Origin of the sequence: Bradyrhizobium sp. SZCCHNS3002, assembly GCF_032377435.1 — a bacterium.
Classification (GTDB): domain Bacteria; phylum Pseudomonadota; class Alphaproteobacteria; order Rhizobiales; family Xanthobacteraceae; genus Bradyrhizobium.
Genome location: NZ_JAUHHY010000011.1, coordinates 168,397 through 211,857, shown reverse-complemented (window position 1 = coordinate 211,857; position 43,461 = coordinate 168,397). Strand labels below are relative to the sequence as shown.

At 67.1% G+C, this 43,461-nt stretch carries 38 protein-coding genes (1 of these 38 only partly in view); 18 read left to right on the top strand and 20 right to left on the bottom strand.

Annotated elements, in window-relative coordinates:
• On the bottom strand, positions 1–271 hold a 271-nt coding region (locus tag QW845_RS23895; RefSeq protein ID WP_315803969.1), incomplete at its 3' end, for a hypothetical protein.
• On the opposite strand from QW845_RS23895, the gene sppA reads away from it, so the two are divergent.
• The 9 genes from sppA to QW845_RS23850 all read left to right on the top strand — a co-directional run bounded on the left by sppA (position 270) and on the right by QW845_RS23850 (position 8,123).
• The gene (sppA, locus tag QW845_RS23890; RefSeq protein ID WP_315803968.1) at positions 270–1,250 is read left to right on the top strand and encodes a signal peptide peptidase SppA; all 981 of its coding nucleotides are present in this window, start codon (positions 270–272) and stop codon (positions 1,248–1,250) included. The two genes, QW845_RS23895 and sppA, sit on opposite strands and share 2 nt — an antisense overlap.
• Positions 1,251–1,419: 169 nt before the next feature.
• Positions 1,420–1,737 (top strand): integration host factor subunit beta, encoded by a 318-nt coding sequence (locus QW845_RS23885; RefSeq protein WP_315803967.1) that lies wholly within the window; start codon positions 1,420–1,422, stop codon positions 1,735–1,737.
• Between the two features lie 77 nt (positions 1,738–1,814).
• Positions 1,815–2,207: a lipopolysaccharide assembly protein LapA domain-containing protein gene (locus QW845_RS23880; protein WP_315803966.1), complete on the top strand. Its 393-nt coding sequence runs from the start codon at positions 1,815–1,817 to the stop codon at positions 2,205–2,207.
• Between the two features lie 77 nt (positions 2,208–2,284).
• A complete protein-coding gene (locus QW845_RS23875; protein WP_315803965.1) occupies positions 2,285–2,944 on the top strand; it encodes a phosphoribosylanthranilate isomerase in 660 nt (219 codons plus the stop codon).
• A complete protein-coding gene (gene trpB, locus QW845_RS23870) occupies positions 2,941–4,164 on the top strand; it encodes a tryptophan synthase subunit beta (RefSeq protein WP_315803964.1) in 1,224 nt (407 codons plus the stop codon). The genes QW845_RS23875 and trpB overlap by 4 nt, the downstream gene beginning before the upstream one ends.
• The gene (gene trpA, locus QW845_RS23865; RefSeq protein ID WP_315803963.1) at positions 4,161–4,997 is read left to right on the top strand and encodes a tryptophan synthase subunit alpha; all 837 of its coding nucleotides are present in this window, start codon (positions 4,161–4,163) and stop codon (positions 4,995–4,997) included. Before trpB ends, trpA begins: the two co-directional genes overlap by 4 nt.
• 94 nt (positions 4,998–5,091) lie before the next feature.
• The gene (accD, locus tag QW845_RS23860) at positions 5,092–6,030 is read left to right on the top strand and encodes an acetyl-CoA carboxylase, carboxyltransferase subunit beta (RefSeq protein WP_315803962.1); all 939 of its coding nucleotides are present in this window, start codon (positions 5,092–5,094) and stop codon (positions 6,028–6,030) included.
• The gene (locus QW845_RS23855; protein WP_315803961.1) at positions 6,027–7,370 is read left to right on the top strand and encodes a folylpolyglutamate synthase/dihydrofolate synthase family protein; all 1,344 of its coding nucleotides are present in this window, start codon (positions 6,027–6,029) and stop codon (positions 7,368–7,370) included. The genes accD and QW845_RS23855 overlap by 4 nt, the downstream gene beginning before the upstream one ends.
• Positions 7,371–7,382: 12 nt before the next feature.
• The gene (locus QW845_RS23850; RefSeq protein WP_315803960.1) at positions 7,383–8,123 is read left to right on the top strand and encodes a metallophosphoesterase family protein; all 741 of its coding nucleotides are present in this window, start codon (positions 7,383–7,385) and stop codon (positions 8,121–8,123) included.
• A 2-nt stretch (positions 8,124–8,125) separates the two neighbouring features.
• On the opposite strand, the gene QW845_RS23845 is transcribed toward QW845_RS23850, so the two are convergent.
• From QW845_RS23845 to ubiE, 12 genes are all read right to left on the bottom strand, one after another.
• A complete protein-coding gene (locus tag QW845_RS23845; RefSeq protein WP_315803982.1) occupies positions 8,126–9,136 on the bottom strand; it encodes an ATP-dependent DNA ligase in 1,011 nt (336 codons plus the stop codon).
• Between the two features lie 143 nt (positions 9,137–9,279).
• Positions 9,280–9,600, bottom strand: a complete 321-nt coding sequence (gene trxA / locus QW845_RS23840) for a thioredoxin (protein WP_015663255.1) — start codon at positions 9,598–9,600, stop codon at positions 9,280–9,282.
• 98 nt (positions 9,601–9,698) lie between these two features.
• Positions 9,699–13,172: a double-strand break repair helicase AddA gene (gene addA / locus QW845_RS23835; protein ID WP_315803959.1), complete on the bottom strand. Its 3,474-nt coding sequence runs from the start codon at positions 13,170–13,172 to the stop codon at positions 9,699–9,701.
• Positions 13,166–16,312 carry a double-strand break repair protein AddB gene (gene addB / locus QW845_RS23830; RefSeq protein ID WP_315803958.1) on the bottom strand — a complete coding sequence of 1,049 codons (3,147 nt, stop codon included), beginning with the start codon at positions 16,310–16,312 and terminating at the stop codon, positions 13,166–13,168. Before addB ends, addA begins: the two co-directional genes overlap by 7 nt.
• Before the next feature lie 349 nt (positions 16,313–16,661).
• Positions 16,662–17,384, bottom strand: a complete 723-nt coding sequence (locus QW845_RS23825) for a nucleotidyltransferase family protein (protein WP_315803957.1) — start codon at positions 17,382–17,384, stop codon at positions 16,662–16,664.
• A gap of 150 nt (positions 17,385–17,534) precedes the next feature.
• Positions 17,535–17,840: a PilZ domain-containing protein gene (locus QW845_RS23820; protein ID WP_008963143.1), complete on the bottom strand. Its 306-nt coding sequence runs from the start codon at positions 17,838–17,840 to the stop codon at positions 17,535–17,537.
• Between the two features lie 179 nt (positions 17,841–18,019).
• A complete protein-coding gene (tsaE, locus tag QW845_RS23815; protein ID WP_315803956.1) occupies positions 18,020–19,573 on the bottom strand; it encodes a tRNA (adenosine(37)-N6)-threonylcarbamoyltransferase complex ATPase subunit type 1 TsaE in 1,554 nt (517 codons plus the stop codon).
• A complete protein-coding gene (locus tag QW845_RS23810; RefSeq protein WP_315803955.1) occupies positions 19,570–22,077 on the bottom strand; it encodes a sensor histidine kinase in 2,508 nt (835 codons plus the stop codon). The genes tsaE and QW845_RS23810 overlap by 4 nt, the downstream gene beginning before the upstream one ends.
• Before the next feature lie 189 nt (positions 22,078–22,266).
• Positions 22,267–22,725, bottom strand: a complete 459-nt coding sequence (gene dut / locus QW845_RS23805; protein WP_315803954.1) for a dUTP diphosphatase — start codon at positions 22,723–22,725, stop codon at positions 22,267–22,269.
• Positions 22,722–24,149 carry a bifunctional phosphopantothenoylcysteine decarboxylase/phosphopantothenate--cysteine ligase CoaBC gene (gene coaBC / locus QW845_RS23800; protein ID WP_315803953.1) on the bottom strand — a complete coding sequence of 476 codons (1,428 nt, stop codon included), beginning with the start codon at positions 24,147–24,149 and terminating at the stop codon, positions 22,722–22,724. The genes dut and coaBC overlap by 4 nt, the downstream gene beginning before the upstream one ends.
• Positions 24,150–24,356: 207 nt before the next feature.
• A complete protein-coding gene (gene ubiB, locus QW845_RS23795) occupies positions 24,357–25,931 on the bottom strand; it encodes a 2-polyprenylphenol 6-hydroxylase (protein ID WP_315803952.1) in 1,575 nt (524 codons plus the stop codon).
• On the bottom strand, positions 25,928–26,689 hold the full coding sequence (gene ubiE, locus QW845_RS23790) for a bifunctional demethylmenaquinone methyltransferase/2-methoxy-6-polyprenyl-1,4-benzoquinol methylase UbiE (protein ID WP_315803951.1): 762 nt from the start codon (positions 26,687–26,689) through the stop codon (positions 25,928–25,930). The genes ubiB and ubiE overlap by 4 nt, the downstream gene beginning before the upstream one ends.
• Positions 26,690–26,794: 105 nt before the next feature.
• On the opposite strand from ubiE, the gene mutM reads away from it, so the two are divergent.
• Together mutM and QW845_RS23780 are read left to right on the top strand one after the other, a co-directional pair.
• Positions 26,795–27,676, top strand: a complete 882-nt coding sequence (gene mutM / locus QW845_RS23785; RefSeq protein WP_315803950.1) for a bifunctional DNA-formamidopyrimidine glycosylase/DNA-(apurinic or apyrimidinic site) lyase — start codon at positions 26,795–26,797, stop codon at positions 27,674–27,676.
• Positions 27,677–27,754: 78 nt separating this feature from the next.
• The gene (locus QW845_RS23780; protein WP_315803949.1) at positions 27,755–28,228 is read left to right on the top strand and encodes a cyclic nucleotide-binding domain-containing protein; all 474 of its coding nucleotides are present in this window, start codon (positions 27,755–27,757) and stop codon (positions 28,226–28,228) included.
• A gap of 252 nt (positions 28,229–28,480) precedes the next feature.
• Here QW845_RS23780 and QW845_RS23775 read toward each other — a convergent pair whose 3' ends face one another.
• Both QW845_RS23775 and QW845_RS23770 read right to left on the bottom strand, forming a co-directional pair.
• Complete coding sequence (locus QW845_RS23775; RefSeq protein WP_315803948.1) at positions 28,481–29,284, bottom strand: ParA family protein; 804 nt, start codon at positions 29,282–29,284, stop codon at positions 28,481–28,483.
• Between the two features lie 451 nt (positions 29,285–29,735).
• The gene (locus QW845_RS23770; protein WP_315803947.1) at positions 29,736–31,085 is read right to left on the bottom strand and encodes a peptidoglycan-binding protein; all 1,350 of its coding nucleotides are present in this window, start codon (positions 31,083–31,085) and stop codon (positions 29,736–29,738) included.
• A 151-nt stretch (positions 31,086–31,236) separates the two neighbouring features.
• On the opposite strand from QW845_RS23770, the gene QW845_RS23765 reads away from it, so the two are divergent.
• A complete protein-coding gene (locus QW845_RS23765; RefSeq protein ID WP_315803981.1) occupies positions 31,237–32,040 on the top strand; it encodes a molybdopterin-synthase adenylyltransferase MoeB in 804 nt (267 codons plus the stop codon).
• 252 nt (positions 32,041–32,292) lie between these two features.
• On the opposite strand, the gene QW845_RS23760 is transcribed toward QW845_RS23765, so the two are convergent.
• The gene (locus QW845_RS23760; protein ID WP_315803946.1) at positions 32,293–33,297 is read right to left on the bottom strand and encodes an aldo/keto reductase; all 1,005 of its coding nucleotides are present in this window, start codon (positions 33,295–33,297) and stop codon (positions 32,293–32,295) included.
• 122 nt (positions 33,298–33,419) lie between these two features.
• Between QW845_RS23760 and QW845_RS23755 the strand changes: the two genes are divergently transcribed.
• Positions 33,420–34,349, top strand: a complete 930-nt coding sequence (locus QW845_RS23755) for a LysR family transcriptional regulator (RefSeq protein WP_315803945.1) — start codon at positions 33,420–33,422, stop codon at positions 34,347–34,349.
• Between the two features lie 127 nt (positions 34,350–34,476).
• Here the strand turns inward: QW845_RS23755 and QW845_RS23750 are convergent, their stop codons facing one another.
• Positions 34,477–35,478, bottom strand: coding sequence for a D-glycerate dehydrogenase (locus QW845_RS23750; RefSeq protein WP_315803944.1), 1,002 nt, complete (start codon positions 35,476–35,478; stop codon positions 34,477–34,479).
• 413 nt (positions 35,479–35,891) lie between these two features.
• Here QW845_RS23750 and QW845_RS23745 point away from each other — a divergent pair, with 413 nt between their 5' ends.
• On the top strand, positions 35,892–36,377 hold the full coding sequence (locus tag QW845_RS23745) for an SH3 domain-containing protein (RefSeq protein ID WP_315803980.1): 486 nt from the start codon (positions 35,892–35,894) through the stop codon (positions 36,375–36,377).
• Positions 36,378–36,484: 107 nt separating this feature from the next.
• Here QW845_RS23745 and irrA read toward each other — a convergent pair whose 3' ends face one another.
• The gene (irrA, locus tag QW845_RS23740; protein WP_315803979.1) at positions 36,485–36,955 is read right to left on the bottom strand and encodes an iron response transcriptional regulator IrrA; all 471 of its coding nucleotides are present in this window, start codon (positions 36,953–36,955) and stop codon (positions 36,485–36,487) included.
• A gap of 455 nt (positions 36,956–37,410) precedes the next feature.
• Between irrA and fabA the strand changes: the two genes are divergently transcribed.
• The 4 genes from fabA (at position 37,411) to QW845_RS23720 (ending at position 42,390) form a co-directional block, all read left to right on the top strand.
• Positions 37,411–37,932, top strand: coding sequence for a 3-hydroxyacyl-[acyl-carrier-protein] dehydratase FabA (gene fabA / locus QW845_RS23735; RefSeq protein ID WP_315803943.1), 522 nt, complete (start codon positions 37,411–37,413; stop codon positions 37,930–37,932).
• Positions 37,933–38,008: 76 nt separating this feature from the next.
• Entirely contained in the window at positions 38,009–39,232 is a 1,224-nt protein-coding gene (fabB, locus tag QW845_RS23730) for a beta-ketoacyl-ACP synthase I (protein WP_315803942.1), read from the top strand.
• Positions 39,233–39,378: 146 nt separating this feature from the next.
• A complete protein-coding gene (gene fabI / locus QW845_RS23725; protein ID WP_315803941.1) occupies positions 39,379–40,179 on the top strand; it encodes an enoyl-ACP reductase FabI in 801 nt (266 codons plus the stop codon).
• Between the two features lie 225 nt (positions 40,180–40,404).
• Positions 40,405–42,390: an autotransporter outer membrane beta-barrel domain-containing protein gene (locus QW845_RS23720; RefSeq protein WP_315803940.1), complete on the top strand. Its 1,986-nt coding sequence runs from the start codon at positions 40,405–40,407 to the stop codon at positions 42,388–42,390.
• Positions 42,391–42,408: 18 nt separating this feature from the next.
• Here the strand turns inward: QW845_RS23720 and QW845_RS23715 are convergent, their stop codons facing one another.
• Together QW845_RS23715 and QW845_RS23710 are read right to left on the bottom strand one after the other, a co-directional pair.
• Positions 42,409–43,224: a hypothetical protein gene (locus QW845_RS23715; protein ID WP_315803939.1), complete on the bottom strand. Its 816-nt coding sequence runs from the start codon at positions 43,222–43,224 to the stop codon at positions 42,409–42,411.
• A 74-nt stretch (positions 43,225–43,298) separates the two neighbouring features.
• On the bottom strand, positions 43,299–43,461 hold the 3' portion of the coding sequence (locus QW845_RS23710) for a hypothetical protein (protein ID WP_315803938.1). Its footprint extends 677 nt past the window's final position; only the last 163 of its 840 coding nucleotides appear in the window; the start codon falls outside the window, past its right edge — the gene reads right to left on this strand; it ends in the stop codon at positions 43,299–43,301.

Sequence of the window (43,461 nt, the reverse complement as noted above, 5' to 3'; positions counted from 1 at the left end):
CCGCAGAAGAATCCACGCCATGCACCATGTCCAGTCTGTCTGAACCGGACAGCCGTGGGACAAGCCCGGCCATGACGACGTGGAGAGATGAGAGCAAGACTCCGATCATCGAATACGCTAGCCCTGCGGCCTGCTCGGAGCCCGTCGACCCTTTGACGGCTTCGTGGCGGAGCCTTCCTTTCTTCAAATTGCGCCGCGATTGATGTAATCGGATAACGAGATATTCAGGCTGCGGATGCAAAACGCGCCGAGACTTCCAGGAGCTGTCCATGTCGCTTGATTCGGATGTGATCGTCGATCGCCGCAGGCTGCGCCGCAAGCTGACGTTCTGGCGGGTGGTCGCGGTGCTGATCGCGGTCGCGGCTCTTTCCGCCATCGGCCTCGCCATGTCGCCGCGCGGCCGCACCGTGCTGTCGACCACCGGCTCGATCGCCCGCGTCAATATCGAGGGCCTGATCCGTAGCGATCATGAGCGAGTCGAGGCGCTGGAGCGGCTCGAAAACTCCTCGGCCGAAGCCGTCATCGTCCACATCAATTCGCCGGGCGGCACCACCGCCGGCTCCGAGCAGCTCTACGATTCGCTGGTCCGGCTGAAGGCGAAGAAGCCGCTGGTCGTCGTCGTTGAAGGTCTCGCGGCGTCCGGCGGCTATATCGGCGCGATCGCTGCCGATCACATCGTCGCGCAGCAGAGTTCGCTGGTCGGTTCGATCGGCGTGCTGTTCCAGTACCCCAATGTCGGCGAGCTGTTGAAGACGGTCGGCGTGAAGATCGAGGAGGTCAAATCCTCGCCGCTGAAGGCCGCCCCCAACGGCTACGAGCCCACCAGCCCGGAAGCGCGTGCGGCGCTCGACGCCCTGGTCAAGGATTCCTACGCCTGGTTCCGCGGACTGGTGAAGGATCGCCGCGCCATGAATGATGAGCAGTTGGAGAAGGTGGCCGACGGCCGCGTCTTCACCGGCCGGCAGGCGATCGAGCTGAAGCTGATCGACGAGCTCGGCGACGAGAAGACCGCGGTCGCCTGGCTCGTCGCGAACAAGAACGTCAAGAAGGACCTTCCGGTGCGTGACTACAAGCTCACGCCGCGGTTTGGCGACCTCACCTTCCTGCGAACGGCCACCTCGATCGCGCTCGACGCCGTCGGCCTGTCCGGAATCGCCCGCCAGCTCGAGCACACCGGCGTGGTCCAGGCGGTCGATCGCATCGGCCTCGACGGCATGCTCGCGCTCTGGACGCCCGCGCCGGGCAATTGAACTCGCCAAGACCATCCTCGGGACGATCTTCCCGTTTCGCGTGTGCCATGGCGAGGCCCCGTACCCGGCCTCGCCCCCAGATTCACGGCCGCGATGAATGATTTAGCGTCTTGACAGTCCAGCATATTTTCACGGAAATGGGACCTGTCTCCCCGGGTACATTTTCTCGATGATCAAATCCGAGCTGGTTCAGCGTATCGCCGAGCACAACCCGCATCTCTACCAGCGGGATGTCGAGAACATCGTCAACGCGATCCTCGACGAGATCGTCGCGGCGCTCGCCCGCGGTGACCGCGTCGAGCTGCGCGGCTTCGGCGCCTTCTCGGTCAAGCATCGGCCGGCCCGCGCCGGTCGCAACCCGCGGACCGGGGCGCATGTCCCGGTGGACCAGAAGAGCGTCCCGTTCTTCAAGACGGGCAAGGAAATGCGCGAGCGGCTGAACCGAGACAATCCCGCGGGCGCTGCGGCTGACGACTCAGACGATTGAAGCATCTCGCGCCGGCCGTGCTAGTCGTCGGCGGCTGATTTCGAGGCGAATCCGGCCTGACTGACACGAGCGAGCGCATGCGAAAATTCTTCACTGTCGTGGTCGTCCTTCCGCTGCTGGTGCTGTTCGTCATCTTCGCGGTCGCCAATCGGCATTTCGTTACCGTATCGTTTGATCCGTTCAACGCGACCGATCCGGCGCTCGCGGTATCGGTCCCGTTGTTCGCCTTGATCATCGCCGTCGCGATCCTGGGCGTGATCGCAGGTGGTTGTGCCACCTGGATCGGCCAGCGCCGCTGGCGGCGGGCCGCGCGCCGTCATCAGGCCGATGCCGAAGCGGCCCGTGCGCAGGTGGTGCAGTTGAGCGCCGCGGCGCGTGCAAATCAGGGCTCGGCACAATCTCTGGTTCCGGCGGCGCCGGCGCGGCTTTTCGCCCCTTATGGGCGAGACAAGCAGGGCGCCGCGTTGTAGAAGGCGCCCAAGCTCGGCGGCCTTGGAAGCCGCCGGCTTCTGGTGATCCTTTCCGCCCGGACGTGCGTTGTTCATCGATGTCCCTGCTCGTCAAAATCTGCGGCCTGACCACGCCCGATACCCTCGCTTCGGCGCTCGACGCGGGCGCCGACATGGTGGGCTTCGTGTTCTTTCCGCCGTCCCCACGCCATGTCGGCCTGACGGCCGCGCGTGAGCTGGGCCGTGACGTCAGGGGGCGCGCGCTCAAGGTGGCGCTGACCGTCGATGCCGACGACGCGATGATCGAAAATATCGTCGAGACGCTGCGGCCTGATCTCCTGCAGCTGCATGGCCGCGAAAGCATCGCGCGCATCCGCGACCTCAAGCAGCGCTTCGGCCTGCCCATCATGAAAGCCATTCCGGTCGCGACCGACGCCGATCTTGCGCCGCTGGCGGGCTACGCCGATGTGTGCGACCGCATCCTGTTCGACGCGCGGGCGCCGAAGGATGCGACCCGTCCCGGCGGACTCGGGGCTACCTTCGATTGGCGTCTGCTGCAGGGCCTGAAACTCGATCGCCCGTTCATGGTGTCCGGCGGCCTGAGCGCCGACAACGTCGCCGAGGCCGTGCGGATCACGCGCGCCGGCGGCGTCGACGTGTCATCCGGCGTCGAGCGAACGCCGGGTGTGAAGGATTGCGACATGATCCGGGATTTCATTCGCGCGGCGCGGGCCGCTGAAGAGTTGAGCGTTCAATGACGACAGCCATTCCCAATTCCTACCGCAGCGGTCCTGATGACCGCGGTCACTTCGGCATCTTCGGCGGCCGCTTCGTCGCCGAAACCCTGATGCCGCTGATCCTCGACCTGGAAAAGGCCTATGCGGAGGCCAAGGCCGATCCGGCATTCCATGCCGAGATGAACGGCTACCTGAAGAACTACGTCGGCCGGCCCTCGCCGCTGTATTACGCGGAGCGGCTGACGGAGCATCTCGGCGGCGCCAAGATCTACTTCAAGCGCGAGGAGCTGAATCACACCGGCTCGCACAAGGTCAACAACGTGCTCGGCCAGATCATGGTCGCGCGCCGGATGGGCAAGAAGCGCATCATCGCCGAGACCGGCGCCGGCCAGCATGGTGTGGCCACCGCAACGCTGTGCGCGCGCTTCGGATTGGACTGCGTGGTCTACATGGGCGCCGTCGACGTCGAGCGGCAGCAGCCGAATGTGATCCGCATGGAGATGCTCGGCGCCAAGGTGGTGCCGGTGCAGTCCGGCTCCAAGACGCTGAAGGATGCGATGAACGAGGCGCTGCGTGACTGGGTCACCAACGTCCACACCACGTTCTATTGCATCGGCACCGTCGCCGGCCCGCACCCCTATCCGATGATGGTGCGCGACTTCCAGTCGGTGATCGGCAGCGAGACGCGCGCGCAGATGCAGGAGGCCGAAGGCCGCCTGCCGGATTCGCTGATCGCCTGCATCGGCGGCGGCTCCAATGCGATGGGCCTGTTCCATCCGTTCCTCGATGATCCCTCGGTCGAGATCTACGGCGTCGAGGCCGCGGGCCACGGCCTCACGCAGCTGCATGCGGCATCGATCGCCGGTGGCCGTCCCGGCGTGCTGCACGGCAACCGCACCTATCTGCTGATGGATGAGGACGGACAGATCGAGGAGGCGCATTCGATCTCGGCCGGTCTCGACTATCCCGGTATCGGACCGGAGCATTCCTGGCTGCACGAGGTCGGCCGCGTGAACTATTTGTCGGCGACCGATGAGGAGGCGCTGGCCGCGTTCCAATTGCTATCGCGGCTCGAAGGCATCATCCCGGCGCTGGAGCCGGCGCATGCGATCGCCAAGGTCATGGAGCTCGCGCCGAAGAAGCCGAAAGACCACCTGATGGTGGTCAACATGTCCGGCCGCGGCGACAAGGACGTGCCGCAGGTGGGCGACATCTTGCGAGGAAGGGCGAAGGCATCGTGACCAGCCGGATGGATGCGCGTTTCGCGCAATTGAAAAAGGAAGGCCGCTCGGCGTTCGTCACCTTCGTGATGTCAGGCGACCCTGATCCTGAAACCTCGCTGGCGATCGTCAAGGCGCTGCCGCAGGCTGGCGCCGACATCATCGAGATCGGCATGCCGTTCACCGATCCGATGGCCGACGGTCCGTCGATCCAGGCGGCGGGCCTGCGCGCGCTGAAGGCCGGCATGACCCTGAGGAAGACGCTGCAACTGGTGCGCAGCTTCCGCGACAGCGATGTCGACACGCCGATCGTGCTGATGGGCTACTACAACCCGATCTACATCTACGGCGTCGACAGGTTTCTCGACGATGCCAAGACCGCCGGCGTCGACGGCCTGATCATCGTCGACCTGCCGCCGGAAGAGGACACCGAGCTCTGCATCCCCGCGCTGAAGGCCGGGCTCAACTTCATCCGGCTGGCGACGCCGACCACCGATGACAAGCGGCTGCCGGCGGTGCTCGCGAACACCTCCGGCTTCGTCTACTACGTCTCGATCACCGGCATCACCGGCGCGGCGGCCGCGGATTCGTCGGCTGTGGGCGCCGCCGTGGCGCGCATCAAGCGCCATACGGCGCTGCCCGTCTGCGTCGGCTTCGGCATCCGGACACCGGAGACGGCCCGCGCCATCGCAGCCCATGCCGATGGCGCCGTGGTCGGCACCGCCCTGGTCGACGCACTCCGCGCCAGCCTCGATGCCGAGGGCCGCGCGACCGCCAAGACCGTCAGCGCGGTCGCCGATCTGGCCGCCGCTCTCGCCCAGGGCGTGCGCGGCGCGCAACAGGCCGCGGAATAGGCCGTCAACCACTATCCGAGCGGATGTCGCGGCCGTCTTGCCGTGACCCCGCCGTCCCGCCATATATCCGGGCGACCGCAACACGGAGCGACACATGAACTGGCTTACCAACGTGGTCCGGCCGAAGATCCGCAACATCCTGCGCCGCGAGACGCCGGAGAACCTCTGGATCAAATGCCCGGATTCCGGACAGCTCGTGTTCTACAAGGACGTCGAGGCCAACCAGTTCGTCATCCCCGGCTCCAACTACCACATGCGCATGGGCGCGGTGGCGCGGCTGAAGTCGATGTTCGACAACGAGACCTGGTTCGACGTCGCGCTGCCCGAGGTCACGCCCGACCCGCTGAAATTCCGCGACGAGCGCCGCTATGCCGACCGCATCAAGGATGCGCGGGCGCGGACAGGCATGAACGATGCGGTGAAGGTCGGCTTCGGCAAGCTCGAAGGCATGGGCGTCGTCATCGCCGTGCAGGATTTCGATTTCATGGGCGGTTCGCTCGGCATGGCCGCCGGTGAGGCGATCGTGCGTGGCCTGGAGCTCGCGGTCGAGAAGAAGTCGCCGTTCATCGTGTTCGCGGCCTCCGGCGGCGCGCGCATGCAGGAAGGCATCCTGTCCCTGATGCAGATGCCGCGCACCACGGTCGCGGTCCAGATGCTGCGCGAGGCCAAGCTGCCCTACATCGTCGTGCAGACCAATCCGACCACCGGCGGCGTCACCGCGTCCTACGCGATGCTCGGCGACGTCCACATTGCCGAGCCCGGTGCGCTGATCGGGTTCGCCGGCGCCCGGGTGATCGAGCAGACCATTCGCGAGAAGCTGCCCGAAGGTTTCCAGCGCGCGGAATACCTGCTCGACCACGGCATGGTCGACATGGTCGTGCACCGTCATGACCTGCGCCCGACGCTGGCGCGGCTGTGCCGATTGCTGACCAAGGCGCCGGCCATCGAACACGCCAAGCCCGCGCCGCAGCTGCCGCCGCCGGCCAAGCCCGCCGAAGCCGCGGAAGCGCCGGCGGTCGCAACGAGCGCGTGAACGATTCTGCCGCCCAGCCAAGACCGTCGCTCGACGAGCTGATCACGCGGCTTTCTGCCCTGCATCCGAGCCGGATCTCGCTCGGGCTGGATCGCATGCACCGGCTGCTGGCGCAGCTCGGTCATCCCGAGCGCAAGCTGCCGCCGGTCATCCACGTCGCCGGCACCAACGGCAAGGGCTCCACGGTCGCATATCTGCGCGCAATGCTCGAGGCCGCGGGGCTGCGCGTCCACGTCTTCACCTCGCCCTGGCTGGTGCGCATCAACGAGAGCTATCGGCTCGGCCAGGTCGGCGGTGGCGTCCTGGTCGAGGACGACGAGCTGATCTCCGCGCTCTTGGAGTGCGAGCGGGTCAATGCCGGCGCGCCGATCACCTTCTTCGAGGTCAAGACCGTCGCGGCCTTCGTGCTGTTCGCAAGGCATCCAGCCGATGTCGTGCTGCTCGAAGTCGGCCTCGGTGGCCGGCTCGATTCCACCAATGTTGTCGAGCAGGTCGCGGCCTCCGTGCTGACGCCGATCAGCATGGACCACATGGAGTTTCTCGGTGACACCCGCGCGCTGATCGCGGCCGAGAAGGCCGCCATCATCAAGCGCGGCTGCCCGGTGATCTCGGCGGCGCAGGAGCCCGATGCGATGGCCGTGATCGAGCGCGAGGCCAGGCGACAGCGCGCGCCGTTGTTTGCCGCGGGCGAGAGCTGGCACGTCAGTGTCGAGCGCAACCGGCTGGTCTATCAGGACGACCGTGGTCTTCTTGATCTTCCGGCGCCAAAACTGTTCGGCCGGCATCAGTTCGACAATGCGGGCCTCGCGATCGCGACCTTGCGCGCGGTCGATCAGTTCAAGCTCGCCACCAAGGCGTTCGAGGACGGCATCGTCGGCGCCGAATGGCCGGCGCGCATGCAGCGGCTGTCGAGCGGCGCGCTCACCGCGATCGCGCCGCAGGGCGCGGAGATCTGGCTCGACGGCGGCCACAATGCCGAAGGCGGCCGTGTCGTCGCTGCGGCGATCGGGGATCTCGAGGAGCGCGTGTCGCGGCAGCTCGTCGTCATCGTCGGCATGATGGGCAACAAGGATGCCGCGGGCTTCCTGGCCAACTTCGCCGGCCTGACGCGCCACATCATCGTCGTGCCGATTCCGAACGAGAGCAAGGCGATGGCACCGGCTGATCTGGCCGCCGCCGCGCGCACGCTCGGCATGCGCGTCGAGATCGCCGATGGCGTCGCGTCGGCGCTCGCCGGCATCGCGCGGCTTGCCTATGAGGTCCCGCCGCGTATCCTGATCACGGGGTCGCTCTATCTCGCGGGCCACGTGCTCGACCTCAACGGCACCCCGCCGACCTGAGAGGAATGGCGCATGCGCTTTGCCGCGATCGCAGATGTCCACGGCAACCATCTCGCGCTGGAGGCCGTGCTCGCGGATATCAGTGCGCAAGGCGTGACCGAGATCGTCAACCTCGGCGACATCGCGAGCGGCCCGCTCGACGCGCGCAAGACGATGGACATGCTGATGCCGCTCGAGGCGGTGCATGTGCGCGGCAATCACGATCGCTGGCTGATCGATCGACCGCCGGAGAAGATGGGCGCATGGGAGCGGCCTGCTTACGCCCAGCTCGCAGCTGATCATCTCGACTGGCTGCGCACGATCCCGGCGACGGCCGTGTATCAGGACGAGGTGTTTCTATGTCACGCGACGCCCGATGACGACAACGTCTACTGGCTCGAGCGCGTCGCTCAGGACGGTGCGATCACTTGCGCGCTGCTCGACGACATCGAGCGACTGGCCGCCGGCATTTCGCAATCATTGATCCTGTGTGGCCATACCCACACGGCCCGTGCGGTGCGCTTGCGCGACGGTCGGCTGATCGTCAATCCGGGCAGCGTCGGCAGCCCCGGCTATTCCTACAACGTGCCGCATCCGCATGTCGTGCAGGCCGGCACGCCTGATGCGCGCTACGCGATCCTTGAGCTGACGTCGTCCGGCTGGAGCGTGAGCTTCCGCCACGTGCCCTATGATCACCGATCCATGGCTGCGCTCGCGCGCGCCAATGGCGACGAGGAATTTGCATCGGCGCTTGCGACCGGCTGGATCCGCTGAGCTCACGCGAGCAGTTTCCAGGGATCAGCGACCCTCTGCTCGAGCTGCTCGAACGTGCATTGCCTCGGCGATTTGTCGGGGCGCCAGCGCAGGATCGAGGTGCCGTGGCGAAAGCGCTCGCCGGAGAAGTGGTCGTAGCTGATTTCGATCACCAGCTTCGGCTTGAGCGGGCACCATTCCGCCGAGCGCTCGGTCGACCAGCGGCTCGGCCCGCCCGGCGCATTGCCGGTGAAGCCGGGCGGCGAGATCAGCGGCTCGAGCCTGTCGGTGAGTGCAGGCTTCTCGTCCTTCTTGAGCGCGGAGGTGAAGCCGACGTGATGCAGCAGGCCGTCATCGCCGTAGAGGCCGAGCAGCAGCGAGCCGACCAGCTTGCGCCCCTGGGCGCCCTTGTTCGTGGCGTAGCGGAAGCCGCCGATCACGCAATCGGCCGAGCGATAGCGCTTGATCTTCTGCATGCCGTCGCGGTTGCCTGCCTGGTAGGGCAGGTCGATGCGCTTGGCGATCACGCCATCCGAGCCGCCGCCGGATTGCGCCAGCCAGTCTTGCGCGGTCGCAAAGCGCGTCGTCGCCGGCGACAGCCGAAACGTCGGGTGCCCGGCGAAGTTCGCTTCCGCAAACGCCTCCAGCGCCGGCCGCCGTTCGTGCAGCGTGTGCGTCACGAGCTCCTTCTTGCCACTCGCCAGCAGATCGAAGGCGAGGAACAGCGCCGGCGTCTCCACCGACAGCTTCTTCACCCGGCTGGCGGCGGGATGAATCCGCTGCAGCAACGCATCGAACGAGAACGACTTCACCTGCGGCACCACCAGCTCTCCGTCGAGGATGAAGCTGGTTGCCTTCAGTTGGCGTGCCGCAGCGACCACCTCGGGGAAGTAGCGCGCGAGATCTTCGCCGGCTTTCGACTGCATCGTCACCTGAGCGCCCTCGCGCGCGAGCAGGCAGCGGAAGCCGTCCCATTTCGGCTCGTATTGCCAGTCCTCGCCGCGCGGGATTGCATCCACCGAGCGCGCCTCCATGGCCAGCAAACCGGATTTGCGGGAGGGCGAGCGATGGGCGCGGGCGGGCATGGCGACATCCGAAAACGCTGAAACACACCCCCTCAACGCGAACGGCCGGCGATTCCGCCGGCCGTTCGACAAAAATCCTGGATCGTGAAGCGTCAGACCGCCGACGAGATCCACTGCTGCAGCTTCGCCTTCGGCGCAGCGCCGACCTGGCGCGAGGCCATCTCGCCGCCCTTGAACACCATCAGGGTGGGGATCGACATCACGCCGTACTTCGAGGCCGTCTTCGGGCTCTCGTCGACGTTGAGCTTGACGATCTTGACCTTGTCGCCCATCGCGCTCGAGATCTCGTCCAGGGCGGGCGCAATCATGCGGCACGGGCCGCACCACTCGGCCCAGAAGTCGACCACGACCGGGCCGTCGGCCTTGAGCACTTCGCTTTCGAAATCGGCGTCGGAAACCTTGCCAACGGCCATGGGATTACCTCGTTCGGTTGGAGGGAGCGGCGCGGACGCACCGCCTCAGCGTGGGTGTCAAAGTAGGAATGGCGTGATGCCGGGTCAAGCGGGCTCACTCAGACGTGCTGGGATGGCAGCATGGCGTCCAGCGCGGAGGCCGGAAGCTCCATGAATTCAGCGGCTTCGGTCCAGAGCAGCGCGGCGCGGACGTTTCGTCCGGGGTACAACTGGCCGAGCACGGCGCGGTACAGCGCGAGCTGCCGGACATAGGCCGGGGGCACGTCGGCGAGTCCCGAGGGCGGCTGCTGGTTGGTCTTGAAGTCGACGATCAGTACCTCGGCCTCGGTCACCACCAGTCGGTCGATCTGGCCGGAGACCAGCGCCGGAGGCTGGCCGGCCAGTGCGAGGCGGCCCACGATCGAGACTTCCGCCCGGCTCCCGGCCGCGAACACCGCGGCAAAGCGCGGGTCTTCGACCACGGCGAGCACGCGTTCCGCGAGTCCCGCGCGCTCGTCCTCCGGCCAGTCGGCGGCGTTGCGAATCAGATATCGCAGCGCGGCATCGCGCCGCCGCTCCGGCGGCACCTCGGGCAGCGACTGCAGCAGGCGATGCACCAGCGTGCCGCGCTGCATCGCGAGGCTGCGCGCGGCCAGCGATTCGCCCGTGCGCACCGGCCGCTCGTCGGCGGACGGATCGGATGGCCGGAGCACGGCGACCTCGCCGGGCGCCTCCGCCGCCGCCGTGCGCAGCCACGCCGGCAGCTCGACGGCCGTCTCGACCATGCGCTGCGTTTCGTCAGCAGCGGTTTCCGCGATGTCCTCGGCCCGCGCGTAGCGCTTGACCGGCCCGTCCTCGGTTTCGATCACCTCGACCTGCAGGCCCGCCGCGTCAAGGCCGCGCGCCATCAGGTCGTACCAGCTGCCGCCGCGGACGTTGTTCATGTTGCCCGGCATGCAGCCGCCGATGACCAGCCGATCCGCGGCGCGCGTCATCGCGACATAGAGCAGCCGCCGATATTCGTCCTCGGTTTCCTTGAGCATCGCCGTGCGCGCCGCAGCCACGGCTTGCGGATCGTCGGCCTTGCGGCCGGCCCAGACCACGATCTCCTGCTCGCCATGCGGCACGTGGATCAGCCGCAGCCGCTGCGAATCCGCCGGCGATGACGTCGTGTCGACCAGGAAGACGACGGAGGCTTCGAGGCCCTTGGCGCCGTGCACGGTCATGACGCGCACCTCATCGCGCGAAATCTCCATGTCGCGCTTCACCTCGGTGTCGGCGGCGCGCAGCCAGGCGATGAATCCCTGCAGCGAGGCCGGCGCCTTGCGCTCATAGGACAGCGCCAGCTCCAGGAATTCGTCGAGCGCGTCGTTCGCCTCGTGGCCGAGTCGCGCCAGGATGCGGCGCCGGCCGCCATCGCCGCCAAGCAGCCAGGCATAGAACGCGAACGGCGTGTCCTCAGACGCACGGCGCTCGCATTGCTGCAGGCGTCGGACCACCGCCTGCAGCCGCTCGTCGTCAGCGGCATGGGCTGTGAGTGCGTCCCGTAAGGAGCCGCGACGCTGCCACGCCAGCTTGAACAGATCCTCGTCGTCGAGGCCGAACAGCGGGCTCTTCAGCGCGGTGGCCAGCGCCAGATCGTCCTGCGGCAGCAGCAGCGCGTCGGCGAGGTTCATCAGATCGATGATGGCGATGTGCTCCGTCAGCTTCAGCCGGTCGGCGCCGGCGACCGGAATGCCCGCATGTTTGAGCGCCTGGATCACGGCGTCGAACGCGTTGCCGCGCCGGCGCACCAGGATCAGCATGTCGCCATAGCTCAGCCGCCGCCGCGCGCCGTCATGGCCGGTCATCGTGCCCACACGAATGAGCCGCTTGATCTCGGCCTGGATGCGCCTGGACAGCTTCACCTCGGGGCTCGTCACGGAGACGCCGTCGAACGGCGCGCGCCAGCCCTCGATCTCCTTGCGGTCGTCGCGTTCGCACAGGCTCCAGAGCTCGACCATGCTCGGCCCGGCATCGGTCAGCGCGTTGTGGATGGGATGGCCGATGTCAGGCGAGTGGATGCTGCTGTAGACCTCGCGCTCGCGGAATACATGGTCGACCGCGTGCAGCACCGTCGGCCCGGAGCGGAACGAATAGGTGAAGGACACCGGATCGAACAACAGCCCGGCGTCGGTGAAGCGCTTCTGCAATTGCCGCCGGCGCGCATCGAACTCGTGCGGGTCGGCGCCCTGGAACGAGAAGATCGACTGCTTCTCGTCGCCGACCGCGAAGATCGTCCGCGTCAGGCCGTCGCGCGCGCCGGCGCCGGCGGTGAACTCCTCGATGATGTGGGCAACGATGTCCCACTGCCGTGGGCTCGTATCCTGGGCCTCGTCGATCAGCACGTGATCGACGCCGCGGTCGAGCTTGTAGTGGACCCAGCCGGCGGAGACGCGGTTGAGCATCGCCAGTGTCTTGTCGATCAGGTCGTCATAGTCGAGCAGCCCGCGCTCCTCCTTCTCGCGGCGATAGTTCGCGGCTGCCGCTGTCGCGATCTGCAGCAGCGCCTCGGTGCGGTCGCGCACGACAGCGGCGCTGCGCTTCTCGATCAGGCGGTCGAGCCGGGCGGCCTCGGAATCGAACAGACCCGCCAACCCCGGATTGGCGTCGGCGAACTTCTTGGTCAGCAGCGATTTGCGTGGCTGCTTGTCGTCGGTGAGAAACAGCCGGAGATATTCGTCGACCTGATCGGCTCCAGAGAACGCCAGTGCAGCGCGAAGTTGCTCCGCCTGCTTCTGGTCGGTCTTGGCGCCGCCATCCAGCCGGGCGGCGATCTCGGTCCAGTCCGCGCGCGGCAGGTTTGGACCGTCAAGAATGTCGCGCTCGATCGCCTCCAGCGTCTCATCAGCGCCGATGCCAAGTACTTCGCCGAGATGCTGCGCGGCGACCTCGACGCGGCCGGCGCCATCGGTCCAGGCCATGAAATGATCGCGGCTCAGGCAAGCCTCGCGCACGACCTCCTTGAAGGTCGAGTCGGCGGCATTGGCCATCACCACCTGCAGCGCCCGGCCGACCGCGCTGTCCGGCGCCCTGGAGGCATCGAGCAGCACCTTGAGATTGGCGCGCTCCATCATCTCGGTCTGGTCGCGCTCGTCGAGCACCGAGAACCGCGCCGGCACATTGGCCTCGAACGGAAACTGCTGCAGCAGCCGCGTGCACAGCGCGTGGATGGTCTGCACCTTCAGCCCGCCCGGCGTCTCCAGCGCGCTGGCAAATAGTTTGCGCGCCGAGGCGCGCAGCTTCTTGTCGGGGTTGGGAATGCCGGTGGATCGGATCGCGTCATCCAGCGCGTCGTGGTCGAGCGTCACCCAATGGCCGAGCGTCGAGAACACGCGCTCGGCCATGTTGGCGGCGGCGGCCTTGGTGAAGGTGATGCAGAGGATCTTCTCCGGCGGCACGCCGTCGAGCAGCAGCCGGATCACGCGCTGCACCAGCACATGCGTCTTGCCCGAGCCGGCATTGGCCGACACGAACGCGGAGGCAGCCGGGTTCGATGCGCGCGTCTGCGCCTCGCGCACGGCCTGCGGAATGGGGCGGGGCGCCTTCACCATTCCTCCACTCCCAGGCCACCTGCCGCCGACCATTCCTTGATGCGGGCGAGGTCGTCATAGCTGCCGTAGCGGTTGGCCCACATCGACAGGTTCAGCGAGGTGTAGCCCTGATTGACGTCCTCGAAGCTGCGGATCAAGGCCTCGAGCTTCGCGCGCGCCTCCTGCGCGGCCTGGTCCGGATGCTGCGGCGGGTCGCTCTTGTTGATCTTCAGCTCGAGAATGCGCTCCTCGCCCGGCGGGTTGTTGCCGGACAGCCGGACATAAACGAGCTGGCTGATCAGGCTGCCGGCCGGAATGCCGTCGAAGCCGCCCTCGCGGAGGATCGCGGCTTCAAGCGTGAGCTGCGGCGACAGGCCCATGCGCACCTGCTTGGCCGTGGGCGGCTGTCCGGTCTTGTAGTCGAGAATGGCGTAGGTGCCCTCGGCACGCTGCTCGATGCGGTCGGCGCGCGCCGACAGGATGAAGGTACGGCCATTGTCGAGCGGAATGCCGATTTCGCCGCGGATCTCCGCGGTGATCGCGCCGATCTGCGCGCGTCGCGCGCTCTCCCACGCCGCAAACCAGCCGGCGATGCGCTGGAAGCGCGGCCACCACAGCGCCCGCGCCTCGGGACGCTCCATCAATGGTGCAAAATGCTTCTCGCCGATCACGCGTAGCGCATGCGCCGGATGCAGCGGCAGCGCATCGGCATAAACTTGCGTGAACTCGCCGATCGCCTCGTGGATCGCCGAGCCGCGATCGGCTGATGACAGCGGCATGTCGACGGGATCGAGCGGATCGAGCCGCAGGATGTAGCGCGCGAAGATCGTGTAGGGATCGCGCAGCCAGTCCTCGATCGCGGTCACCGACATGCGCAGCGGCCGTGCTGCCAGCGGCGGCTTCGGTGCCGGCTGTTCGACCGGCTTCACCGCAGTGGGCTGGTCGAGCACCTCGGCATAGCGGACGTAAGTCTCGCCGCGCGCCTCCGCCGCCTTCCAGCGCTCGGCGCCGGCGACGGCTTCGAGCCGATGCAGGAAGCGCGAGGCCACGGCGGGCGCGCCGCCGGACTTTGCCGCGTGAGTCAGGATCACCTCGGGTGCGCCGAGCAGCTGCGCGAAATCGTGCGCGGAGAGACCGATGCGGCGCTCGGGCAGATCGAGACCGAGCTGATGCCGCATCGGCCGGCTCAGCCAGGGATCAATGCGCGGCGCCGGCGGCCAGATGCCCTCGACCAGGCCACCGATGATCATGCGGTCGGCCTGCATCAGCCGCGCTTCGAGCGGACCGTAGATCTGCAGCTGTGCGCCGTGGCGCTCGGGCCGGCGCACCGCGCGATCGGAGAAGGCGGTATGGAACAGATCCGGATAGTCCGCCAGCGGCGCCATCAGGCCGCAGCGCTCGCCGGACGCGAGCAGGTCGTCGAAGCAGCGCGCCAGCGCGGCGCCGTCGCGATCGGTGAAGGCGGTGCTGAGGCCGACATCGTCGGTCGACAGCGCAATCAGCACCTCACGATGCCGCGCCGCGAGCTCAGCGAAATCCTGCGGGCGCGGCGAGGCGAGGTTTTCCAGCGGCGCCAGCGCCGTCTGCAATTGCGCGATCAGCGCGCCGGCGCGGTCGAGCTGCTCGGGACTGAGGCGCGCGCGTGGCTCGGCCTTGTGCAGCGATGATACCTCGCCCTGGTGCAGCTTGGTGTGCTCGTCGCGGAAGCGCGCGAAGTCGCGCGCGAGCCCGCCGGTTCCGGCTTGCGGCCGCGTGCCGCGCAGCACCGCGAGCTCCAGCGTCTCGATGGCACTCTTCCAGCCATTCGCGGCGCGGCCGAGCCGGCACAGCGGATGCTTGAGCAGCGCCAGCAGGGTCGGCGGCTCCAACCCGCGCGCGGCGGCTTCGGCGGCGAGGCGCGCGAAGATGCCGGCGGGCGTCTCCAACAGCGCATCACCGCCGGAGTCGTCGAAGGTGAGGTGCCAGCGCGCTAGCGCCGCCATCACGCGGCGGGCCAGCGCGCGGTCCGGCGTCACCAGCGCGGCCGATTTGCCGAGATGGCGCGCCTCGCGCATCGCGATCGCGATCGCCAGCGCCTCCATCTCCGGATTGGGCGCAGCGACGACCGCGAGGTTGTCCATGGCTTCCGCGATGTTGGCGGCGATGTCGAACTGGCGCAGCCGCTCGTGCCAGACGGCGGTCGCCTCCGACGGCCGCATCGCCTCTGAGATCAACACCTCCCGGCCGCCGCGGCCGGTTGGGACGAGACGGACCACGTCGCGCCGGTCCAGGCCGAAGCGCTTGAGCAGCAGATGCATGGCATATTGCGGATGGTTGACCGCGGGCGGCGTCAACACGCGGCCGGCGCGGTCCCTGGCACCGCCGATCGAATTCCACGCGGCTTCGTCGAGATCGGTGTCGAGCCCAGGCAGCACCACCGCGCCATGCGGAAGCTTGGCGACGGCGAGCAGGAATTTTGCCGTCGCCGGCATCGAGCCGGTGGAGCCGGCGGCAATGACGGGACCATCGGCATGCGCCGACAGCCGCGCGGCTTCGGCCGCGATCAACAGATCGCGCCGCGCCGCCGGCTCGATGCGCTCGATCTCCTGCAGATAGGCCGGCCACGCGGTCCGCGCGATGCGCAGGAACTCGAGCGAATACTGCCAGTATTTGTCGAGCTGATCCGGCACCAGCGCGTCGAGCGCGTCCCACGACACGCCGCGCGTCACCATGTCGTCGATCAGCCGTGCGAGGTCGCCGGCCAGCGCGAGCGTCGAGGCGGGCCCGCCGATCACCAGCGGCGCCGACACCGGCGTCTTGGCCCAGGCCGCCACCAGCCGTGCCAGCGTAAGCCGGCGCTGCAGGTCGTCGAGCCGTTCCGGGATCTCCAGCGGCGCGGGCCCGAGGAACGCGTCGCGATCCTCGGCGAAGGCAAGCTCGTCCTCATCGATGTCGCCGAGCGCGACGAGGCGCGGCAGCACCGCGGCATCGGTCTTCAGCTCGTCGAGGAACATTTCGCGCGCGACACGGAGCGAACGGCGCGTCGGCAGATACAGCGTGGCGGTCGCGAGTCGGGCCGGATCGCTGCGCGCCTCGAAGCCGTCGACCAGCCGGCCGTCGACCAGCGCCGCGATCACGCTGCGCAGGAACGGCGCCGAGATGGGAACGGTGAAGACGCGCATGGCCTGCGATTCGGGTTGCCCAGGCCGTCTATATAGGGAGCGATCGGGCGGAGGTCATATCCGGGGTGTGGATGGGTGTTGATAGCGCCGCGACCGCTCCGATGTTGGACGCCGCACGCGGGGAGCCCCTCTGCGGCCGCGATCTCAGCTGTCGTCGCCCGCTTTCGCGGGCGGTGAGAGCTGAGTTGCTGGAACCATCCGCCCACCTTCATCGTCACCGACAGCGCGGCGAAGCAATCCAGGGCTGAGCACGGGACTCTGGATTGGGTCGCTGCGCTCGCAATGACGGAGAAAAGCCGCTGCGCTCCGGATGATACCGAGTGTGAGGTGATGGCTTCGCCCCGGGGGTCTACGCCGCACTCTCCAGCAGCGCCTCTTCGGCTTCCATCACAGCAGCCGGCGTCCCGACATGCATCCACACGCCTTCGAGGCGGAGGCCGAACAGGCGGTCCTGCTCGTTCGCCTTGTCGAACATCTTCGTCAGCGAGAACTCGCCCTTCGGCGCGCCGTCGAAGATCGCCGGCGAGATGATCGCGGCGCCCGCATAGACGAACGGCACCACCTGATGCTCCCGCCGCTTGCGCAAGGTGCCGTCGGCGAGCATCGCGTAGTCGCCTTGACCCGCGTAGCCGATCGAGGTCGCGGTCGGCGCCATCAGCAGCATGATGTCCATGCGTTCGGGATCGAACGCGTCGGCGAGCCGGGACAGATTCTGGCGCACGCCCTCGATCCACATCGTGTCGGAGTTGACGTGGAAGAACGGCTCATGGCCGAGCAGCGGCAGCGCCTTGACGACGCCGCCGCCGGTGCCGAGCACCTGGTCGCGCTCGTCGGAGATGATCACGCGGGGCGTGCTGCGCGCGGCCGTGTGCTCGATGATCTGGTCGGCGAGATAGTGGACGTTGACGACGGCTTCGGTGACGCCGGCTTCGGCGAGGCGGTCGAGCACATGGTCGAGCAGCGGGCGGCCGGCGACGCGCACCAGCGGTTTGGGCATCGTCTCGGTCAGTGGGCGCATGCGCAATCCGAGACCGGCGGCGAGGACCATGGCTTTGTGCGGTTTGACGGGCATCTTCAGGGCATCTCGATCAACGGTGGTGCGAATCATACCACGCAAGAACATCTATCGTCTCGGCCGGTTGCGATAGCCTGGGCCGATGACGAATATGCGACGGCTGCCCGGCCGTCGTGATGCAAGATGCCGCAGGCTGTCGTGGCTCGGTCAGGCTTCGGCCGTGGCGCGCTTGTTGGTCTTCTTCTTGCCCTGCTTCAGGAAGGTGACGCCGATCTGGTCGCCATTGACCCAGGCCAACTCGCAGCGCCGGTAGGCCAAGCCGGTCGACGACAACAGCAGGAAGAACTCCTTCAGGTGCAGGCCTTCGACCGAGCCCTCGACCGTCAGCTTCGCCCCGGTCTCCGAGACGTCCTCGATGGTGCAGTTGCGGCGCCAGGTGCCGTCGATGCCCATCATGAAAGCCGGGATGCCGCGCTCGAAGACGACGCGTTCGCCCTTCATCCGCTCTGCCATCGCAACCTCCATTCACGCGCGGTGCGCAATCGGCGCCGCGGGCGCAAGGTAAGGGGGGATGGCTAAGAACCGGTAAAGCTACGGTGTGAGAGCGATGGTGCGAGCTTGCCATGGCGACGGTCGGCTCCCCTGCCCGCATGGGGGAGGGGAGTGGACCGTCGGTGCCATGAGAGGATGCTTCAAGCTATGCCCGCCGGCGGCGGCACGTTCGCCGCGTACCAGTCGCGCAGCGGCTCCAGTGCGGGATGGGCCAGCGACCGGTGGAGATAGTCCCAGATGCGGGGCTGGTGCTTGAGGTAATGCGGCTTGCCGTCGCGGCGGTTGAGGCGGGCGAAGGTGCCGAGCAGGCGGGTGTTGCGCTGGGCCGACATGATCGCGTAGTGCGCGCTGAATTCGTCGGCGTCGAACTCCGTCGACGCAGCTTGGCGCGCGGCGATGTAGCGCTCTCGGAGCGCCCGCTCGATCTCGGGCGACACGTCGATCCGGGCGTCCTGCGCCAGGGAGACCACGTCGTAGGCCGGCGGTCCCATCACCGCGTCCTGGAAGTCGATCACGCCCACGCGGGCGATGCCGTCGCGGGCGGGTAGCCAGAGCAGGTTCGGCGAGTGATAGTCGCGGATCACCCAGGTCGGCTTGGAGGTCGGCTTGGATGTCGGCTTGGCCGCGAGCGGCGCCTCCAGCAACTCGCGCCAAATTTCCAGGAATTCGGCGCGCAGCACCTCCGACAGCTCCACACCACGGTCGGGCAGGTACCATTCGAGCATCAGGCCGATCTCGATCAGCATCGCGTCGATGTCGAAGGTCGGAACCTTGTAGGTCACCTGCGGCGCCAGCGGCAGCACCGCGGGGACGTCCTGCGCGTGCAGCGCGGCCAACAGATCGGTCGCGGCCTCGTAGCGCTCCACGATCGGTCGTGGCGGGTCGCCCTCGATCACGCCCTCGCGTCCGAGATCCTCGGTGATGAGAAAGCCTTGGCCGAGATCGGCGTCGTTGATCTTCGGCGCCGAGATGCCGCGCCCGCGCAAGGCGGCGGCGATCGCGACGAATGGGCGGACGTCCTCGGCGAGATGCACGGCGCCGCTATAGGGTTTGCCGTTGTAGGTTGCCGGGCCGTCGGGCCGTTTCGGCGAGTTCATCAGGATGAAGACGCGCTCGCCCTTGTGGAGCCGCGCATAGGAGCGGGTCGAGGCATCGCCGGCCATGCGCTCGCGGCGCGATTTGGCGTGCCCGGCCTCGGCGAGGAATTCGCGCAAGGCTTTCAGCCGTGCAACCACCGCGGCCGCCTTGCCGCTGCCGGTGACCTCGGCGCTGCGGGCGGTGTCGCCCCGCGATGGATCGTGGCGCAGCGCGATGTCGATGCGGTCCAGTGGCAGAGCGCTGCCGGCGCGCTCCGGCCATTCGATCAGCACGACGGTCGCCTCCGGCAGCGGCGACAGGCCGATCTCCTCGAGCTCCGATGCATCGCTGATGCGATAGAGATCGGCATGCACCAGCGGGAAGCTCGGCAGGTCGTAGCTCTGCGCCAGGGTGAAGGTCGGACTGGGCACCTCCAGCTCGTCGTCGCCGGCGAGGTAGCGGATCATCGCCCGCGCCGCCGCGGTTTTGCCGGAGCCGAGATCGCCGGTGAGCGTGATCAGCGCGCCCGGGCCGATCAGCAGCGCGAGGTCGGCCATGAGAGCGGCGGTGGCGGCTTCGTCCGCGAGCGCGGTGGTGAATGTCAGCTGGTCCGTCATTCCGCGGCGTTGCGTTGCGCGACGTGGTCGGTCGGGAAGTCACAGGTGACCGTGGTGCCCTTGCCGACCACCGAATCCATCCGCACCCTGCCGCCATGCAGCTCGACGAAGGAGCGCACCAGCGACAGGCCGAGGCCGGCGCCGCGATGGCGCGAGCCCTGCGAATGGCTCTCGAACCATTCGAACACCTTGTCCTTCACCTCGGGCGGAATGCCGGGGCCGGAATCGGTGACCGCGAAGGTGACGCTGTGATCGGTGCGGCGGGCGCTGACGACGACGCTCGAATCCGGCGGCGAGAAGCCAACGGCGTTGGCGAGCAGATTGTAGAGCACCTGCACGACGCGGCGCTCGTCGCCGACGAAAGAGCCGACATCGGGGTCGACCGCAATCGTCAGGCGGATGCGATCGGTGGCGAGGCGGTCCTGCACGCCCTCGGCCGCGGCCTCGATCGCCTTGGCGGCGTCGACCGGCCCGAGCTCGAGCTTCATGGCGCCGGCATCGATGGTGGCGAGGTCGAGAATGTTGTTGGTGAGAGCGAGCAGCGCGTTGGTGGATTTGGTGACGTAGTCGAGATACTCGGCCTGCTTCGGCGTCAGCGGTCCCGTGGATGGATCCGACAGGAAATGCGCGAAGCCGATGATCGTCGTCAGCGGCGCGCGCAGCTCGTAGGACACGTGGTGGACGAAGTCGATCTTCATCTGGCCGGCGGCTTCGAGCGCCTCGTTGCTCTCGCGCAACGCCCGCTCGACATTCTCGGTATCGGTGATGTCCTGGAAGGTGAGCATGGTCGCGCCGTCGGGCAGGGGACGGCTCATGCAGTCGAGCACGCTGCCGTCCTTGCGCTCGAGCTTCAGCGCCGCGTCGAGCCGGTTCTCGATCGAGGTGATCGCCTCGCGGATGGTGCGCCAGGCGACGGCGTCGTCATAGAGCTGATGGCACCAGGATTCCACGGTGTCGATATGCGGATGCTCGCGCAACTGATCCGGCGACAGCCGCCACATCTTGGCGAAGGCCGGATTGAACAGCTCGACCCGGCCGTTCGAGCCGAACACCGCAACGCCTTCGGCAAGGCTGTCGAGCGTCTCGCGCTGGACCCGGATCAGGCCGTCGAAGCGGCGGGCAAGTGCGAAGCTCTCGGTGACGTCGTCGAACAGATAGGTGACGCCGCCTTCCGGGTTCGGCGTGGTGACGACCGATAATGCGCGGCCGTCGGGCAGGAACCAGGTGTCCTTGGCGGCCTCGACGGCGCGATAGGCCTCGTGAAGCTTGGCCTTCCAGGCCCGGAAGTCGGCCTGCTCGGGCAACTTGCGCGCGGCGCGAAGACGATCGAGCACCGACGAGTCATCCGGCTGACTGTCCAGGAACGTGGGATCGAGACCCCACAGCCGGCGATAGGAGTCGTTGTAGAAGGCGAGCCGGCGCTGTCCGTCGAACACGGCCACGCCTGAGGACAACTGGTCGAGCGTGCGCCGGTGTGCTTCCCGCATCCGCACCACGGCCGCATCCAGCGCCGCCGCCTCGCTGGCGTCGATGGCGACACCGGCGCTGCCGTGGCCCAGCATGAAGGCGCGCACGTCATACATGCGGCGCTCGCCGCCGGTCACGATCGGCAGCCGGCCTTCGAAACGGCCGTTGGCGCCGAGCGCACGCTGCAGGTCGATACGGTCGGCCGAGTCGAGCAGCTCGATGTTGCGGCCGATCGCGTCCGGCACGTCGCGGGCGTCCGCGGCGCGGGCATAGGCCGGGTTGACGTAAGCGAGGGCGCCATTGGCCTGCCGCGCCCAGATCGGCCACGGCAGCGCCGATGCCAGCGCGCGCAGCGACTCCGTCTCCTCGCCGAGCGCCTTGAAGCGGAGCTGCGTCTCGGCGAGCTCGCGGCGCAGGCCCGACAATTCGCGGATGCGCACGATGGCCTGCCCGCCGATGGCGCGGCCCATCGCCTCGATCGCATGGCCGTGCGAGGTGGTGAGATTGAGCATGAAGCCTTCGCCCGCTTCGCGCAGCGCGTCGACGGCGCGGTCGAGCTGCAGCGCAGGCTCCGGCGGCAGCCAGGTTCCAAAGGCGAGAATGCGCTGCGGCTGATCCTGCGGCACCAGCATCGAGGTGTCGCCGGAGATCTGCGGGCGATGGCCGCCGGCCGGCCAGGCGATCAGGATCTGCGGCTCGGCGAACAGCAGCGCACGGTAGCGATCGGCCTGCAGTTGCAGTTCGGCGACGTCGGCGCGCAACCGCGCTTCCTTCCGGCCGGCCGCCAGACGCGTGCGCACCAGCGCCACTGCAGCGACCACGGAGAAGCCGAGCAGCGCCAGCATCGCCGTGACCTCGGCGATATCAGGACGGCTCAGCTCGAACAGCGTCGTGATCGCATCCGGCGGCACGCCATCGCCTGCGAAGCCCGGTGTCGCCGGCGCAAGCGCAGTCGCAGCGAGACCCATCAGGCCTTTGCGCGCAAGTGACGTGCACGACAGCAGCGTCTGACGCATCACCACGATCACGCCCGACATATTTGCCCCAAACCGCACGAAGTTCCGCGCGGCGCCGATCGCGTCGACCGCGCCGTCTCACGAATCAATCAACCATAACCGCTTCGGGACTCCAGCGGTAAGAGTCCAGACCGTGAACGGTGGTTGCGCCTGAGGAAAATGCGTCCGCCGATCGACTCTTTCGAGTCGGAACAGTGGCAAGCCCGTAGTTCAACGGCCCGTCGAGCCGAAGCCGCCGCTGCCGCGCGCGGTCGTCGTCAAGCTTGTCGCGAGGCTGAGCTCGGCGCGCACCATGGCGGCGATCACCATCTGCGCGATGCGCTCGCCGCGGCGGATCGTAAACGGTTCCTTGCCGTGGTTGATCAGCAGCACGCAGATCTCGCCGCGGTAGTCCGCGTCCACCGTGCCCGGTGCGTTCAGCACCGTGACGCCGTGGCGTGCAGCGAGCCCCGAACGCGGCCGCACCTGGGCCTCGTAGCCGTCGGGCAGCGCGATCGACAATCCCGTCGGCACCATCGCGTGGCCGCCTGACGCAAGGACGAGCGGTGCATCGGCCGGAACCGCGGCGAGCAGATCGAGCCCCGCGGCATGTGCGGTCTGATAGGCCGGCAGCGGCAGGCCTTCGCCATGCGGCAGGATCTGCACGTCGATCGCGATCGTCTGTGTCACGCAACGGGTCCCATGGTTCTGGCAATCTCGGCAACGAGCGCCGTCGCGACCTCGTCCTTGGTCATGATCGGCCAGGACGCGACATGGACGCTATCGGCGTCCTTCGTCAAGAGATGCACGGTGTTGCGGTCGCCGCCCATCACGCCGGTCGCAGGCGAGACGTCGTTGGCGACGATCCAGTCGCAGCCCTTGCGGGCGAACTTGGCCTTCGCGTTGTCGATCAGGTGCTCGGTCTCGGCGGCGAAGCCGATCACGAGACTTGGCCGCTTGTCTTTGAGCTTCGAGATCGTTGCGAGGATGTCGGGATTCTCAACCAGCGTGAGCGGCGGAATCGCCTTGTCCGTCTTCTTCAGCTTCTGGCCGCCCTCATTGGCGACGCGCCAGTCGGCCACCGCCGCGGCGAAGATCGCGACGTCGGCCGGCAGCTCGGCCTCGACCGCTTCCAGCATCTGCCGTGCCGACTCGACATGCGTGACGTTGACGCCCTTGGGATCGGCGAGCTCGACCGGCCCCGCGATCAGCCGGACGTCGGCGCCGGCGGCCTGCGCGGCGGCGGCGATCGCAAAGCCCTGCTTGCCGGAGGAGCGGTTGGCGATGTAGCGCACCGGATCGATCGGCTCGTGCGTCGGTCCGGCCGTGATCAGCACGCGGCGGCCGGCGAGCGGGCGCGGCGTCGGCGGCTTGAGCATGGCAACGACGGCGTCCGCGATCTCGATGGCCTCGGCCATGCGGCCGACGCCGGCCTCGCCCTTCTCGGCCATCTCGCCGGCGTTGGGGCCGATCATCTGGACGCCGTCGCGCTGCAGGGTGGCGGCGTTGCGGCGCGTGGCCGGGTTGCTCCACATCATCGGGTTCATCGCCGGCGCCAGCAGGATCGGCCGGCTCGCCGCGAGCAGGATGGCGCTGGCGAGGTCGTCGGCGGCGCCGTGCGCCATCTTCGACATCAGGTCGGCGGTGGCCGGCGCGACCACGATCAGGTCGCAGTCGCGCGCGAGGCGGATGTGGCCGACGTCGAACTCGCTGCGCGCGTCGAACAGATCGGTGAACACGCGGTCGCCCGACAGCGCTGACGCGGCCAACTCGGTGACGAACTGCGTCGCCGCCTTGGTCAGCACGCAGCGGACGCGGATGTGGCGTTCCTTCAGACGGCGGATCAAGTCGAGCGACTTGTATGCCGCGATGCCGCCGCCGATGATCAGGGTGACGCGCGCTTCACGGGCGGCGCCGGGCTGAGGGAGACCAGGCTCAGGCAGAGCGGCTGGAGCTGGCGCTGCCGTCGTCGGCTCGGACGGATCGACCGGCTCGATCAGCGCGCGCAGGATGACCCGGACTTCCTCCTCGACGGAGCGCCCGTTCTGCGCCGAGCGCAGTCGTAGATAGGTTTTGAGCGAGTCGTCGAGCTTGCGGATGGTCAGGCTGGCCATGTCCGCCTCCCCAGCAGGGTCCAGATGCAAGCAATGCTAGCAGAAATTGATCGCAGTGCAATCAATGTAGGGTGGGCGAAGCGGCCGCCGTAGGCGGCAGCGTGCCCACCGTCGATCGGCAGGCTCCAGGGTGAGACGGTGGGCACGGCGTCACCGCCATCTCGTACGACGAGACAGCACGGCTGCGCCTTTGCCCACCCTACGAATCTACAGCCTGAGCACCGCGAACAAAATGCCGATGAAGGTCAGCGCGATGACCCACAGCGCGATCGCGCGCCAGCGGCTCTTCTTGCCTTCGGTGCGGCCCATGGCGGCGATGGTCTCGGGCGACAGGCGGAGGCCGTCGCGGGTCATGGTCTCCATGTGCTCGAGCACGGCGGCAGCGCGGGCGGCGAGTAGTGGCAGGGTCGCGGTCAGCCGGGCCAGCTCGCCGATGCCGGTGACGGCGCCTTCGATCCGGCCGATCGGCCCGAGATTGCGCTCGATCCATTCGCGCACCACGGGGTCGGCGACCTTCCAGATGTCGAGCTTGGGATCGAAGCCGCGCGCGACGCCCTCGACCACCACCATAGTCTTCTGCAGCAGGATCAGCTCGGGCCGGGTGCGCATGTCGAACAGGCCGGTGACCTCGAGCAGCAGGGTCAAGAGCTTGGCCATCGAGATTTCTTCGGCCGTGCGGTTATGGATCGGCTCGCCGATGGCGCGGATGGCCTGTGCGAAATTCTCCACCGAATGATGCGGCGGCACGTAGCCGGCCTCGAAATGCACTTCGGCGACGCGGCGATAGTCGCGGGTGATGAAGCCGAGCAGGATCTCGGCCAGGAAGCGCCGCTCCTTCATGCCGAGCCGGCCCATGATGCCGAAATCGACCGCGACCAGCCGTCCCTGCTGGTCCAGGAACAGGTTGCCCGGATGCATGTCGGCATGGAAGAAGCCGTCGCGCAGGGCGTGGCGGAGAAAGCTCTGGATCACCTTGCGGCCGACGTCGGGCAGATCGACATTCGCCTCCGCGAGCCGGGCGTGATCGTTCAGCGCGATGCCGTCGATCCACTCCATCGTCAGCACGGTGTTGGCGGTCCGGTCCCAGTCGACCGCGGGCACGCGGAAATCCGGATCGTCCTTGATGTTCTCCGCCATTTCGGAGAGCGCAGCGGCCTCCAGGCGAAGGTCCATCTCCATCGCGACCGAGCGCGACATCGTGTTGATGACCTCGACCAGCCGCAGCCGCCGCGCCTCCGACGAATGCGCCTCGGCCTTTTCGGCGACGAAGAAGAAATCGGAGAGGTCGCGGCGGAAGCGCGCAGCGACGTTCGGCCGAAGCACCTTCACCGCGACCGGACGACGAATGCCGTCGCGCTCGACCTCGCCGCGATGCACCTGCGCGATCGAGGCGGCGGCGACCGGTGGACCGAGATGCGTGAACAGCTGGCTGATCGGGCGTTCGAGCGCGGTGGCGATGACGGCCTCGGCCTCGGCCTGCGGGAACGGCGGCAGCCGGTCCTGCAGCGATTCGAGATCCCGCGCCATGATGACGCCGACGACGTCGGGCCGGGTCGCCAGGAACTGGCCGAGCTTGAGATAGGCCGGGCCCATCCGCTCCAGCGCGCGCGACAATCTTGGCCCGGACTTGGCGCCGGGGCGCTCGATGAGCCGCGCCAGCTTCAGCGCGAGCTGGCCCGGCGGCGGCGCCAGGCTCGGATCGACGGCGCCGAACACGCCCTCGCGCGCGAACACCAGGGCGGCCCGGGCGAGCCGCGTAATGTGGGTGAGTGCGGAGATCACAAACGCCAGCCGGAATGAAGCGCGACGATGCCGCCGGAGAGAGTCTGCCAGGACACGCGGGAGAAGCCGGCCGCCGAGATCATCTCGGCGAAGGCGTTGGGCCGCGGAAACTGGCGGATGGATTCGACGAGGTAGCGGTAGGACTCGGCATCGCCGGTGACGGCGCGGCCGAGCTGCGGGATCACGTTGAAGGAGAACAGGTCATAGAGCTTGTCTAGCCCTGGCATCTCGACGGTGGAGAACTCCAGGCACAAAAAGCGGCCGCCATGCTTGAGCACGCGGAATGCCTCGGCCAGCGCCAGCTCGATCTGCGGCACGTTGCGGATGCCGAAGGCGATCGTATAGGCGTCGAACGAGCGGTCGGGGAAGGCGAGCTTCTCGGCATTGCCCTCGACGAAATCGACCCGGTCGTCGAGACCCAGCTTGTAGGCGCGCTGGCGCCCGACCTCGAGCATGTCTCCGTTGATGTCGCACACGGTCGCATGGAAGCCGGCGCCGGCCTTCCTGGCGGCGCGGAAGGAGATGTCACCGGTGCCGCCGGCCACATCGAGCAGCGCAAACGGCGCATCGCTCTTCGGCGGGTTCAGCGTGTTGATCATGATGTCCTTCCAGACGCGGTGCAGTCCACCCGACATCAGGTCGTTCATCAGGTCGTAGCGCTGCGCCACGCTGTGAAACACGTCGTTCACCAGCGTCTGCTTCTCGCCCAGAGGCACGTCCCTGAAGCCGAAATGAGTGGTTTGGTCCGGCTGATCCATCACCCTTACTCCGATACGGCACCATAGCGCTGATGCGGCCAAGGCGCTATCACGTCAGCCGGACAAGGTGAATGGTCGCGGATGCAAAAGGTGAAATGAGCAGGGATGCCTGAGCTGCCCGAAGTCGAGACCGTCCGGCGCGGGTTGCAGCCGGTCATGGAAGGCGCTGTCATCGTCAAGGCCGAGGCCCGGCGCGGCGATCTCAGGTTTCCGTTTCAGCCCGATTTTGCCAAGCGCCTGCAGGGCCAGACCGTCACCGGGCTCGGCCGGCGTGCCAAATATCTGCTGGCCGACCTCGACTCCGGTGACGTGCTGCTGATGCATCTCGGCATGTCCGGCTCGTTCCGGGTGATCAAGCCGGAGCACGAGGAGACGCCGGGCGAGTTTCACTATCCGCGCGGCAAGGACAGCGTGCACGACCATGTCGTGTTTCACATGTCGTCGGGCGCCGACATCGTCTTCAACGATCCGCGCCGCTTCGGCTTCATGAAGATCATCGGCCGCGGCGACATCGAGACCGAGCCGCATCTGAAGGGCCTCGGGCCGGAGCCGCTCGGCAATGAATTCGATGCCGCGATGCTGGCGCGCGCCTGTGCCGGCAAGAAGACCAGCCTGAAGGCCGCGCTGCTCGACCAGCGCGTGGTCGCCGGGCTCGGCAACATCTATGTCTGCGAGGCGCTGTTTCGCGCCCATCTGTCGCCGCGGCGTCTGGCGGCGACGCTGGCAACGAAGAAGGGCGAGCCCACGGATCACGCCACGCGTCTGGTGGAGGCGATCCACGCCGTGCTCAACGAGGCGATCCGCGCCGGCGGCTCGTCGCTGCGCGATCACCGCCAGACATCAGGCGAACTCGGCTATTTCCAGCATTCGTTCCAGGTCTATGACCGCGAGGGTGAGCCATGCCGGACGGACGGCTGCAGCGGCGTGGTGAAGCGCTTCGTGCAGAACGGCCGCTCGACCTTCTGGTGCCCGAAGTGCCAGAAGTGATGTCGCGGCCGAGGAGCCGGCACGGCTGGCCATCCCCGGTCTGCTTGTGGCGGACGGGAGTGGGCGTATACTGCCGCCATGGCTGTCAGCTCGCCCGACCTGAAAGCATTTCTGCTCGCGACGCCGTTCTTCGGCGGCCTGCTTGATGCGAGCCTCGATCTCCTGGTCTCGATGCTGGTCGAGCGGCGCTTCGACAAGGGCGCCGTTGTCGTCGCCGAAGGCGAGGCGGGGCGCTCGATGTTCGTCGTGCATAGCGGTACGCTGGAGGTCAGTGAGCGCCTGGAGACGGGTGCCGCGATCCATATGTCGCGTCTCGAGCCCGGGGATTTCTTCGGCGAGATGACCCTGCTCGACATGCAGAACAGATCGGCCACCGTGGTCGCGGAAGCGCCGACCGTGCTGTACGAGCTGACGGCGCAAAAGCTGTATGCCTTCTACAAGGCTGACATCCACGCCTACGTGATCGTGCTGCAGAACATCAATCGCGAGCTGTGCCGCCGCCTGCGTCGCGCCGATGCGCGGATCAAGATGCGGGAGGGTGGGTCGCGGTAGGCGAGCGGGCGGCGAAGCAGTGCGAAGCGTGCTCGATCTACGGCTGGGCTACTCCTTAACCTCGCCCCGCTTGCGGGGAGAGGTCCGATTGCATCGTGAGATGCAATCCGGGTGAGGGGGGGCAGGTCTCACCACGAACACTTCCCGTGTGTCTGCCCCGCGTCTGCCCCTCACCCCAACCCTCTCCCCGCAAGAGCGGGGCCAGGGAGCGCACCGCCGTCGCGGCAGAAGCTCGGGTCCAACTAACGAGGACTACAATCCCGCCTTCCAGTTAATGCCGTTGTCGGCCCAGGTCGGATACACCCGCGCCACCGGCAGTTTCGCTTCCTCGGTGGGCGGCGTCAGCATGATCGGGAATTCCACCTCGGCGTGCTCGCTCGCGTCCTTCAGTTCGCCCGCGTCGTGCATGACGTGGTCGCCGGCGAGCTTGCCGGCGGTCCAGCGCCACAGGCTGCGAATCTCCTGCGCCGATTTACCGGCCGCATCGAACTCGCTGACGCCGAGACCGGCGGCGAGCGCGTCCTGGTGGTCGTTGCGCATCATGATGAAGGGCTGCGCCAGCACCTCCGCGATGTCTCGTGGCGCGTCGGCGTCGAGCGCAGTCGTCGCATCGGTGACGCGATGGCCGCCGCGGATCGGGGCCTGGTTGAGCACGAAGGCGAACGGCCTGCGCCAGGCGCGCACGATGCTCAAGGTCGGTGCTGTCGCTTCGATGTCGGCGACGCTCGGACGCGCCGGAATGAGGCACAGATCGCAGTGGCGGATCGCGGCCGTCGTGGACGCCGTGATGCCGGCCCCGGTGTCGATCACGCAGACAGTGAAGCCGTCGCGGGCCAGCGCTTCGAGGCGAGGCTCGATCATCTTGGCATCGTAGCCGGCTTCGACGATCGGCTCGCCCGCGGCGCGGCGCGCCTGCCATTTGGTCAGCGTGCCCTGACGGTCGGTCTCGATCACGCGCACCTTGTGGCCGGCCTGCTGCGCGGCCACGGCCAGACCAATCGCCAGCGTGCTCTTGCCGCTGCCGCCCTTCTGCGTGGCCAAAACGATCGTGTACATCGGGAGACAGTCCTTCGGATGTTGACGGAACTTATGAGAACGCCAAAGCTGAGTGCATCGCGGTTGCGCGGTGCGGAGCTATTCTCGCTCAGGACAGTCCCGGCCCGATCCAACTAACAGAGGGATCGCGGTGGTCCGAATCAGCACGCCGACAAAACTGTTCGAACTATCTCACGCTCGGCCTGTGCCTGCACAGACCGGTTGACTACGGCGGGAGCCGTTCCGAGTTGATAGCAAGGTGCTAGGAAGTTGAGCGGCAGCGAGCCGCGGGCGAGCGATCGGCATCGCCGAGCATCATCCCATGCAGTCGCGATGCTGCACGTCCGATCCCCGCCGGCCGCCGTTGGGCCCTTAATTTTTTCTAAAACGACATGCTTAACATTGCGTAAACGCTGCCGCGCCGCGGTGCGCAGCGGCACGATCGCGATGCCGAACCGGTTTGGCGCAGGCTCTACTTCCGCACGCAGATCACGCGCACCGTGGCCGCCTTGGCGTCGAGCGAGGTTCCGTCGGGCTTGACATCATGCGAGGCGAGAAACGCGCGCGTCGTATCGGCGCTGACCATCACGACCTGTGTCGATGGGATCAGTGCCGTGCCCGCGAGGACGCCGGGCTTGAGCAAGGTGACGCCGACGAACTTGCCGTCGCCGTCGAGCGCCGCCGCTCCGGAAAAGCCGAGCCCGGGTGCCGGCGCCAGCGAGGCGTCGCCGGCGCTGCTGGCGGCGAACTGCGCCTTGACGGTGCTGATCGCTGCACCGCCGCCCTGGCTCTGCGGATCGGCGATGCCGACGATGTCGACCGACGATTTCGCACTACCGCCCGACAGCGCCAGCGGTTTCAGGCCGCGCGCGCCGTAGATGCGCAGCAGCGCAAGGCCGCGCTCCTTGTCCTCGGCCATGCGCTCGGCATGGCCGAACCCGGGAATGGTGATTGCCACGCAGCCGTCGGTCACCTCGCGATCGGCGATGATGGCGCCGTCCTGGGTGGCGATGATGCCGGTGCCGTAATCGACGCGGCGCCGTGGCGCGGGCTGCGCGGCCAATGTCGACGGGAACGCGGTGAAGGCGCTCGACATCGCGATCACGACCGGCTCGACCGTGTTCTCGGTCGCTTGGTCGTAGAGGATGGTCAGGATGCGCACCTCATCGCCCCGAAAGGTGCCGCGGATGTAGAACTTCTTCAGGTTCTGCAGGCCCGAGAGCACGAAGAAGTCGGGCTTCACCACGCTGTAGTCGACGGTGCGGCCGGCTTCCTTCTTTTCACGGTCGGCCAGCGCCGCGGTGGTCGGGTTGGCTTCCTTGCGGCGCGACAGCACGACCTGCACGGTGCCGGTGGGCGATGTCCATTTCGAGCCGGTGCCGTCGCTGGTCTGCTGCGGCACCAGCTTGGTCGGGATGCCGAGCCGTGCGCCGCTGACCGGCTCGGTCACGAGCTTCCAGCCGACGCCCTCCTGCTTGCGGCGTGCGGTGTCGGCGAGCACGGCGCGCTCCTGCGGGTTCAACACGCCGGTTGGCTTGCCGCCGGAGAGCTTCTGGTACTCCTTGATCGCATTGACCATGCGCTCGCTGACGTCGCCGGTGATGGCGCCATTGTATTGGCCGACCCAGGCGAGATCGGATTGCAGCGCGAGCCGCTCCGCTTGGCTCATCCCGTTGGCGGTGTCGGCGGGCGCCTGCACGCCCGGGCGCGCCGGCTGGGTTGCGACCGGCTTGGGTTTGGCAGGCGTCGCGGGCGTCTGTGCCTGCGCCGACGTGCACGCGGCGATCCCGCAGATGAAGGTTGCCGTGGCCAGCCGTCTCATGACAAATCCCGATGCTCTTGCCGCGCCGCTAAATAAGCACATCTGCTTGGTCGGTCACAATCCGGCGAGGGTTCAGTGCGGAGATCCGCCGTCTTCGCCATGGGCCGGCAATGGGCTGACAGCGATGCGGCGGCGGAAGGACGGTGTAACGATGCTGAGCGACGAAGAAGTGGAGCGCTATGCCCGTCACATCGTGCTGCGCGATGTCGGTGGTCCCGGTCAGGCGGCGCTGAAGCGCGCCGCGGTGCTGGTGGTCGGCGCAGGCGGCCTCGGCGCGCCGGCACTGATGTATCTCGCCGCCGCCGGCGTCGGCACGATCGGCGTGGTCGACGACGACGTCGTATCGCTGTCGAACCTGCAGCGCCAGGTCATCCATGCGACCCCCGACATCGGCAGGCCCAAGGTCGAGAGCGCCGCCGAGCGCATCAATGCGCTCAATCCGCATGTGAGCGTCGTGGCGCATCGAAGCTGGCTCAATGCCGACAACGCGCTCGATCTGATCGGCGGCTATGATCTCGTGCTCGACGGCTCCGACAATTTCGACACGCGCTATCTCGTCTCCGACGCCTGCTTCCTGGCCGAGAAGCCGCTGATCACCGGCGCGCTCGGGACTTTCGATGCGTCGCTGACGACGATCCGCGCGCATGAGCGGAACGAGAAGGGCCAGTTCAATCCGACCTATCGCTGCCTGTTCCCCGAGCCGCCGCCGCCGGGCACGGTGCCGGCCTGCGCGGAAGCCGGCGTCATGGGCGCGCTCGCCGGCATGCTGGGATCGATGATGGCGCTGGAGGCGATCCGGGAGATCGTCGGTTTCGGCGAGGGTCTGGTGGGACGGCTCTTGATGCTGGACGCGCGCACGATGCGGTTCGAGACGCTGCGCTACGGGCGCGATCCGGCGAACCCGTTGAATGGCGACGGGCCTGTGATTGCGGATTTGAGTGCGCACCGAAAGTGAGGTGTGCGTGAGCCGAGAGGCCGCCACGCATCTAGTTGTCGGTCATGAGTTGAGAGACTCTCGCCTCACTCTCCGCTGTCGTCCCGGACAAGCCGGGGCGACGCGATAGCGTCGGCGCGGCGCCGATCCGGGATCCATACTCCGTGAGCGTGATGAGGCGCGCGGAATTGACGGCCTGCCCGTTTCAGACGTCACGCGATATGGGTCCCGGCGTTCGCCGGGACGACGCCGAGGGGCTTGCCCGGTCTCGGCTCACATTCGCTTCCCGCGCTCACTGTCCATGTGGACCAGCTGCGACTCCGGATAGCGTTCGCCTGCCGCGACGCCAATCGGGAAGGCCTTGTCGAGCGCAGCGAGTTGCACTTCGGTGAGCTTGACGCAGAGCGCGCCGAGCGCCTCGTCGAGGCGGTCGCGGCGGCGGGCGCCGACCAGCGGGACGATGTCGTTGCCCTGCGCGGCCACCCAGGCGATCGCGACCTGCGCCGGCGTGGCGCCGACCTCGTCGGCGATGCTGCGCAGCGTGTCCACGAGGGTAAGATTCCGGTCGAGATTGTCGCCCTGGAAACGCGGCGAATGGCCACGGAAATCAGCGGCATTGGCGCGGTCCTTCGACCAGTGGCCGCTGATCAGTCCGCGCGACAGCACGCCGTAGGCGGTGATGCCGATGCCGAGCTCGCGGCAGGTTTGCAGGATGTCGCTCTCGATGCCGCGCGAGATCAGCGAATATTCGATTTGCAGATCCGCGATCGGGTGCACCTTGTGCGCCCGGCGGATCGTCTCGGAACCGACCTCCGACAACCCGATATGCCGGATGTAGCCGGCCTGTTTCAGCTCGGCCATCGTGCCGATGGTCTCCTCGATCGGCACCTTGGGATCGAGCCGCGCCGGGCGATAGATGTCGATGGCGTCGACGCCGAGCCGCTGCAGCGAATAGGACAGGAAGGTCCTGATGGCCTCGGGCCGGCTGTCATAGCCGAGCCAGCTCCTGTCGGGGCCGCGCAGCGCGCCGAACTTCACGGAGATCTGCACGTTGCGCGGACCGGCCGAGGCCAGCGCCTCGCGGATCAGCATTTCGTTGCGGCCCATCCCGTAGAAGTCGCCGGTGTCGAGCAGCGTGATGCCGGCGTCGAGCGCGGCGTGGATGGTAGCGATGCTCTCGGACCGGTCGGTGGGGCCGTAGAAGTCCGACATGCCCATGCAGCCTAGTCCGATGACCGAAACCTCGGGGCCGGTCGAGCCGAGTTGGCGGGTTTGCATGATCAATCTCCTCTTGCTGGCGCAGGCGGCCTGCTGGTCCGCCCGGACAACGCGGATATCGGCGGATTTCCGCGGGTCGAAAAGCTGGACAATTCCGAATGGACTGTTCAGCATGCCGAACAATGAGCGAGCCGGACCTCCGTGATCTTCAAGCCTTTGCTGCCGTGGCTCGCAGCGGCAATTTCCGCCGCGCCGCGCGCGAGCAGGGGCTCGCGGCATCCAGCCTGAGCCAGCGGCTCAAGGAGCTGGAGCAGCGGCTCGGCGTCCGGCTGCTCAACCGGACCACGCGAAGCGTCGGCCTGACGCAGGCCGGCGAGGCGCTGCTGGCACGGCTCGAGCCTGCGCTGTCCGAGATCGAAGCGGCGATCCATCAGGTGCGCGGCCAGCAGCAGGTCGCGGCGGGACGCCTGCGCATCAATGCGCCGCCGCCTGCGGTCGATCTGGTGCTGGCGCCGATGGTCGCGCCGTTCCTTCAGGCCTATCCGCTGATCGAGCTCGAGATCGTCGCCGACAGCGGCTTTGTCGACATCGTGCAGGCCGGGTTCGATGCCGGCGTGCGCTATGGCGAGCACCTGGCGCAGGACATGATCGCCGTACCGCTCGGCGAAACGCAGCGCTACGCCATCGTCGCCTCACCGCAATATGTTGCGCAGCATGGCCGTCCCGCGCATCCGCGCGACCTGCTGCAGCATGGCTGCATTCGGACGCGCTTCTCGTCCGGTGCGATGCTGGAATGGGAGTTCGAGAAGGACGGGCAGGTGATCAGGATCGCACCGCCGGCTCGGCTGATCGCGGTCCAGCTCGGTCTGGCCTTCCGTGCCGCCTGTGACGGCGTTGGCTATTGGGCGACCTTCGAAGGACATGTGCGTGATGCGCTGGCGGATGGCCGCCTCGTCAGCGTGCTCAACGATTGGTGTCCGCCGTTCCCCGGGCCGTATCTGTATTATCCGAGCCGACGCCAACCACCGCCGGCGCTGGCAGCGTTCGTGTCTTTCGTCGGCGAGTGGCGGAAGCGGGCGGGCGGCCGGACCGAGCTGTCGTCCCGGCCTTGAGCCGGGATCCATAGCCACCGAACTGAATACGTTATGCGCGATCAGCCGCGTGCCCGTTTTCAGACATCGCGCGGTATGGGTCCTGCGTTCGCAGGGTCGACACCGATTGCCGAGATGGCTGGTCGGCCTACAGCATGCTCGGCAGCACGCGGTCCGGTGGGCGGTGGTTGTCGAGGAAGGTCTTGATGTTGATGATGACCTTCTCGCCCATCTCGACGCGGCCCTCGATCGTGGCCGAGCCCATGTGCGGCAACAGGGTCACCTTGCCGGCTTTGGCGAGCCGCACCAGGCGCGGGTTCACCGCCGGCTCGTGCTCGAACACGTCGAGGCCGGCGCCGGCGATGTCGCCGGCTTCGATCAGCCGCGTCAGCGTCTCCTCGTCGATCACCTCGCCGCGCGCGGTGTTGACGATGTAGGCGTCCTTGCGGATCAGCTTCAGCCGGCGCGCCGACAGGAGATGGAACGTCGCCGGCGTATGCGGGCAGTTGACCGAGATGATGTCCATCCGCGCCAGCATCTGGTCGAGGCTCTCCCAATAGGTGGCGCCGAGCTCGTCAGCGATCACCGGCGCGACCGGTCGGCGGTTGTGATAGTGGATCTGCAGGCCGAAGGCGCGGGCGCGCCGCGCCACCGCCTGGCCGATGCGGCCCATGCCGATGATGCCGAGCCGCTTGCCGCCGATGCGGTGGCCGAGCATCCAGGTCGGCGACCAGCCCGCCCAGTTCTTGCCCTCGGTGAGCACCGAGGCGCCCTCGATCAGCCGCCGCGGCACGGCGAGGATCAGCGCCATGGTCATGTCGGCGGTGTCCTCGGTGAGGACCTTCGGCGTGTTGGTGACGGTGATGCCGCGCGCCACCGCCGCCGCGACGTCGATGTTGTCGACGCCGTTGCCGAAGTTGGCGATCATGCGCAGCTTGCACTCGGGCTGATTGAGAATGTCGGCGCTGATGTGGTCGGTGACCGTCGGAACCAGCACCTCGGCGGTGCGCACGGCATCGGCGAGCTGCTCCTGGCTCATCGGCTCGTCGTCGAGATTGAGCCTGGCGTCGAACAGCTCGCGCATGCGGGTCTCGACCGAGTCCGGCAGCTTGCGTGTCACCACGACGAGGGGCTTTTTCCTACCTGACATGTGCTGCTCTCATGAGATCCTTCAGACCTCATTAACCGGGTTCGCCGAAACTACCGTCGTCGCCTGAGAGCGGCGCTTCCCTGGACTGGTCGTGTCGGATCTCGCAGGTGGGCCGATCCGTCCCTGACAGGGCTTCGCGAGCGATTCTCAGGCGCTTCCTGGCCGCTTGTGTTCGGTCCTGTCTAGCAGAAGGCCGGGCCAAGACAAGAAGCCAACGACGGGTCGGGACTGGCGCTTTCGGCAAGCCCTCTCCGAGCACGAAGGGGGGCAGCCGGGCGGTTCGATGGGGATCGGGCGAAGGATCGCAACGCAATCCGCCTTGATCGGAGCGCGGGTCGATCCTTTCGAGGGAGAGTAAGTTGAGTAAATCGACGTTGTGGCGTTTGGGTGCTGTCGTGGTGCTGCTGGTCTGTCTGTTCGACGTTGCCGTCGGCAGGGGCCGCGTTGCGGCGAAGGACTCCGTTCTCACCACCAGCGGCCTGCCGGTGCCGCGCTATGTCAGCTTGAAGTCGGATCATGTGAACGTTCGCGCCGGTCCGACCAAGGATAACGACGTGGCCTGGGTCTATACGCGCTCCGGCCTGCCGGTCGAGATCACCGCGGAATATGAGAACTGGCGCCGCGTGCGCGATTCCGAAGGCTCGGAGGGGTGGGTCTATCACTCCTTGCTGTCGGGGCGCCGCACGGCGGTGGTCACGATGAAGAACAAGGACGATCTCGCCCCGATCTACGAGAGCGCCGACGCCACGAGCGGGGTCACCGCGCGGCTGCAGGCCGGCGTCGTCGCGCAAGTGAAGAAATGCGGCAACGGCTGGTGCCACGTGCTCGGCAATGGTTTCGAAGGCTGGATCCAGCAGCAGCGGCTGTGGGGCGTCTACGCCGACGAGCAGGTCAATTGAAGGCCCAGGTCAGCACCATGCGCTGACCTCTGTCCTGACGCGCGCCCGACACAAAAATGCCCGCAGCGGCTGCGGGCATGATGCTTCTATGACGATGTTCCGGAGGCTCAACGCTTCTTGCGCAGCCGGACGACCATGTCGATCCGGGCGATCTCGTAACCTTCGGGCGCCTCCGGCAGCTTCGACAACGCCAGATGCTGGTCAGGGATGTCGACCAGCTCGTGGTTGTTCTCGAGATAGAAGTGATGGTGGGCGGTGACGTTGGTATCGAAATAGGTCTTGGTGCCGTCAACGCTGACCTGGCGCAGCAGACCGGCGTCGGTCAGCTGGTTCAGCGTATTATAGACCGTGGCGAGCGAGACCGGAACCTTGGCCAGCGTCGCTTCCTCATAGAGCATTTCGGCGGTCAGATGCCGCGCACCCTTGCCGAACAACAGCCAGCCCAAGGCCATGCGCTGGCGGGTCGGGCGCAGCCCGGCCGCCTGCAGCATCTCGTTGACGTCGTGCCATGGGCAGCCATTGAGTGCCGGCTGCCGGCCGCTCCCGAGATCCGGGTTGCCGCGATCATGACCATTCATCGAGGCGTTGTTGCTGACATCCACTTCAAGCACCGCACAATTCGCTCTCATCCACAACTGATATAGGAAGAAACCCATTCAGATGCAAGCTTATCGCAACTAACGTATCTAGAACGCCCCTAAACTGCATTTGCCGCCCGGTTCGGGCGCGGGGCCCGGTGCTGCGTCGATTTACCTGGATACGCGCATTGACGCCGCAATCCTCTATGTTAGAGAGCGCCCGGACCCGATTTGCCCTGCCATGGTGAGCGCCGGCGGCCGTGATGGCCATGTGCGCGAATCCAGGCGTCGTTAAGCCCGCCGCCGACAGCGGTCATGTTCGCCAGGTGCGATGGCCCAGCCTTCGTGCCGACGCGATGACCGGCCAGCGCGGCGCGGAAGGGGGCGGCGCGCGGGAAGGGTCCATGTCGCGCGGCACAAATTCCACCGGGGATCGTTGAGAAAGGCCACCAAGCATGCTGGATCGGCGCAGCGCATATGAATACGAGGACCTGCTGGCCTGCGGCCGCGGGGAGCTGTTCGGCCCCGGCAATGCGCAACTGCCGCTGCCGCCGATGCTGATGTTCGATCGGATCGTCGAGATCTCCGAGACCGGCGGCGAGTACGGCAAGGGTGTCGTCCGCGCCGAGCTCGACGTGAAGCCGGATCTCTGGTTCTTCGGCTGCCATTTCAAGAATGATCCGGTGATGCCAGGCTGTCTCGGCCTCGATGCGATGTGGCAGATGGTCGGCTTCTACCTCGGCTGGACGGGCGGCGCAGGGCGCGGCCGCGCGCTGGGCCTCGGCGATCTCAAGTTTTCCGGCCAGGTTCTGCCGACCGCGCGCCAGGTTGTGTACAACGTCGACATCAAGCGCGTGATGCGCTCAAAGCTGGTGCTCGGTATTGCCGACGGGTGGCTTTCGATGGATGGCGAGATTATCTATCGCGCCAAGGACCTGAAGGTCGGCCTGTTCAAGCAGGACGCCGCGCCGACTTGAACCGGCAGGCTGCGACCACAGACAGTGCAGCAGGCACGACTGCAACACAACACACGAGCAAGGTGAGGCGGACATCATGAGGCGGGTTGTCATCACGGGCATGGGCATCGTCTCATCGATCGGCAACAACACCCAGGAGGTGCTTGCCAGCCTGTACGAGGCGAAGTCCGGCATCTCCCGTGCTGAGAAATATGCCGAGCTTGGGTTTCGTTCGCAGGTGCAAGGCGCGCCGACGCTGAATCCCGCGGACGTGGTCGACCGCCGCGCCATGCGCTTCCTCGGCGAGGGCGCCGCGTGGAATCACGTCGCCATGGAGCAGGCCATCCTCGATTCCGGGTTGGAGCCGACCGACGTCTCCAACGTCAGAACCGGCATCATCATGGGCTCCGGCGGGCCCTCGACGCGCACACTGGTGGAAGCGGCCGACATCACCCGCACCAAGGGCCCGAAGCGCGTCGGTCCGTTCGCCGTGCCGAAGGCGATGTCGTCGACGGCCTCGGCGACGCTGGCGACCTGGTTCAAGATCAAGGGCGTCAACTACTCGATCTCCTCGGCCTGCGCGACGTCCAATCATTGCATCGGCAATTCCTACGAGATGATCCAGTACGGCAAGCAGGACGTGATGTTCGCCGGCGGCTGCGAGGAGCTCGACTGGACGCTGTCGGTGCTGTTCGACGCGATGGGCGCGATGTCGTCGAAGCACAACGACACGCCTGCGACTGCATCCCGGCCCTATGACGTCACGCGCGACGGCTTCGTGATCGCCGGCGGCGCCGGCGTCCTGGTGCTGGAAGAGCTTGAGCATGCCAAGGCGCGCGGCGCCAAGATCTACGGCGAGATCGCGGGCTACGGCGCGACCTCGGACGGCTACGACATGGTGGCGCCGTCGGGCGAAGGCGCCGAGCGCTGCATGAAGATGGCGCTGTCGACCGTGAAGACGAAGATCGACTACATCAATCCGCACGCGACCTCGACGCCGGCCGGCGATCCGCCGGAGATCGAGGCCATCCGCAAGGTGTTCGGATCGGGCGAGAAGTGCCCGCCGATCGCCGCCACCAAGGCACTGACCGGCCACTCGCTCGGCGCCACCGGCGTCCAGGAGGCGATCTATTCGCTGCTGATGATGAAGAACGGCTTCATCTGCGAGAGCGCCAACATCACCGAGCTCGATCCCGCCTTCGCCGACATGCCGATCGTGCGCAAGCGCATCGACAACGCCAAGCTCGGCACCGTGCTGTCGAACTCGTTCGGCTTCGGCGGCACCAACGCGACGCTGGTGTTCAAGCAGCTCGACGCTTAAGATTTCAATAGCACTGGTTTCGTCGGCATCATGGCCGGGCAGCAGCGCGAAGCTCATTCTTCGCACCGATGTCCGGCCATTGGCGTCTCGAAGGCGGAACGATCATCCTGGCTGGGCCGATCCCGGCATGACGAAGGAGAGACATCATGCAGGGTCTGATGAAGGGCAAGCGCGGGCTTGTGATGGGCATCGCCAACGACCATTCGATCGCCTGGGGCATCGCCAAGACGCTGGCTGCGCATGGCGCCGAGATGGCCTTCACCTATCAGGGCGACGCGCTCGGCAAGCGCGTCCGCCCGTTGGCCGACGAGCTCGGCGTCAAGCACGTGCTGCCTTGCGACGTCGAGGACATCGCCAGCGTCGATGGCGTGTTCACTTCGCTGCGCGAAGCCTGGGGCGGGCTCGACTTCATCGTCCACGCCGTCGCTTTCTCGGACAAGAACGAGCTCAAGGGCCGCTATGCCGACACGTCGCGCGAGAATTTTGCGCGCACGATGCTGATCTCCTGCTTCTCCTTCACCGAGATCGCCAAGCGCGCCGCCGAGCTGATGCCGGAGAGCGGCGGCAGCATGATCACCTTGACCTTCGACGGCTCCAACCGCGTGATGCCGAACTACAACGTGATGGGTGTCGCCAAGGCCGCGTTGGAAGCCTCGGTGCGCTATCTTGCCGCCGATTACGGCCGCCGCAGCATCCGCGTCAACGCGATCTCGGCCGGCCCGGTGCGCACGCTGGCGGGCTCGGGCATCGGCGACGCCCGCTTCATGTTCGCGTTCCAGCAGAAGCACTCGCCGCTCGGCCGCGGCGTGACCCTGGAGGAGCTTGGCGGCTCCGCGCTGTATCTGTTGTCGGAGCTGTCCGGTGGCGTCACCGGCGAGATCCACTACGTCGATTCCGGCTACAACGTGATCTCGATGCCGCGCCCTGAGGATCTCAAGGCGGACTGACCTCCGCGCGCATCGGCGGTATCGGGGGGCGCGAGACTTCGTCCCCGATCCACCCAAATTTTCCCAGTTGAAGGCAATGTTCCTAAGCGGCTAATCAGGAGTCATTGGCGCCACTCTTGCGGTTGGGTTTTGCGACGACGCTGCGATGCATCAGGGCCGGTGCATCGGCCGCGACCGTCAATCAGCCGCTCGCGCCGGCAGCAAGACAGGTCGTGGGGGCGATTGATGCTGCGTTCGAAAGCCCGTGTCATCGCTCTCTGCGCGATGACCGGCATTGCGCTAGCGGCAGGAGGCGCCGGGGCGGCGCAGGCGCAATCGAGCGTCTGGGACTCCACGATCTCCAACACCAACTGGTATGTGCCGACGGCGCAGCTGCTCGCCTACCTGTCGCCGAAGACGGGCTTCTCCAATCCGGTCCCGATCGGTGACCAGACGTTGTGGACCCTAGGCACCGCAACCAACGGCGCCTTCACCGGCACCAGCGTCGCGCAGCTCAGGATCGGCCCGGCGCTGCTGACGGACACCTCGACCATCCAGGGCTTCGTCACCACCAGCGGCCAGATCACCATGCTGTTCACGCCGACCGGCGGCGGCACTGCGACCGTCGGGCTCGGCTATATGCGCAACGTCAACGGCGTGACCAGCATGGAAATGCAGATGATCACCGGCGACAGCCTGCTGGTGACGCATTGGGCCTACATGCTGCCCTATGATCCCGCGACCTTCACGCCGCCGCCGTCAGCACCGGTGCCGGCCAACTCCGTCCCGCAATGGGCATGGACCGCCGGCACGCCGTGGCGGATCGTCAGTCCGACATTGTTCGGCACGCAGGCGCCGGGCCGCTTCGTCATCACCAACTATCAGAACGGCTATTTCTGGGGCGCGGGCGTCGCGCCGACGGGCAGCACGGCCGGTGGCTTCACCCTGCTCGGCTCGGTCACCCCGGAGGGAAGCGTGCTGTTCAATACGCTGTCGCGTGGCAGCCTGACCAGCCTCTATGGCGCGATGAGCGGCAATGCGTCGAATGCGCAGATGGTCACCTCGACGTATGATCTCACGGGAAGCATGACCGGCGATCTGGCGACGATGTCGCTAATCCAGCCCTATGGCACTGCGCTTCGGTCGGCCGGCGGCCGCGTCGGCCTGGAAGCCGCCGACGTGCTGTACCGGCTGTCGATGACGTCGGCCGGCTGGAGCGGATCGATGGTCTCGGGATTTGCCGCGCTCGACAATCTCAGCGGTCCCTCGCTCAGTGCCGCCGTCAAGCAGGCGCTGCCGGTGCTGACCGGGGCGGCGTCGCAGGCGACCTATGTCAGCCAGCAGGCGTTCCGGCAGACGATGACCAACAGGCTCGATGATGTCAGCAGCATCGGCTGGGCTGCTGGCCGCAATGTCTGGATGCAGCCTCTCGGCGGCACCACGCAGCAGACGGGACGTGATGGTGTTCCCGGGTATAGTGCCGCCGGCGCGGGTCTGGCGCTCGGCGCCGATGTCGCCGTCTCGTCCCGCGCCATCATCGGCGGCGTTCTTGGCTATTCTCATCACACGATCAGCGGAAGCGATGATGCGGTGCCAAACCGTCTCGGTCTCGCCTCCTATCAGCTCGGGCTCTATGGGGCCTACGCCGTCACTTCTGATGTCACCTTCGACTATCAGCTCGACGGCGGATCGAGCGACAACGGCGAAAGCCGGTCGCTGAACTTCATGGGCGCGTCGGCCGGCGGCAGCTATCGTTCCTACAACGGCCACGCCGGTGCGGGCATCAAGACCCGCATTCCGCTGCGAGACGACCTCGCGCTCGTTCCTGCACTGCGCCTGGACTACGGCACGGTTCGCAGCGGCTCCTATCGGGAAGGCGGTGCCGGCGGTTTCAGCCTCAACGTCGATCCTCAGGTCTATCAGGAACTCGTGACGACGGCGCAGCTGAAAGCGGTCTATGCGCCGACAACGCAGGTTCGTCTGATCAGCGATGTCGGCGTCGGTTACAACGCGCTGAACCAGGCATTGCAGATCGGCGCCGCCTTCTCCGGCGGCGGCGACGGCTTCGTCACCCGGGGCCTCAGCCTGTCGCCCTGGGTCTACTCGGCCGGGCTTGGTCTTGTCGCTGCGGGCAACGATCGCCTCGACCTCAGCGTTCGCTACGGCATCAACGCGACGCCGTCCGGCCTCGTCCAGCAGTCAGGCCATGCGGTGCTGAAGATCAGGCTATGACGCGCCGAGCTGATGGTTCTACTCGCCCCCGAAATAGGCCGGCAGGCGCTGGTCGAGCCGGAACTTGAGCATCGAGCGCGCCATGTCACGCAGCACGTTGTTGTTCGCGGCATCCGGCGGCGAGGCGGGAAATGCGGAGTTGTCGACGTCGCCGGCATGAGACGGCGGTCCGACGCCGGACGTCAGCCGCGAGAGCAGCGCCTTGGAACTCGTGGCGGGCTCGCGCGTCTCGAACGTCGCGCCGTCATAGAGCTGGATATCGATCATGATGAAGACGTGGCTGATCCGGCCAAATCCCTCGCCCCGGTTGATGACGCCGACGCCGGTGACCTCGTCGTTCGTCGAGGGTTCGCTGTCGGTCCGGCGGGTGATCACGAGGTAACGAGCGCACCCCGCCGAACCGGCCACCCTCCTGACGATGGACGTGAGCTTCCCGTTCTCAGCCTTGATCGGGGGTGACTGATAGAACGGATCCAATGCTCCCTTGGGGACGCCGATGCGGCGGATCCCGGCATCACCCGCGGCTGCTTTCACGCGCGCATAGACGATATCGTCGAATCCCCAGGAGACCGGCACCTCGGCGTACTCGTTGCCCAGGCGGGTCATGCCGTTCTTCTGCACCGTGAAGACATCGCCAAGCGCTGAGATCACCCCGAGCTCGCACGGTCCGCCCTCGCGGACGGCCCTTGCCGGCTTGGCGGTCTTGGCAACGCCGGCCGCCGGCTTTGCCGCAGGCTTGGCGCTCAGCGGCGCAGGTGACGATTGCGCCAGGGCGTTGGTGCCCGACCAGAGCACGGCAATGAGCAGCGGCGCGAGCAGGCGTGAAATCGTCACTGGGAAAACTCGTGCTGGGAGAAACGAATGCGGACGGTGAAGCCCGTTCGAGGCGTATGACAGCGGGCGACGGCTCATTCGATCTTCAGGTAGCTCGGCAGGTCGCGATCGAGCTTCGCCGCGACCAGGCTGCGCAGGCGTTCGCGTAGCACGGTGCTGGTGGCTGCGGCGGCAAGAGGCTCGGGGAAGTCGGCATTGTCGAGCTTGTTGAGGGGATCCTCGGTGAGCCTCATGGTC

Excerpts from the sequence above, each read along its gene's own strand:
- sppA (WP_315803968.1), top strand. The coding sequence starts at position 270 with ATGTCGCTTGATTCGGATGTGATCGTCGATCGCCGCAGGCTGCGCCGC.
- QW845_RS23885 (WP_315803967.1), top strand. The coding sequence starts at position 1,420 with ATGATCAAATCCGAGCTGGTTCAGCGTATCGCCGAGCACAACCCGCAT.
- QW845_RS23880 (WP_315803966.1), top strand. The coding sequence starts at position 1,815 with ATGCGAAAATTCTTCACTGTCGTGGTCGTCCTTCCGCTGCTGGTGCTG.
- QW845_RS23875 (WP_315803965.1), top strand. The coding sequence starts at position 2,285 with ATGTCCCTGCTCGTCAAAATCTGCGGCCTGACCACGCCCGATACCCTC.
- trpB (WP_315803964.1), top strand. The coding sequence starts at position 2,941 with ATGACGACAGCCATTCCCAATTCCTACCGCAGCGGTCCTGATGACCGC.
- accD (WP_315803962.1), top strand. The coding sequence starts at position 5,092 with ATGAACTGGCTTACCAACGTGGTCCGGCCGAAGATCCGCAACATCCTG.
- QW845_RS23850 (WP_315803960.1), top strand. The coding sequence starts at position 7,383 with ATGCGCTTTGCCGCGATCGCAGATGTCCACGGCAACCATCTCGCGCTG.
- QW845_RS23845 (WP_315803982.1), bottom strand. The coding sequence starts at position 9,136 with ATGGAGGCGCGCTCGGTGGATGCAATCCCGCGCGGCGAGGACTGGCAA.
- trxA (WP_015663255.1), bottom strand. The coding sequence starts at position 9,600 with ATGGCCGTTGGCAAGGTTTCCGACGCCGATTTCGAAAGCGAAGTGCTC.
- addA (WP_315803959.1), bottom strand. The coding sequence starts at position 13,172 with ATGGTGAAGGCGCCCCGCCCCATTCCGCAGGCCGTGCGCGAGGCGCAG.
- addB (WP_315803958.1), bottom strand. The coding sequence starts at position 16,312 with ATGCGCGTCTTCACCGTTCCCATCTCGGCGCCGTTCCTGCGCAGCGTG.
- QW845_RS23825 (WP_315803957.1), bottom strand. The coding sequence starts at position 17,384 with ATGCCCGTCAAACCGCACAAAGCCATGGTCCTCGCCGCCGGTCTCGGA.
- QW845_RS23820 (WP_008963143.1), bottom strand. The coding sequence starts at position 17,840 with ATGGCAGAGCGGATGAAGGGCGAACGCGTCGTCTTCGAGCGCGGCATC.
- tsaE (WP_315803956.1), bottom strand. The coding sequence starts at position 19,573 with ATGACGGACCAGCTGACATTCACCACCGCGCTCGCGGACGAAGCCGCC.
- QW845_RS23810 (WP_315803955.1), bottom strand. The coding sequence starts at position 22,077 with ATGTCGGGCGTGATCGTGGTGATGCGTCAGACGCTGCTGTCGTGCACG.
- coaBC (WP_315803953.1), bottom strand. The coding sequence starts at position 24,149 with ATGGCCAGCCTGACCATCCGCAAGCTCGACGACTCGCTCAAAACCTAT.
- ubiE (WP_315803951.1), bottom strand. The coding sequence starts at position 26,689 with ATGGATCAGCCGGACCAAACCACTCATTTCGGCTTCAGGGACGTGCCT.
- mutM (WP_315803950.1), top strand. The coding sequence starts at position 26,795 with ATGCCTGAGCTGCCCGAAGTCGAGACCGTCCGGCGCGGGTTGCAGCCG.
- QW845_RS23780 (WP_315803949.1), top strand. The coding sequence starts at position 27,755 with ATGGCTGTCAGCTCGCCCGACCTGAAAGCATTTCTGCTCGCGACGCCG.
- QW845_RS23775 (WP_315803948.1), bottom strand. The coding sequence starts at position 29,284 with ATGTACACGATCGTTTTGGCCACGCAGAAGGGCGGCAGCGGCAAGAGC.
- QW845_RS23770 (WP_315803947.1), bottom strand. The coding sequence starts at position 31,085 with ATGAGACGGCTGGCCACGGCAACCTTCATCTGCGGGATCGCCGCGTGC.
- QW845_RS23765 (WP_315803981.1), top strand. The coding sequence starts at position 31,237 with ATGCTGAGCGACGAAGAAGTGGAGCGCTATGCCCGTCACATCGTGCTG.
- QW845_RS23760 (WP_315803946.1), bottom strand. The coding sequence starts at position 33,297 with ATGCAAACCCGCCAACTCGGCTCGACCGGCCCCGAGGTTTCGGTCATC.
- QW845_RS23755 (WP_315803945.1), top strand. The coding sequence starts at position 33,420 with ATGAGCGAGCCGGACCTCCGTGATCTTCAAGCCTTTGCTGCCGTGGCT.
- QW845_RS23750 (WP_315803944.1), bottom strand. The coding sequence starts at position 35,478 with ATGTCAGGTAGGAAAAAGCCCCTCGTCGTGGTGACACGCAAGCTGCCG.
- irrA (WP_315803979.1), bottom strand. The coding sequence starts at position 36,955 with ATGAATGGTCATGATCGCGGCAACCCGGATCTCGGGAGCGGCCGGCAG.
- fabA (WP_315803943.1), top strand. The coding sequence starts at position 37,411 with ATGCTGGATCGGCGCAGCGCATATGAATACGAGGACCTGCTGGCCTGC.
- fabB (WP_315803942.1), top strand. The coding sequence starts at position 38,009 with ATGAGGCGGGTTGTCATCACGGGCATGGGCATCGTCTCATCGATCGGC.
- fabI (WP_315803941.1), top strand. The coding sequence starts at position 39,379 with ATGCAGGGTCTGATGAAGGGCAAGCGCGGGCTTGTGATGGGCATCGCC.
- QW845_RS23720 (WP_315803940.1), top strand. The coding sequence starts at position 40,405 with ATGCTGCGTTCGAAAGCCCGTGTCATCGCTCTCTGCGCGATGACCGGC.